Consider the following 55,009-nt stretch of genomic DNA (forward strand, 5'->3'; position numbering starts at 1 on the left):
GTCCGCTGCGCGGGGCTGTTGGGTGCGGTGACGGGCCTGCGGGGGTGGTGTGCAGGACTGCTGCGCTTTACGTCCTGCACACCACCCCCTCCGGCCCGCCACCTCCCGTTGGGGGGTGGGAAGGGCTGGGTGGGTGGTTGCGGTCGGTGGGGTGGTGCGGGGCGTGGAGAGGGGGTGGGGGCTGCGTGGAGGGGGCGGTGGCAGGATGGCGGCATGGTGACGGATCAGCCGTGGACGGGGCTCCACGGGGACCTTTTGAGGGTGAAGGACGCGGTGTACGACCGGGGCGGGTTCGCCTGCTCGCCGCCGGTGCCCGAACCGGAGGGTGTCGCGTACGCGGCCTGTGCGTTCACGTTGGACGGGCAGGCGGTCCGGTTCCGGGTCGCGAAGACCACGCCGGCGAAGGTCGGGCAGTTCGTCACCGTGTGGCAGCGGTCCGCGCAGGGGCCGATCCGGCCCTTCGACGTCGAGGACGGGGTGGACCTGTTCGTCATCAGCTGCCGGGACGACGGCGGCTTCGGTCAGTTCGTGTTCCCGCGCGAGGTGTTGTGCGGGCGGGACGTCGTCTCCCGCAACGGCTCCGGCGGGAAGCGCGGGTTCCGTGTCTATCCGCCGTGGGTGACGACGGCCAACCGGCAGGCGCGCAGCGCGCAGGCGTGGCAGGTGGACCACTTCCTCGACCTCGGTGCGCACGGCCCGGCCGATCTGACGCGCGCCCGGACCCTCTACCACCCCTAGCGTTCGCCGCTCTCGGCGGTCGGGCCGGTGGTCGGCGTCGCCGGGTGCTTCGCGTGCGCGGGGGCCGGTCAGACGAAGTGGAGGCGTTCGAGTTCGTCGCCGTCGGCCGGCCTGGTGTACAGGGCGCCGCCGTCCTGGGTCACGCGCTCCAGGTAGGCGTAGATCTGGAGGGCGCGGTTGATGGTGTCCGTCTTGGTGTCGCCGGTGAGTTTGACGGCCTGTTCGAGTGCGGCGGCCGCCTTCGGGGCGAGGTTGACGGTGATGCGGGTGGGGCCGGTGTTCTGCCACTCCTGGGCAGCGGCTCCCTTGGGCAAGGTGGACATGTGACGGCTTCCCCTTCGTCCGAACGTCCAGGGCCTGACCCGGTCAGACCCCAACGCCTCCACGATGCCCGGTCGTACATACACTGTCAAGCAATCGTATGTACGGGACGCGCATCATGACTGCATGGAGCGTGCGTTGCGCAGGAACGTCGTGCCGCGCCGCCGCGGGCGCGTGGGGGATGAGTAACAGTCATGTAAGAGCACGGAACGTCACGTTGATGTGCCTCGCCGGTGATCGCTAGCGTCGGGGCGTGAGCGGTTTAGAAGAGGGACGGCGGCTGAGGGGGGAAGGGCGGGACATGGGCACCACGGACCTCGACCTCAGCCTGGAAGAACCCAGCAACCGGGCGGACGCGGCCGTCCTCAAGGAGAGCACCGGGCTGACCTTCAGGTGGGAACTCGGCCCCGCCAAGATGGAGGTCGCCACCGACGAGGCCCAATCGATGTCGCCGTCCGCGATCGGCATCGCCATGCTGCTGCTGTCCGCGGGAAGCAGCGTGCCGGCGGTGGTCCTGGCGCTGGCCAACCAGGTGCTCCAGGCCCCCGCGGTGCTGATGGCCATCGGCTCGATCGCGCTGTTCCTGGTGGTCTTCGCCACCGGCACGCTGCTGATGCTGTACGGCGGGGCGGTGCCGAGGTCCCGGTCGGCCGCCGCGTCGGCGGACCGGCCGGCGCCGAGTCGGCGTCGGCGCATGCGCTGACGCCGGTCCCGCCCCCGCCGGGATCTCCCCGCGGGTGCCGGGACCGCGTGGTCACGGCCAGTTCGCCGCGAACGCCCGGGCCGGATTGGCGCACAGCATCCCCGCCACCGCCCCGGCGCCCACGGCGAGTTCCAGCCGCGGGCGGAGCCGGCGCAGCAGGTACGGCATGCCGGGGCCGCCGTTCACCGACCGGGCGCCGGCCGTCGTGGTGTCGCCGCCGAGCAGGATCCGGTCGGCGAACCCGGCGTCGCAGAGGGCCGCCACCGCGTCCGGGAGCCGCCAGTCCGTGGCGTGGTTGGCGCGCGACGGGCCGTCGAAGGCGAGGTACGCGCCGGCCTCGGCGGCCATCCGGTGCACCGCGGAGTCGGGGGAACGGTTGAGGTGGCCGAGGATCACCCGGTGGGGCGGGACGTCCAACGCGCCGCACAGCAGGTCGAGGACGTCCAGGGCCCCGGTGCCCAGCTCCAGGTGGATGCCGATGGTCGCGCCGGTCGCCCGGTGGGCCTCGGCGGCGGCCGTCATGGTGCGCCGGGCGTGCCGGTCCAGGCCGTGGAAGCCGCCGGCCACCTTGATCATGCCGGCCCGGGGACGGGCGTGCGGGGCGTCGTCGTGGTCGGGGCCGATGCCTTCGGTCAGTTCGGCGACGAAGAGCGCGGCCGGATCCGTCAGCCCGGCCAGGAACTCCGGGGCGTAGTGCGCCGCTTGGTGCAGTCCGGTCGCGGCGACGACGGTCACGCCCGACTCCCGCGCCAGGCGCGGCAGTTCGGTCGCCCGCCGGCCCATGCCGTGCGGCGTCCACTGGATCATCGCGGCGCCGCCGGCCGCCCGGAACGCGCGCAACTCGGCGGCGGCCGCCTCCGGGTCGGCCAGTTCCTGGCCCGGCAGCTGGGGGCTGGCGAGGAACAGGTGGTCGTGCGCGTCGCAGACGCCGAGCCGCTCGGGGGCGAGGTCCCCGAGGACGCTGCGGACGGTGGGGCCGGCGGACGGCTCGGTGCGGTGGCCGGGGGCGGTGGCGGGCGTCGTGATCACCACGTCCGCCCGACGCCGAGCCGGTCGGTGCCCGGCGCGGACAGGTGCAGCACGCGGAAGCGCGCCCCGCCCGCGGACTCGGGGACGGGGTCGCCCCAGAGGGTGAAGTGCACCAGCTCCCAGCCGCGGGGGTCCAGGCCCAGGGCGGTGGTGTGCACACCGTCCGCGGTCGCCAACTCCGCGTGCTCGGCGAGCCCGTCCTCCACGGCGCTCGCCACGTCGACGCCTTCCGGGAGCGGCACGGTCCGCTGGGTGAAGGAGTCGGGGACGCGGTCGGCCGCCGGCCCCGGGCGGTGGTACAGGCCCTGCCAGGTGCGGACCGTCGGCCGTCCGAAGTCGCGGACCACACCGCGGAACCCGTCGCCGGTCAGGAAGCGGTTCATGCCCTCCTGGTCGGCCCAGAGGTAGAACGGGGCGTACTGGTTGACCGGGGAGCCGTCGGTGCCGCGCTCCCGGATGCCGTACGCCTTGAGGCCGAGGCCCGCGAAGTCGTCGAGCAGGTGGCCCTTGGTCCGCACGCGGCGGCGGATGACCTCCATGTCGTAGTCGGCGGGCAGCGTGACGCGGTATTGCATGGCGTGCATGGGGCTCCGTAGGGGAGGGGGCGGGGCGGATGCGTCAGGGGGTGACGGGTGGGGGTGGTGTGGCGTGCGTGGCCAAGAGGGCCAGCAGGCCGTGCACCGCGGCGTCGAACGGCGCGGGGTCCTCGGCGGCCCGGGCCAGCACGTAGCCGCCCTGGACGACGGCGGCGACGCTCGCCGCGGTGGCCGCCGGGTCGAGACCGGCGGCCAGTTCACCGCGGCGTTGCCCCTCGGCGAGGACCTCGGTGATCCGCCGCCGGAGCCAGGCGAACATCGCGTCCAACGGGGCCCGCAGCGCGGGGTCCTGCACCACGTCGCGGTCCTGCGTCATCCGCCCGATCGGGCAGCCGCGCAGCACCTGCCGCTCCCGCAGGAGGTAGGCCGCCACCCGGTCGTACGCCGTGCCCGGGGCGGTGAGGATCTCGTCGGTCGCCGTGCGCATGTCCTCGGCGGTGCGCCGGATCGCCGCCAGCGCGAGGTCGGACTTGCCGGCGAAGTGGTGGTACATGCTGCCCTGGCCCACCCCCGCGCGCTGGAGGATCGCCTTGGGGCTGGTGCCGACGTAGCCGCGCTCCCACAGGAGTTCCCGGGTGCTGGTCACGAGCCGTTCCTGCGTGCTGGACGGGGCGGTGCCGACCGCTGTGCCGTCGTCCTGGTTGCTGCCCATGCCGCGACTGTACATACCAGTAGTTACAAAGATCAAGAGTGGAGCCGGCGACGGCGGGGCTCGCGTACCTCCTGCTCCGGTGGGCGTACCTCCGCCGGCGTACGGGGAGTGCCGCCGGGCGTACGACGACGCGCGGGCCCGCGCCGAGGAGTCTCGAAGGCAGGCAGTCGGCGCGCCGCCACCCGGTCCACGGGCGGCCGGCACCCGGCACGTCCCGTCAAGGAGTGGACCCCCATGAACGCACTGGCAGCACACTGGTCCGGCGGCGGCCCGGGCCCCTGGATCCTGTTCGTCCCGCTCGTCTGGGCCGCGGTGGTCGCCGGCGTGGTGACCCTGCTGCGCCGCACCGTGTGGCGGCACGGCGGCCCCGGTCGGGCCTTCCGCGGCCCGTGGCCCGGTGCCCGGCCCGCGGCCGGCGGCGACGCCCCGACCCCGATCGCCGTCCTCGGCCGCCGGTTCGCCGCCGGCGAGATCGACGAGGAGGAGTACTGGCGCCGGCTGTCCGTGCTGGAGGAGCACTTCGGCGGCGGCCGCAAGGCCGGCCCGGCCTGACGCGCGGTGCCCGCGGTCAGCCGACCCGCGCGCTCCGACTCCGGGGCCGGGGGTCGGCACCCGCCTCCTCCACCGGGGCGGGGGCCCAGTGCGGGTGCAGCGCCCGGGCCTCCTCCGGCGCGCTCGTCAGCGCGGGGAGGGTGAACCAGACGACCTTGCCCTGGGCGTGCGGGCGCACTCCCCAGTCCTCGCTGAGCGCCGCGATCAGGGCCAACCCGCGACCGCAGGTCTCCCAGCTGGCGGCGGCCCGCAGGCGCGGCATCCGGGGATCGAGGTCGTGCACCGAGACCGTCAACTGGTCCAGCAGCACGCACAGTTCGACGGTGCACTGCTTGCTGGGCCGGGCGTGCCGGTGGACGTTGGCGAGGAGTTCGGTCACCCCGAGGGCGGCCGGATCGACCAGGGCGTCGAGGTGCCAGTACCGCAGCTGCGCGGAGACGATCCTGCGCACGTGCCCGATCCGGGCCGGGACGGCCTGGACTTCCACCGTGCAGTGTCTGCTGGGCTGCCTGATCACGACCGCGACTCCCTGATGAGGCCGGGCACCCCTCGTACCGGGGAGGGGCGAAGATCGGAACCGGCGATGCCCGCTGCCCAACAGCGTCATCGCTGGTGAACCCTCAGTGATACGTGTCCAGAGTCGTGCAGCCGGTGCACCCCCGCAACCGCACCACCCCGGCCGCACCCGGCGTTCACGCGCGTGGCCGACGCGCGGCCTCCACCGCGTTGAGGAAGCGGTCGCGGGCGCCCAGGGTCAGCGAGTAGCGGTTGCCGTTGAGGACGGCGAGCGCGCGGTCCCGGGCCGCGAAGAGCGGTTTGTGGGCCTCCACCGCGCCGAGCGGGGCGCTGTCGATCTCCGTGCCGTAGCTGGTCAGCAGCGACAGCCGGCCGCCGCTGATGCGGACCTGCCCCGCTCTGGTCAGTGAGCGCAACGCCCGCTCGATCCGCACGCCGGTCGCGTTGTACTCCGACTCCGCCATCGTCACCACTTCCCGATGTCGTGGGCGGGTGCCGTCCACCGCCCCCCTAGGGAAGTTTGCCGCCACTGCGCGCCGTTCACCAGTGCCGTATGGGGCGCAGAGGCGCACAACACCCTTCCCCCAGGCCCTCCTTGGGGGCCCTCAAAGGGTTGTTTATGCAGGTGAGAAGCGTGCGCCGGGTGGTTATAGTCGAAACCTGCCCGGCCTTGCGGGCGGGCCCGTACACCCTGGAGGAGCGCGCCGGTGAGCACCGCACAACAGCCGCAGAGCCGGCCCGGACACCCCGGACACCCCGGACCCCAGGACGCGGCCCGCACGCCGCGCCCCTCGGTCCTGCCGACCGTCGACGTGGACCGCTCGGATCCGGACTACCGGGACTGGCTCAAAGAGGCCGTCCGCAAGGTCCAGGCGGACGCCAACCGCACCGCCGACACCCACCTGCTGCGCTTCCCGTTGCCCGAGGAGTGGGGCATCGACCTCTACCTCAAGGACGAGTCGACGCACCCCACCGGCAGCCTCAAGCACCGGCTGGCCCGCTCCCTGTTCCTCTACGGGCTGTGCAACGGCTGGATCCGCCCCGGGAAGCCGGTGATCGAGTCCTCCAGCGGTTCCACGGCCGTCTCCGAGGCGTACTTCGCCTCGCTGATCGGCGTCCCGTTCATCGCGGTGATGCCGGCCACCACCAGCCGGGAGAAGACCCGACTGATCGAGTTCCACGGCGGCACCTGCCACCTGGTCCAGGACCCGCGGACGGTCTACGAGGTGTCCGCCCGGCTCGCCGCCGAGTCCGGCGGGCACTACATGGACCAGTTCACCTACGCCGAGCGGGCCACGGACTGGCGCGGCAACAACAACATCGCCGAGTCGATCTACGAGCAACTGCGGCTGGAGCGCTACCCCGAGCCCACCTGGATCGTCGCCACCGCCGGCACCGGCGGCACCTCCGCGACCATCGCCCGCTACGTGCACTACATGCAGTACGACACCCGGATCTGCGTCCCCGACCCGGAGAACTCCTGCTTCTTCGACGGCTGGCTCACCGGCGACGCGGCGACCGACTGCGCGACCGCCTCCCGTATCGAGGGCATCGGCCGGCCGCGCATGGAGCCGAGCTTCGTGCCCGGTGCGATCGACCGGATGATGAAGGTCCCGGACGCGGCGAGCATCGCCACGGTCCGCGCACTGGAGCGGGCGATCGGCCGCAAGGCGGGCGGCTCGACCGGCACCGGGCTGTGGAGCGCCCTGAAGATCGTCGCGGAGATGGTCGCCGAGGGCCGGACCGGGTCCGTGGTGACGCTGCTGTGCGACCCGGGCGACCGCTACCTCGACAAGTACTACTCCGACGACTGGCTGGCCGAGCAGGGGCTCGACATCGCCCCCTACACCCGGACCGTCGAGCACTTCCTGGCCACCGGTTCCTGGGACGCCTGAGCCGGACCCGGCCCGCGCGTCAGCCGCCCGCGAGCCGCCGGTCCAGCGCCCGCACCGAATCGCGGAAGGAGCGCGCCAGGGCCGGCCGGGCCATCGGCATCAGCCAGCGGAACGCCGCCGGACCGTCCGCCGCGAACGTCCACCGCAGCCGGGTCCCGGTGCCGGCCGGCGTCAGCCGCCAGTCCTCCACCAGGGCGCGCAGCACGGGGGCGTTGGTGCTGTCGACCCGGTAGGCGTAGCGCGTGCCCGGGTCGCTCACCAGCACCGTCTCGTCGAAGTGCGTGCCGCCGGTCAGCAGCACGTCGCGGCCCTGGCCGTCGCGGGTCGGCGCCGCCCGTGCCACACCGGTGAACCAGTCGGCCCAGCCCGGTACGTCGCCCGCCAGCGCGGCGTAGACGGTCTGGGGCGGCGCGGCGGTCTCGGCGGTGAACACCAGCCGCAGCGGGGCCGATTCGACGAAGTCGAGCTCGACGGGGCGGAGCCGTCGGGACATGGGACGAGCACCTCCTGGGGGACGGGGCTGACCTGCGCCGGACACCCTAGCTGACGCGAAATCAGTCGTCCGCGTCGGCCACCGGCTCGCCCGCCACCACCAGCTCCGTCGGCCGGTCGGCGAACTCCGCCCGCGCCGCGGCGGACAGCCCGGCATCCGTCACCAGCACGTCCACGTCGTCCAGCGCGGCGAACGAACTCAGGCCGACCGTGCCCCACTTGGTGTGGTCGGCGACCACCACCACCCGGCGTGCGGAGCGCACGAAGTGCCGGTTGGTCTCCGCCTCCGCGAGATTGGGGGTGGACAGCCCCGCCTCCACCGATATGCCGTGCACCCCGAGGAAGAGCAGGTCGAAGTGGAGCGAGCGGATCGCGGCGTCCGCCACCGGGCCGACCAGGGTGTCCGAGGGCGTACGCATCCCGCCCGTCAGCACCACCGTCGCGGCCTCGGCCGGCGGGCGCCCGTCGCCGCCGCTGGCCGCGGCCCGCTGGGCGTTGTAGAACACGTCGGCCACCCGCACCGAATTCGTCACCACCGTCAGCTCCGGCACCTCCAGCAGCCGCTGCGCCAGCGCGTACGCCGTCGTGCCGCCGGCCAGGGCGATCGCGCTGCCCGGCACCGCCAGTTCGGCCGCGGCCTTGGCGATCTCGGCCTTGGCACTCGGCTCCAGCCCCGACTTGACCTCGAAGCCCGGCTCGTGCGTGCTGGGCTCGCTCACCGGGAGCGCACCGCCGTGCACCTTCTCGATCATGCCCTGGCGGGCCAGTGCGTCCAGATCGCGACGGACCGTCATGTCGGAGACGTTCAGCCGGCGGGTGAGTTCGTTGACCCGCACGCCGCCCCGCCGCCGGACCTCTTCGAGGATCAGCGCCCGCCGCTGCTCCGCGAGGAGATTCTGGTTGTCGCCCACCGCGGCCCGTCCCTTCCGCCCCGGCTCACCGCCCCGGGTCCCTGCGCCGGCTCTGCGCCGCCTGCGATCTCTGGTGCCCTCATCCTCGCACGAGGGTCCGACGGCGGCCCCGGTCCGGGGACGCCGCGTCCACCGAGCACAACCGCCGCGCCGGGAACCGCAACCCGGGTGCGCGGGCTCCCAGAAGGGGGGAACAATTCCGGGGAGGGCGCACCGCACGACCGACCGCACCCGCCCGGAACCACACCACGCACCGCACCGCACTGACATCGGGGGAGAGCCAGTGGAGACCGCGGCCACCACCACATCACCACCCGCCCGCGCAGCGCAGCCGGGCCCGCAGACCGCACCGCCACCCACCACCGCACCGCAACCGCAGCTCGCCCTGGAACTCCTCGTCCACGGGGTGGGCGGCACGACGCCGCAGGAGATGCTCGGCGACCCGCGCGTCCAGCGGATCACCGGCGACGACACCGCCGCCTGCTACCGCCGCACCGACGACGCGGACGCCGAGCAGCGGCCCGAGGACTTCCGGACCCGCCCCGTCCGCGAGGCGTACTGCTGGTCCAACCTCACCTCCGGCAACGGCGCCCGCGCGCTCTGGCTGATCCTGCTGCCCTTCATGGTCGCCAACCTCGCGCACTGGATGCGCCCGGCCGCCCCGCCCGACCACCGCGGGCAGCGGATCTACGACCTCCTGGTGCGGCTGCTCGCCCTGAGCCTCACCGTCCTGCTGGCCGCGGCCGCCTGCGAGGTCGCCCTCGACCTCAGCGCCTGGCAGTGCGCCGGCACCCCGGTCTGCGTCACCGGCAAGTCCTGGCTGGGCTTCCTCAACCCCGCGGCCGGGGGCTGGTGGAGCACCCCGGGCCGCCGGCTGGTCCTCGCCTGCGTGCTGCCGCTGACCGTCATCGGCTTCCTGTGGTGGCTCTCGCACCGCACCTGGAGCGCCTACGAGTCCGCCTCGCCACCGCCGCGGCGCCCCGGCGCCTCCCGCGACACCCCCGCCCACGAACGCACCGCGCTCGGCCTCGACGGCTTCTGGTACGGCCGCCGGCTGGTCGCCCGGCTGCGCGCCGCGCACACCACAGCCGGCGTGCTGACCGTCACCGCCGCCCTGCTCGTGGCGTCCCTGCGCGCCGACCGGCGGGCCGGCGCCGGCCCGCTCACCGCCGTCGGCCAGACCCTGAGCGGGCTCCTGCTGCTGCTCGCCGCGGTCACCCTGGCCGTCGTCTGGCGCACCGCCCGGAGCGAAGCGGCCCGCGACGAGGAGTCCGACCGGTTCGCGGTCCGGGCGCTGCCGTACGCCGCGCTGGCCGCGTTCGCGCTCACCGCCGGCTACGCGGGCTGGGCGCGCCCGGCGGCCCACAGCGCCGGCCCGCTGCCCGGGGTCGCGGCGTTCGGCGGGATCGCCGTCTGCCAGGGCGCGCTGGTACTGGCCCTCGCGGTGACGGCCTGGTTCCTCCAGCGCGCCTCCCAGGACGAGGCCCGCACCGCGCTGCGCGGCATGGGCGGCCCGGCCGTGGCGCTGCTGTCCTGCGCGGTCGCCGGGGTGCTGTCCGGGGGCGTGGCCCAGCGGTTCGCGGACTGGATCGACGGGCCGGCCACGCCCGGTCAGCTGCACGCGCCGATCCCCGGGCCGCCGGTGCTGCTCTCCTGGCAGGCGTCGGTCCTGCCCGCCCTGTTGCTCGTGGTCGCCGTCGTCGTCGCGCTGGCCGGGATCCGGGTGCTGGTCGTCCGCAAGCAGGTCGCCGCGGACGTGCCCGGTCTCTACGACCCGCGAGAGCGCCCCGACGGCTTGCGCACCGAACGCATCGCGGGCACCATCGCCCGCGCCGGGCTGACCGACGCGGCCCCCGTCCTGGTGGCCGCCATCGCCGCCGTCACCCTCTTCCTGGGCGCCGGTGCGGTGGCCGGTGCCTGGGTCACCGACCTGGCCCCCGGCCGGGCCGCCGAGGGCGCGGCGCCGTTCGTGCACGCCGCCGCCGAGACCGCCGAGGCCCTCGGCTCCTGGTTGATGGGCGCCGGGGTGATCCTGCTGCTCACCATGGGCCGGCGCGCCTACCGCGACCATTCCGCGCGCCGCACCATCGGCATCCTCTGGGACGTCGGCACCTTCTGGCCGCGCGCCGCGCACCCCTTCGCGCCGCCCTGCTACGCCGAGCGCGCCGTCCCCGACCTGACCTGGCGGATGGCCACCTGGACCGAGCAGTGCGACGGCCGGTTGGTGCTCTCCGGCCACTCCCAGGGCAGCGTGCTGGCCGCGGCCGCCGTCTGGCAACTGGACCTCGTCACCCGCAGCCGGGTCGCCCTGCTCACCTACGGCAGCCCGTTGGAACGCCTCTACGGACGCTGGTTCCCCGCCTACTTCGGCCCGCCCGCGCTCACCGGACTGCACCGCGAGATGGACGACTGGCGCAACCTGTGGCGCTTCACCGACCCGATCGGCGGCCCCATCCGGCTCACCAGCGAGGACGGCCGGGCCGTCGACGAGGGACCGCTGCGCGACCCGCTCGCCTTCGGGCGCACCCTGCAGAACCCGCTCCCCGCCCAGATCCTGGGCCACGGCGACTACCAGGCCGACCCGGTCTTCGACCGGGTGCGCGCCGACCTGCTCGCCCGGCTGGAGCCGGGCATCCCGGGCAGCCGCACCAACGAGGCCGGTTCTCAGGGGAGTTCGGGCAGGTCCTCGGCGTAGAGGAGGGTCAGGTCGTCGGTGCTCGGGTCGTCGAGCGCCGCGACCCGGCCCGCGTGCCGCTCGACCATCGCCTCGAACGTCTGCCGCGCGGTCCGGCCGTTGCCGAACGACGGGCCCTTGGGCAGCGTGGTGAAGTACTTGAGCAGCGCCTCGCCGGCGCCGTCGGCGAGGCGGTACTCGTGCTCCTCGCCCTGCTGCTCGACGATCCTCAGCAGCTCCTCCGGGGCGTAGTCGCCGAACCTGATGGTGCGGGAGAAGCGCGAGGAGATGCCCGGGTTGACGGCCAGGAACCGCTCCATCTCCGCGGTGTAGCCGGCCACGATCACCACCACCGCGTCCCGGTGGTCCTCCATCAGCTTCACCAGGGTGTCGATGGCCTCCTTGCCGAAGTCCCGCCCGGAGTCCTCGGGGGAGAGGGCGTACGCCTCGTCGACGAACAGCACCCCGCCGCGCGCCCGGTCGAACGCCTCCTGCGTGCGGATCGCCGTCGAACCGATGTGCTCGCCCACCAGGTCCACCCGCGACACCTCCACCAGGTGCCCGCGCTCCAGCACCCCCAGGGAGTGCAGGATCTCGCCGTAGAGCCGGGCCACCGTGGTCTTGCCGGTACCGGGGGAGCCGGTGAACACCAGGTGCCGGCGGGCCGAGGCGGCCTTCAGACCGGCCTCCTGCCGGCGCCGCCCCACCTCGATCATGTTGATCAGGGTGCGCACCTCCCGCTTGACGCTGTCCAACCCCACAAGGGTGTCCAGCTCGCCCAGCACCTCCTCCGAGGGCCGGCCGGGCACCGGCGTCTCCGCGGGCTCGGCGGCGGCCGGGGCCGAGCGCGGTGCCGGGACGTTGCCCAGCAGCCCGGCGGTCTGGGTCGCCTGCTGCACCGTCGGCGCGGTCACCGTCGGCGCCTGCGTGGTGCGGCTCTCGTCGCTGGTGCAGTCCTCGACGGTGGGGCCGGCGCCGGTGCCGTGCGCGTCGGCGAACTCGTAACCGCCGCGCGCACAGCGCTCCGTGCGGCACCGGGTCAGCGTCGTCCGGCAGCCGTCGATCACGTGGAAGCCGAAGCCGGAACTGCCGGTGACCCGGCAGTTGTGGAAGGTGCCCCGCCCCTCCGCCGAGACGTAGAAGCCGGCCTCGGCCGGCGAACTGACCGTGCAGCCCTCGATGTTCGGGTCGGCGCCCTTGGTGACGATGACGCCGGTCTGCGCCCCGTCGATCGTGCAGTTGGCGAGCGTGCCGCCGCTGCCGTGGTCGCGGAACCACGCACCGGTCGAGGTCTCCCGGATCCGGCAGTCGTCGAGTTGGACGGTGGCGCCGTCGCTCACCGACACCGCGGTGTTGCGGACCTGTGCGAGGTCGCAGTCCACGACGTCCGCCCGGGAACCCCGGTCCAGGACGAACAGCGCGTCGGGGACGTCGTGCACCCGCGTCGAGTCCAGCACCGCGGTCGCGCCGTCGCTGACCCACACCGCCGGGTAGTCGCCGGTGCTGTCGTGGATCTCGCACTGGTTGGCGTCCACCCGGGTGCCCGGGTCCCACACCGACAGGCCGTTCCGGCCGAAGTGCCGCACGGTGCTGCGGGTCAGCGTCAGCACCGACCGGGACCGCAGGTCCACGGCGTTCTCCGGGACGTCGTGGATGTCGCAGTCGGCGAGGGTCAGCACCGCATCGGTGTCCAACGTGACGCCGTCGGCCGTGGTGCGGTGCACCGTGCAGTCGGTGAGGTGGCCGGTGGCCCGGGCCGCGACCTGGATGCCGGCGCCCTTGATCTCGTACAGCTCGCAGCCGACCGCCTCGATCGCGGTGCCGTCACCGGTCAGCGACAGCCCCGCACCCGAGGCGTGGTGGATCCGGCAGTTCTCCAACCGCGGATGGGCGCCGCCGCGCACCGCCACCCCTGCCTGACCGGCCGCCATCACCTCGCACTCCTCGAAGAGCCCGCCGGCGCCGTCCAGGACGCTGATGCCGACCCCGCCGGCGTTGTCGACCGTGCAGCGCCGCACCGTCGGCCGGGCCCCGCCGCGCACCTCGATCCCGGCCGCCGACCGGGTCACCACCCGGATGTCGGCCAGTTCGGGGGCGCCGTCCTCCACGAGCAGCGCCGGCGACGCCGAGTCGGTCGCCTCCAGGTGCAGGTCGTGGACGGTGGCCGAGGCCCGTATCGTCAGCGCCACCCCGTCGGCCGGCGCGATCCGCACCGACCCGCGCGCCCCCTCCGGACCGCGCAGCGTCACCGCCCGCTGGAGCACCAGGTTCTCCCGGTACGTCCCCGCCGGCACGGTCAGCACGTCGCCGTCCCCGGCGGCTTCCACGGCGGCGGCGAGCGAGCTGTACTCACCCGTGCGGCGCCGCCAACGCGATGTTCCGGAGTGCGTCACCTGGACCGAGCCCTGAGCCATGGCGGTGTCGTGTCCCCACTTCGTACGGCAGATGTCGCCCCGGCCGCCATCCGTCCGCGGATGTCCGCTTTGAGGTCTGCGGGGCACCAGCCGAGAGGCTGGATGCACCACCGTAGCGCGCCCGGGGGGCGCCAGTTGACACGGTCCACCGCCTGGTCAGCCACGCCTCAACTCCCGGCGCCGGCCCGGCCCCAGTCCTGTCCGGCGCGGGCCCAGGCCGCGTCCCAACGCCGGAACCGACGGGCCATCAGCCGCCGTACGACCAACCGTCGGCCGCCCTCTACCAGCGCGCCGGTCGCCGCCGCCGCGCCCCCGCCGGCCAGCACCGCGTGCGCCGCCGCGGTGCCCTCGTCCATCGGCCGGGTCACCGCCCGGCCCTGTGCGTCGGCCCAGATCCGGAACCGGTCGCCGGCGTCCGCCGGGCGCGGCGCGGTCACCTCCCCGCTCCGCCGGCGGCCGTCCGGTCCCGGCCAGTGGGCGAGGACCCGCAGGTGCGCGTCGCGCTGCGGGGCGGTCTCGGGGTCCGGGTCGGCGGGGACGTCGGACGCCGGCCCGTCCGCTGTCGCCCACACCAGGTGGCGCTGGTGCTGCTGGAGCCGGACGGCCTCCAGGAGCGCGCCGTGCGCGGCCCGGCCGGTGAACCAGCCGGCGGCGGGCGCCCCGACCGCGATCAGCACGGCGGCGGCCAGCGCCAACCAGGCTTCCAACCGATCGGTTCCGCGGCGCAGCGGATTGCGCCGCCAGCGCCAGATGCCCTTGACCGCCCGCATCGTGCCCCCTCTCGTCGTCCGTGCACACCACGGCGCGGGATGCCGGTGCGTCCCCGTCGCGAACGCCGCCCCGGCCGCCCCGCCCGGCCGCCAACGACCGTGCCGCCGCGGGCGATCGGCCGGAGTCGGCGCCGCGCGTGGCGCCGCGCCCCGAACGCCCGGCGGCGCCGTCAGGACAGCCGGACCGCCACCGTCACCACCGCGCCCCGGCGGTCCGCCGTGCCGGTGCCGGGGGCGACCGCGAACCGGTCCGCCACCAGCCGCGCCAGCCACAGCCCCCGCCCCTTCGGGGCACCGTCCAGGCCCGGCAGCAGCTCCGGGATCACCGCTTCGCTGAAGCCGGGGCCGGCGTCGCTGATCCGGCACTCCAACTCGTCGCCCACCCGCTGCAACACCAGGCGTCCGGAACCGCCGGCGTGCTCCACGGCGTTCCCCGCGATCTCGTCCACCGCCAGGACGAACTCCCCGCGCCGCGGTTCGTTCAGCCCCTCGCGGGCGGCGCACTCCTCGACCAGCAGCCGCAGCTGCGGCAGCAGCCGTGCGGTGAAGCGCCGCTGCAGCAGCCGGCGTCCGGGCTCCTCGGCCGGTACCTCCGCCTGACCGTGTCCGGCCGGTTCCGGGTTCAGCACGGCCCTACCACCTCCCTCGCCGCCAGCCGCGGCACCGCTTCGGCGCCGAGCCGGCGCAACGTCCGGTGCTGCCCGCGGTCGCAGCACACCTCGACCAGATCGTGGCCCGTGGCGCCCCGGACCAGGGTGAGCAGACCTACCGCGCAGCCCACCGACAGGAAGTGCAGCCGCGTCAGGTCCACGGTGAGCCGGCGGGCCGCCGCCGTGCGGGCCAGCGCGATCTCCAGCGACCGGACGAACCCGGCCCGATTGGCGGCGTCCGCCTCGCCGACGAAGACCACCGCCCCGTCCGGCCCGGACACCGCCCGCAGACTGCCCAGCCGCTCCAGTACGGCGCGCGGGTGGGCCCGCTCCATCGCGGTCACCACCGCCGGGTCGAACCGGCGGCGGTCGTACGCGCAGACCTCGGTGTACGGCCGCCCGGCGAACAGTGCGTGGGCGCCGGTCTCCCGGCGGGCCACCGCGGCCACGTCGGCGCCGAGCGCGGCCACCCAGCCCATGTCGATGAAGGCCCGCAGGCCGCTGTACCCCTCGGCCCGCGCCCGGTCGACCGCCGCGTGCAGCCGTGCCATCTGGCGGTCGGCGGTGAACTCGGCGTCGGGTGCGATCAGTTCCCGCATGCTGGTGACCCGCAGCTGGCCGCGCTCGCGCGCCCGGACGGTGCTGCGGCTGGGGAAGTCGATCCGGGCCAGCACCTCATCTTCCGGCACCGTCGGACACGGCAGGACCAGCACCTGCTCGCCGCGGGCCAGCCCGAGCCGGACGAAGGCCGTGACGGCCTCCCAGCGCACCTCGTCGTCGCCGTAGCCGACGAAGGCGTGGTCCCCGGGGCGCAGGCGTTGGACGGGGATGAGGCGATCGCTCAACGCGTCCCTGGCAGGCATCGGCACAACAGCTCTCTGTCTCCCCCCGCGGCCCGTCCCGTCGGCGGCGCTGAGCGCTCACTGTAGGCAGCCGCCGACCGGCCCGCAACGGAGCCGGCGGCGGTCGCGCGCGGACCGTCAGTCGAGTATCTCGAACGGGTCGCCGATGCGGAGCGTGCCCGCTCCGCGGGGGATCAGATTCTGGCCGAACACCAGACCGCCACCGAAGCGTCGGTGGCGGGCGAGGGTCCGCAGCGGCTCCTTGCCGCGCTCGGCGGTGAGCTGGTCGGTGGTGGTCACCACGCAGCGACCGCTGGGCTTGGCCACCTGGAACTCGACCGCGCCGATCCGCACCCGCCGCCAGTGGTCCTCCGCCCAGGGCGCGGTGCCCTCGATCACCACATTGGGCCGGAAACGGTTCATGGGCAGGGGCCCCTCGGCGGCCCGGTCGCCTTCGGCGATGAGGGAGTTGAGGGCGGTGAGCGAGGAGGTGGTGGTCAGCAGCAGGGGGAAGCCGTCGGCGAAGCTGACCGTGTCGCCGGGCGCGCCGTACTCCGGGTCCACCGGGCGGCGCTTCTCCGGGGCGTCCATGTGCACCAGCCGGCACGCGACGCCCAGGAAGCCGTGCCACCACGCGGCCGCCTCCGGGCCCGCGGGCACCGCCTGGACCACGTCACCGAAGACCTCGACCGCAACCGTGCCCATCGGCTCGGGAACCTCGACCACCAGCGCCGGCATGCCCGGTGCGGTGAGCCGCAGGGCGCCGCCGGACAGCTCCTCGGCCCGGGCCAACGTCATGCGCGGCTGCTGGCGTTGGGTGATCTGCCGGCCCTCGGCATCGACCACCAGCCACCGCCGGTCCCCGGCGAGCCCCCACGGTTCCACCACCGCTTCGCCGGGACCTGACCCCGTGAGGGCCTTGACCGGGTAGACGTGCAGCGACTGGACCTGTGGCGTGGGCATGCCCCCATCCTGCCAGCCGCTTCGCACCTCCGCTCGATCGGTCGGCTCAGTACCCCCGCGGGTACTGGCGGCCGTATCCCGGGTCGTCGAACGGCGAGGCGGGCCGCGGTGCGACCGGGGCGGCCGGACGCATCGCCTCGTACCCGGTGCCCGGAGCCGGGCGCTGGTGCTGCTGCGGGGGCGGATAGCCGCGGTTCCCGGCCTGCTGCGGGATGTACGGCGCCGGGGCGTGCTGCAACGGTGCGACCGGTTGCGCCGCGGCGCCCGGATACCCGTGGCCGGCCGCCGGCGCGGAGGGCGCCGCGGGCAGCGCCGGCAGCGCCGAGGGCAGTGCCGGGAGCGAGGACGAACCGGTCTCCCACGGGGAGGGGTTCACGCGGATCGGGGCGATCTGCGGGGTGCCCCGCTCCGCGACGAGGCTGTCGTAGATGGGGGTGTCCGGGAAGGAGGGCGATGCGTAGTAGCCGCCGCTGTAAGTGGAGCGGGGGGAGGTCATGCCTCATAAGTTAAGCCCACGATGTGTCGATTGGGGAGCCTGACAAGAGGGTTGTTTTACGGGTTCGGAGCGGCCCCGGGTCACCAAAGTGAGCGAACTTGTGAAAATCGGTCGCGATCGCCCGTAGGGATCGTGTAAAGACCCTGCTTCCCGAAGATGAACAGGGGGCGTTCGGGGCGTTCCGGGCCAAGTAGGTTGGAGGCAGCCACCGCTGACGGGGGCACGGACGCTCCACGACGACGGGGACGACAGGAAGGTGCGGCGATGTCGATGCTCAAGGGCGGCAACGTTCCGGTTCCGGCGCCGGCGGTCCGGGTGGAAGTCGGCTGGCGACCGGCGCCCGGGACGCCCGACGTGGACGCCTCGGCGCTCCTGCTGGTGTCCGGACGGGTCCGCGGCGACGCCGACTTCGTCTTCTACAACCAGCCGGAGCACGCCTCCGGAGCGGTGCGCCACGAGGGCAAGCGGCCGGCCGGCGCGGCGCTGACCGACGTCCTCCACGTCGACCTGGCCGCCGTCGAGCCGGCCGTCGACTCCGTGGTGCTGGCCGCCTCCGCCGACGGCGGCACCTTCGGCGGCGTGCCCGGGCTCCACGTACGGGTGCTGGCCGCCTCCGACGGCGCCGAACTGGCCCGGTTCGAGAGCCGGGACGCCACCACCGAGACCGCCTTCGTGCTCGGCGAGTTCTACCGCCGGCAGGGCGGCTGGAAGTTCCGCGCGGTGGGGCAGGGGTACGCCAGCGGGCTCGCGGGGCTGGCCACGGACTTCGGCATCAGCGTGGCGGACGCGCCCCCGGCCGCGTCGACGCCGGCGCCCGCCCCGGCACCTGCCCCGGCACCTGCTCCGCCACCGCCGGCCGCCCCGCCGGCGGCGCCCCCTGCGCCGTCCGTCGCCGCGCCGTTGCCGACCGGTCAACCGGTGGCGTCAATTCCGCCCCCGGCCGGCCACGGTGCGCCGGTGCCCGGGCCCGGTCCCGTCCGGCTGACGAAGGTCACCCTGACGAAGGACGCCCCGGCCGTTTCGTTGACGAAGCAGGGCGGCACGTCCGGGGTGATGCGGGTCAACCTCAACTGGAGCGCGGGCGGCGCCGGCAAGCGCCTCGGCAAGAAGCTCGGCCGCAAGGCGATGGAGGCACTGGGCGCCCGCGGCGCGCTGCTGCCGCCCTCCGGCGACCTCGACCTCGACCTGTGCGCGCTGTACGAACTCACCGACGGGGCGGCCGGGGTGGTGCACCCGCTCGCCCAGGCATTCGGCGACCTGCACGCCCCGCCGTACATCCAGCTCGACCGCGACGACCGCACCGGCGCCGTCGCGACCGGCGAGAACCTCACCATCAACCTCGACCACCAGGCCCGCTTCCGACGCGTCCTGATCTTCGTGACGATCTACGCCGGCGCCCGCAGCTTCGAGGGCCTGGACGCCACCGTCACCCTCCAGCCGCAGCACGGCGCCCCGGTCGAGTTCACCCTCGACGCCTGCACCGTGCCGGCCACCGTCTGCGCACTGGCCCTGATCACCAACACCGGCGGCGAACTGGTCGTCCAGCGCGAGGCCCGCTACCTGGTCCCCGAGCCGGGCGTCAGCCCCCAGCGGACCGTCGACCACGCCTACGGCTGGGGCCTGAACTGGTCCCCGGCCCGCAAGTGACCGCTCAGGGCGCGCCGTAGGTGCGGCCCTTCCACGCGGCGCCGCGCCCCCGGTAGTGCTGCACGGCCGAGTCGACGGTCATCAGGAGGTAGAGCAGCGCGGTGAACGGGAGCAGCGGCGCCGCCCACGGGGGCTGCCGGTAGTACCGCAGCATCGGCAGGTACGTCCCGCACATCACCGCCCAGGCCGCGCCGCCCAGCGCGGCCACCACCGGGGCGCCGCCCGCGAGCCCGGCCAGCAGGGCGGCCGGCGGCGCCAGATAGACCAGTGCGAGCCCCAGGACCGTGCCCAGCAGGAGCAGCGGTCGGTGCCGCAGTTGGGCGTAGGCGCTGCGGGAGACCATCCGCCACAGTTCCGCGAGCCGCGGATAGGGGCGCACGCTGGTCACCCGGTCCGCCAGCCCCAGCCAGACGGTCCCGCCGACCCGCCGCACCGCCCGCGCCAACGACACGTCGTCGATCACCGCGTGCCGGATGGCCTCCGGGACGCCGGCCCGCTCCGCGGTCTCCCGCCGCAGCAGCACGCACCCGCCCGCGGCCGCCGTGGTCCGGGCGCCCGGCCGGTTGACCCACCGGAACGGGTAGAGCTGCCCGAAGAAGTACACGAAGGCCGGCACGACCAGCCGCTCCCAGAAGGTCGCCACCCGCAGCCGGGCCATCTGGGACACCAGGTCCAGCCCCGCGGAGCGGGCCGCGGCGACCAACTCCCGCAGGCTGTCCGGGGCGTGGGCGATGTCCGCGTCGGTCAGCAGCAGGTACTCCGGTGCGGTGCGCTCCCGCGCGAGCGCGATGCCGTGCCGGACCGCCCACAGCTTCCCGGTCCAGCCGGGCTCGGGCTCGCCGGGGGAGGCGACGGTCAGCGGCAGCCCGCCCCCCGCGGCGGCCAGTTCGCGGGCGAGCGCGCCGGTCCCGTCGGTGCTCCCGTCGTCGATCAGGAAGACCTCCGCCCGGCCCGGGTACTTCTGCGCCAGCAGCGTCGGCAGGCTCGCCGGCAACACCGCCGCCTCGTCCCGCGCCGGCACCACCACCGCCACCGACGGCCAGCGGTCCGGGTCGCGCCGGTCCGGCAGCCGGACGTCGGTCCGCCAGAAGAAGCCCTGTCCCAGCAGCAGCCACAGCCAGGCCAGCAGCGACCCGGCGCCGATCCACTCCATCGCCTCCACGGCCGCAGTCTGCCCCACCGGGCCCGCCGCGGACCGTCGCTCGACACGCCCTCCCGGCGCCCCGCGGCCCGGCGGTCGCCCCCGGCCCGGTATGACAAACGGGAGGGGCCGTTGAGTAAAGTGTCCGGGTGAAGATCGCGCTGATGGACTCCGGAACCGGCCTGCTCCCGGCGGCCGCCGCCGTACGGCGCCTGCGGCCCGACGCGGACCTGGTGCTCTCCACCGACCCCGACGGCCTGCCATGGGGCCCGCGCACCCCCGACGACGTCACCGCGCACGCCCTGGCCGTGGCCCGGGCCGCCGCCGCGCACCGACCGGACGCGCTGATCGTCGCCTGCAACACCGCCTCGGTGCACGCGCTGCCCGCGCTCCGCGCCGCGCTGGAACCGGACATCCCGGTCATCGGCACCGTTCCGGCGATCAAGCCCGCCGCGGCCGGCGGCGGCCCGGTCGCCATCTGGGCCACCCCGGCCACCACCGGCAGCCCGTACCAGCGGGACCTCATCGCCCGGTTCGCCCAGGGCGTCGAGGTCGCCGGTGTGCCCTGCCCGGGCCTCGCCGACGCGGTCGAGCAGGCCGACGACGCCGCGATCGAGGCCGCGGTGACGGCCGCCGCACAGCACACCCCGCGCGAGGTCCGGGCCGTAGTCCTGGGCTGCACCCACTACGAACTGGTCGCCGAGCGCATCCGCGCCGCCGTCCAGCAGGCCGGCAATCCGCCGCTGGTGCTGCACGGCTCGGCCGAGGCGGTCGCCGCCCAGGCGCTGCGCCGCATCGGTGCCGAGCCGGCCCCCGCGGCCGCTCCCACCGGGACCCTCAGTGTGCTCCTCAGCGGCCGTCCGGGTGCCCTGCCCGAGGTGGTCCTGGCCTACGAGGAGGGCCGGCTGCTCGCCGGTGCCGTCCCGGCCGCGCCGTACACCGCCTGACCCGACGGCCGGCGCACCGCCGCGCTCCGGCGCACTGCCCCTGGGTGCGAAGGCGCGTACGCTGCGTCTCATGAGGGACCACCCCCACGAGGGGGCCGCAGCCCCCGACGAGCACGGCAGCACGGAAGGCGTCCCGGCCGGTGTCCGCCCGGCCGGTGGCTCCCATGCGGAGATTCCCGAGGTCTGGCACGGCCGGGCCTCCAACCGCGTCCAGTGGCTGTTGGCCGGCGTGGGCGCGGCCTGTCTGGCGCTGGGCATCGACCTCGCTGTCAACAGCACCTGGACCTCCGGCCTGGCGCCGCTGGTGATGGCGGTGGTCGGCTGCGTCGCGGCCGGTCTGCTGGTGCTCTTCGGCACCCTCGCCTTCGTCCACGTCGCGGTCCGGGTCGACGCCGACGCCCTGGAGGTGCGGTGCGGCCACATAGGAGTGCCGCGCCGCCGCATCCCCCTGGACACCGTCGTCGGTGCCGACTTCGCGCCCCGCGTCACCCCGCGCCACTGGGGCGGTTGGGGCTACCGCTGGCGGCCCGAGCAGGGCACGGCCGTCGTCGTCCGGCGCGGCGAGGCGATGGTGCTCCGGCTCGGCGACGGGCGCACCTTCACCGTCACGGTCGACGACGCCGAGGGCGCGGTGCGGTGCGTGCGCGAGCGGCTCCGGCTGCGCCGCCCGGCCTCGACGGCGTAGCGGCGGCGACGGCAGCCGCGCGGGGCCCCGGGAGCGCCTCCCGGGGCCCTGGCGCGTCCGGTGCGGCGTCGCGCGTCCGGGGTGCCCTCCCGCCGGTCCCGTAGGGTCGGGTGCATGGCGACCCCCGACTTCATCCGAGACCTCCGTACCGACATCGGCACGAAGCTGCTGTGGCTGCCGGGGGTGAGTGCGGTGGTGTTCGACGCGGCGGGCCGGGTGCTGCTGGGCAAGCGGGCCGACACCGGCGGCTGGTCGGTGATCGGCGGCATCCCCGACCCCGGTGAGCAGCCCGCCGAGACCGCGGTCCGCGAGGTGTACGAGGAGACCGCGGTGCGCGTCGTCCCCGAGGGCGTGGTCCTCGTCGAGACCATGCCGCCGACCCGCTACCCCAACGGCGACGTGTGCCAGTTCATGGACGTGACGCTGCGCTGCCGGGCGGTGGGTGGCGAGGCGAGGGTCAACGACGACGAGTCGCTGGAGGTCGGCTGGTTCGCGCTGGACGCCCTCCCGCCGCTGGACGACTATGCGCGCAACCGGATCGAGAAGGCGCGGGTGGCCGGACCGACGTGGTTCCAGGGCGTGGCGCAGCCGGAGCCCGAGGCGGCCGGCTGACGACGACCGGGGTCACAGCTCCGTCGTCGACGGCTCCTCCATCGGGAGCGAGGACTCGTCGGGCAGTCCGGGCAGCTCCGAGGCGTCCGGGGGATCGCCGGGGCCGGTGTCCTGCCCGGTGTCCTCGGTGTGCATCGCGCGTTCGCCCCGGCGGCACTCGGTGACCCAGGTGCCGGTCGGCCCGCCGCCGTACTGGCAGGACCAGCCGCGTACGGCCAGCGTCGGCGGTGGCCCGCCCGACTGCGGCGGCGCCTTGCGGAAGAACTCCGCCATCACCGTCCGTGCCTCCGTGCAGCCCACCGTGCCGGCGGCGCCGGGGTCCGCGAAGAGCGCCACGCCGTGCGCCTGCCCCAGGACTCCGGCGAGTTCGCCGCAGCTCACCGGCTGGCCCGGGATGGTGGGGGAGTCCTGCGGGGCCGGGGTGGTGTTCGGGGCCGGGGCCGAGGCGGCCGGTGCGTCTGCCGGGCCGTCCCCGCCCGCACAGCCGGCGGCTGCCAGGGCGAGCAGCACGGTCGGCACGGCGATCAGCCTGTGCATGGCGGCCTCCTCGTGGCGGCGGTGCGCCGTCGGCGCCCCGCGTCGTTCGACGCTAGGAGGCCGGGTGCGGCGGGGCGATCCGGGACGGCCGTTCGGGTGACGTGCCGCGGACCGGGCGGCGTCCTGCGCGGCACTGTTCCGGCGCCGGAACCACTGCGATCATGCGCAGATGACCGCGATCAGCAATCCCGGCACGCCGGCCGCCCCGGGCCCGGTGTCCCTCGCCCTGCACGGCCGGACCGCCCTGGTCACCGGCGCCGCCAGCGGTATCGGACGGGCCTGCGCCCGCCGGCTGGCCGCGGCCGGCGCCACCGTGCGGGCGGTGGACCGGGACGCCGCCGGGCTCACCGCACTGGCGGACGGGCTGCCCGCCGGCACCGCCGGCACCGTGGAGCCGCACCCGTTGGACCTCACCGACCTGGACGCCGCCGAGCGGGTCGCGGCCGGCAGCGACGTGCTGGTGAACAACGCCGGTATCCAACTCGTCCGGCCCATCGAGGACTTCCCGCCGGAGGTGTTCCACGAGGTGCTGACCGTGATGTTGGAGGCGCCCTTCCGGTTGCTGCGCGGGGCGTTGCCGCACATGTACCGGCAGGGCTGGGGCCGGATCGTGAACGTCTCGTCCGTGCACGGCCTGCGGGCCTCGCCGTTCAAGTCCGCGTACGTCGCCGCCAAGCACGGTCTGGAGGGGCTGTCGAAGACGGCCGCGCTGGAGGGGGCCGCGCACGGGGTGACCAGCAACTGCGTCAATCCCGGATACGTCCGCACGCCCCTGGTGGAGCGGCAGATCGCCGATCAGGCGGCGGCGCACGGCATCCCCGAGGAACGGGTGCTGAGCGAGGTCCTGCTGGTGGACTCGGCGCTCAAACGGCTGATCGAGCCCGAGGAGGTCGCCGAGGCGGTGGCGTTCCTGTGCACCCCGCAGGCGTCGTACATGACGGGGGCGTCGCTGGCGCTGGACGGGGGGTGGACCGCGCACTGAGCGGTGTGGCGGCCCGGGTTCCGGATGCGGCCGGTGGCGTGCTGCGGCAGCGTGGTGGCGGAGCTTCACGCCCCCTGCCGAGGCTCCGTACCCTCCCCACCGGACGAAGGAGTTCGCGATGGCCGACAAGGGCTCGATGGACAAGATGAAGGGCAAGGCCAAGGAGATGACGGGCAAGGCCACCGGCAACGAGCGGATGACCGCCGAGGGCCGCACCGACCAGGCCAAGGGCAAGACCAAGAGCGCCATGCACGGTGCCAAGGAGAAGGCCCGGGGCATGAAGGACTCGCTGAAGGACCGCGGCGACGCCTCCTGAGCTGACGCGGCGCACGCGCGCCGGCCGCGGGCCCCTGTGGATGCGCACCACAGGGGCCCGCGGCCGTTCTCGGACGGCGTTCCGGCGCGGTCGGGCGGGGGTTACGTGCGGAAATGGCAGCAGCGGTACGGGATTGCGCGGGCCCCGGGCGGGAGTCTCAACCGGGGCGCCGGGCGCGGGTTTTCGGCCAACCGCCATACTGCGAGCGATCCTCCGCCCGGCCCGAAGGGAACCGCCCGCCGTGTCCTCGCCCTCCCCCTCGCCCGCCGCTTCGCCCACCGACCGTGCCGACGTCGTCGTCATCGGGGCCGGACCCGCCGGGCTGACCGTGGCCAACGTGCTGCGGGCCGCCGGCGTCGACTGCCTCGTACTGGAGGCGGAGAGCCGGGAGTTCGTCGAGCGGCGGCCGCGCGCCGGGTTCGTCGAGGAGTGGGCGGTGCGGGCGCTCGGCCGGCACGGGCTGGCCGAGCGGTTGTGGGAACGGGCCGAGACGCAAGGGGAGTTCGAGTTCCGCGTCGACGGCGCCCGGCACACCGTGCGGACCGCCCGGCTGTCGGGCCGGCGGCACTTCGTCTATCCGCAGCCGCTGTTGGTCGGCGACCTGCTCGCCGCGTACGCGGACCGGGCGGGCGGCGCGGTGCGCTTCGAGGTGCGCGACGTGCGGCTGCACGACCTCGACGGGCCGCGGGCCGCGGTCTCGTACCGCGATCCGCACACCGGTGAGCGGCACCGGATCGCCTGCGACCACGTCGTGGGCGCGGACGGGGCGCGCGGGGTCAGCCGGGCCGCGATACCCGACGGGCGGGTGCGGATGACCCGTCACGACCACGGCGTCGCCTGGCTCGCGGTGCTGGCCGAGGCGCCGCCGTCCGCGGACGGCGTGGTGTTCGGCATCCACCCGCGCGGGTTCGGCGCGCACATGGCGCGCAGCGCCCGGGTCACCCGGTACTACCTGGAGGTCCCGGCCGGGGACGCGGCGGCGGACTGGCCCGACGAACGGGTGTGGGGGGAGCTGCGCGTCCGGCTCGCCGCGGACGGCGCCCGGCCGCTGCACGAGGGCCCGTTGAGCGAGAAGACCGTGCTGGCGATGCACAACTACGTGGTGGAGCCGATGGCGTACGGCCGGCTGCACCTGGCCGGCGACGCGGCGCACCTGCTCGCGCCGATCGCGGCGAAGGGCATGAACCTCGCGATCAACGACGCGCTGCTGCTCGGCGGGGCGCTGATCGCGCACTACAAGGGCGACGACCGTCCCCTGGCCGGGTACTCGGCGGCGGCGCTGCGGCGGGTCTGGCAGTACCTGGAGTTCTCGCAGTGGCTCTCGGAGGTGTTGCACGGCGCCTCGTCCGGCGACCGGTTCCGGGCCGGGACGGCCGCGGCCCGGCTGCGGCGGCTGCTCGGTTCGGAGGCCGCGGCCAAGGCGTTCGCCGGGTTGTACCTCGGCGAGGAGGCGGACCTGTAGGGGCCGGTGGCGGGGTCCGCGGCGGCCGGGCGCGGGAACGGGTGCGGGCCCGGCCGCCGGGAGTCCTGCGGTGGCGTCAGGCCGTGGCGTAGACGCGGGTGGCGAATTCGGCGACCTGGGCTTCGGTGAGGGTCTTGGCGAGGTTGGCCTCGGTGATCATGCCCACCAGTTGGTGGCCGCCCTTGACGTCGATCACCGGGAGGCGCTTGATCTGGTGCTGTTCCATGGTGCGCAGGACCTCGCCGGCGTCCGCTTCGGCGTCGATCCAGTGGATCTTGCTCTGCAACGAACCGGCCTGCACCGTCGCCGGGTCGATGCCCTCGGCGCAGCACCTGATGACGATGTCCCGGTCGGTGATCATCCCCGTCAGCCTGTTGTTGTCACCGCAGATCGGCAGGGCGCCGACCTTCAGGTCGCGCATCATCTGCGCCGCGTCCTTCAACGACTGGTGCGCACCGACGCATTGCACGCCGCCGGTCATGATGTCCCGGGCTCGCAGCTTGCCGGCCATGGTTCCTCCCGCTGTCACAGCGTTCTCGGCGATGGTGGTTCTCGACTGGTGGTCCGCGCGGCGTTCTCGGCCGTGTGCTGCCCGCCGGCCCGTCCGGGGTGCTCCGCCGCGTCGTTCCGGCGTGCCGATACGGGCCCGTGCGGGGCGACGACCGCACGCCTCGCGCGGCGTCCGCGCCGTTCGCACGGCGTCTTCCCTTCGATGACACCACGGATGGCGCAAGGTCGCTTCCGGGGCCGCAGCGCCGCCGACCGGGCCGGAATCCCCCGCGGTGCGGGCCCGGGTGCGGTGGCGCGGCACCTGCTGCCCCACCGGGGAATCGGGCATATCGTTCATAGTGTGGTAAGGCGCCGGGGGTGGACGGGGTGCGGGTCCGGGAGCCCGTTCCGGACCCGTTCCGCGAGGGCGTGCCAGCCGATCCGCCCATCGAAAGCTCCGTGAATCCGCTCGTCGAAAGAAGGGTTCCGATGCATGCTGCGCTCAGCTCCGCTGACCTCGCCAAGCTTCGCCGGCAGCGGCCCTATCCGGCCGTGTCGGTGCTGATGCCCACGCACCGTCGTGAGCCGGACAACGCACAGGACCCGGTCCTGCTGCGGAACATGCTCGCCGAGGCGAAGGAGCGGCTCCAGGTCGATCCGAACGTCTCCAGGGAGCGACGGATCGACGTCATCGAGCAGTTGGACAAGGCGGCGGCGGAGGTCGACCTGGCGCACGCCGAGGACGGCATGGTCCTCTTCGCCGCGCCGGGGGAGCACCAGGTGTGGTCGTTGGGCTGCACGGTGCCGGCCCGGGTGGTGCTCTCGGACACCTTCCTGACCCGCAACCTCGTCGCCGCGCACGCCGCCGAGCACCCCTTCTGGGTGCTGGCGCTCTCCGCCGACCACGTCACCCTGTGGAGCGGTGCGGTGGACCGTCTCACCGAGGTGCGGCGCGGCGGCTTCCCGCTGACCCGCAGCCTGGTCGACCCCGACCCCGAGGACCAGTTGCAGGTGGGCGACGTGCCCAGCACCTTCCGCAACGAGCACACCCGCAAGTTCCTGCGGGAGGCGGACACCGCGCTGGCCACCGTCCTCAAGGCCGACCCCCGGCCGCTGTACGTGGTCGGTGAGGCGCCCGCGCTCTCCCTCTTCGACGACGCGGGGACGGTCATGCGGGGCGGCACCGGCCTGAAGATCGCGGTGACGCAGGTGCCGCAGGCCGGGTTGGCCGCCGGACCGTCCGAGTCCCTCTGGCAGGCCGTCCGCCCGTACGCGGAGAAGCGCGCGGAGGCCGAAGTCGCCGACGTGCTGGCCCAACTGGACCGGGCCCGCGGGCGGCGGACCTTCGCGGCGGGACTGGACGAGATCCGGCAGAGCGCCGAGAGCGGCCGCGTCGCCCTGCTGGCCGTGGAGGAGAACTACCGGGAGACCGTACGGGAGACCGGCGGCCACGTGGTGCCCGCCGACCCCAGTGCCCGGGACGCCGTCGACGACATCGTGGACTCGATCGTCGAGCGGTCCCTGGACACCGGCGCCGAGGTGCGGTTCGTGCCGGACGGCGTGCTCGCCGAGGTGGGCGGCATCGCGGGGACGCTGCGCTACTAGGGCGGGTCCGCCGGGCAGTGCCACGACGGTGGCCGACGGGGAGTCCGTCGGTCACCGTCGTCGTGCGGTCGCAGCGGCGTGGAGTCGTGGTGGGCCGGGCGCTGCGGCGCCGGTCGGGCCGCGTCCCGGCCTCACGCTCACGCCGGAAGCAGGCGGAAGTGCCGGGTGAACCAGTCGCGCGCGAGGGCGGACACCGTGTCCAAGGCCCCCCGTTCCTCGAAGAGATGGGTGGCTCCGGGGACGATTTCGAGGCGGTTCTCGCAGGTCAGCGCCGACTGGGCCTGGCGGTTGAGGTCGAGGACGAGGGTGTCGGCGCCGCCCACGATCAACAGCGTCGGGGCCTGTACGGAGGCGAGCAGGGAGTGGCCCGCGAGGTCGGGGCGACCGCCGCGGGAGACCACGGCGCCGATGTCCGCGTCGGGGTAGGCAGCGGCCCTGAGGGCGGCGGCGGCGCCGGTGCTGGCGCCGAAGTAGCCGATCGGTACGGCTTCCCGGGCGCGGAGCCAGCGGGTGGCCTCGGCCAGGCGGCGGGCCAGGGTGTCGATGTCGAAGACCTTGGCCCGGTCGGCCTCCTCGGCCGGGGTGAGCAGGTCGAAGAGCAGGGTGCCCAGGCCGGCGCGGTTCAGCGTGGCGGCCACCGCGCGGTTGCGCGGGCTGCGCCGGCTGCTGCCGGAGCCGTGTGCGAACATCACGATCGGACCGCCGCCGCCGGCGGCCAGGGTGAGGTCGCCGGTCAGCCGGACCGGACCGGCCTCGATCCGCACCTCCTCGGTGCCGCCCGCGCCGCGTGCCGCCCGCGGGCCGACGGCGGTCGCGCCGGCCCGTTCGGTGGTGCCGCCCGCCGCCTGGGACAGCAGCGCGATCACCTCGTCGTCCGAGGTCTGGGAGAAGTCCCGGTACCACTCGCCCACCGCGGAGAACGCGTACGGGGTCGACAGGCAGACGAACTCGTCGGCCGCGGTGCGCAGGCGCGCGGCCGCGTCCGGCGGGGCCACCGGCACCGCCAGCACGACCCGGGCGGCGCCCTGGGCGCGGACCACCCGGCAGGCGGCGGCCGCGGTCGCCCCGGTCGCGATGCCGTCGTCGATGACGATCGCGGTGCGGCCGTCGAGCGGCAACCGTCGCCGGCCGGCCCGGAACCGCCCCGCCTGCCGGGCGAGTTCCGCCTCCTCGGTGCGCTGCACCGCGTCGACGTCCGCCGGACCGATCCGGCCCCGGCGGATGATGTCCTCGCTGAGGACCCGCACGCCGCCCTCGCCGATCGCGCCGAAGCCCAGCTCCGGTTGGTACGGGACGCCGAGCTTGCGGACCACGATCACGTCGAGGGGGGCGCCGAGCGCCTGGGCCACCTGATAGGCCACCGGCACCCCGCCGCGGGGCAGCCCCAGGACGACGGGATCGTCCTTCGCCACGTGGCGCAACGCCTCGGCCAGCTGCCGTCCGGCGTCCGCGCGGTCGGTGAACAGCACTGTGTGCACCCCCTACTCAGGGGAGTCGGAAGCCACGTCCACACCTAGAACCGGCATAACCCCATCCGAGGTCGTTCCGCAAGTCAGGGCGGGCCCGGCGGGACGGGGCCGGGGCGTGCCGGCGGGGCCAGCAGCTCCGCGATGGCCTGGACCGACCACCGCGGGTGCACCCCCGGGCACGCGGCGAGATGGGTCGCGGTTCGGTGCGGGCTCCAGCCGTGCGTGGTGCTGAGGCCCGCCGCGATGTGCCGCAGGTAGGCGGCGGACGGCGGGTTCGGGGGGACCTCGGTGCTGCGCCAGGGCGCGGTGAAGGTCAGCACGGGGTGGCCGTCGAGCCGACCGGCGCAGACCAGCGTCTCGTAGCGGCCCGGCCCGAGCCGGTCGCGTCCGCGGGTGAGGACGCCCGTCAGGTCGAGGTCGCCCTCCGGGGTGCGGTACATCTCCTGGGCCGCGACGTCCGAGAACTGAGAGGCCGTCAGGAGATAGCCGCGGGCGGGGAGTTCGCCGTCGCCGTCGGGGTCGTAGAAGGCGCGGCCGCCGGTCCACACCACCGATTCGGTGGCGAAGTAGAGCCGGCCGCGCAGCAGGAGCGGGGCGCTGCACCGGGGCGGGCGGGGGTCGCGGCAGCCGGGGAACTCCCGTCGCCCGCCCGGCGGGCGGCCCCCGACGAGGTAGTGCCAAAACCGCTCCGGGTGGGTGTTGGACCCGTACGCCGCGTACCAGACGTGCGTGACGGCGGGCGGGCGGGAAGGGCTCCCGTCGGCGCCGAGGGGTTCCGGGGCGCGGGGCGCGGTCACCCCTCCACGGTACCGCCGCCGGGCGCCCCGGCCGCCGGGGAATCCGGGGGTGCGGCCGGCTGGGGGTGCCGTCGGTGGTGCCTCCGGGCGGGCCGTGCGGCCCGCCGGGTCACTCGGGCCGGCCGATCAGGCGGCGGGCCGCCGAACGGGCCACGGTCAGCGCGCGGTCGTGGTCCGTGCCGCGCTGTCCGAGGACGACCCGGGTGCTCAACCCGTCGAGCAGCGCCAGGAGTTCACCGGCCCGCGCGGTGGTGTCCATCGGGGCGAAGCGGCCGCGCGCCACCCCCCTGGCGAGCAGCGAGGCCAGATCGTCCTGCCACCCCTGGTCCATCTCCTCCTGTGCGCGGTGCAGCTCGTCGTTGGAGGGGGTGCGGGCCCACAGTTCGATCCACAGCATCCAGCGGGCGTCGCGCGGTCCGCGTGGCAGGTAGAGCTCCAGGAAGAGGTCGAGCTTGCGCTCCGCGGTCAGCCGCCGTGCCAGCAGCGCCGCGCGCTCCTCGGCGAGCGCGGCCTCGCTCCACCGGAGCGCCTCCAGCAGCAGCAGGTCCTTGCTGCCGAAGTAGTAGAGGATGTGGCCGCCGCTGGTGCCCAGCCGCTCGGCGAGGGCCGACATGGTGAGCGCGGCGAGTCCGTCCTCGGCGATGGCCGCCATCGCCTCCTCCAGCATGCGCTCCTGGGCGATGTGCCCGTCGCGCCGTCGTGCCGCCCGTCCCACCCGTGGTGCCCTTCGCTCGTGTTGCCCTCTGAGGCCGACCCTATCGGCGAATTCGTGCAGAGGTCTTGACGGCCGGGGGAGTGGTCACACATCTTGAATGCCGTTCTAGAACTTAGAACGGCATTCAAGATCTGTGTGGGTACGGAAGGGCAGGCGCGATGGCACAGCAGCAGCCGGACACCGGGGGCATCGGCACCGTCGATCCCGACGGAACCGCAGGTCAGCGCCGTACGGCCGGTGCCCAACGGGAGAGTGACGAGGTCTTCAAGGTCGAGACCCACGGCATCGACCCGATCCCCGACGACGAGCGGCACGGCAGCGCCCGCGACGTCTTCTGGCTCTGGTTCGGCTCCAACCTCACCTTCACCTACGTGATCAACGGTGCGCTCGCGGTCTCCTTCGGCCTCTCCTTCTGGCAGGCCACCGGCGTGATCGTGCTCGGCGGACTGGCGTTCTTCGTGATCAGCGCCGCCGGCCTGAGCGGCATCCGCACCGGCACCGCCACCCTGGTGATCTCCCGCGCCGCCTTCGGCGTCCGCGGCAACTGGCCCGCCGGCCTGCTCAACTGGGTGGTGAGCATCGGCTACACCATCGTCAACACGGTCGTCGGCACGCTCGCCCTGGAAGCCTTCTTCGCCGACCTGGGCTGGCAGGGCGGCGCCGCCGCCCGCGCCCTCGCGCTGCTGATCACCCTCGCCCTGACCTTCGTGGTGGCGATGTGGGGGCACGCCACCGTCCAGTTCGCCGAACGTTGGATGGCCTACGTACTGGCCGTCGGCTTCGCCGCGCTGCTGGTCCTGGTGCTGCCCGGGGCGCACGTCGACGCCCCCGGCGGTCCGGCCGGCGCCGCGGGCTGGAGCCTGGCGTTCGTGGTGATGCTGGCCGGCCCCATCTCGTACGTGCCGATGCCCGCCGACTACACGCGCTACCTGCCGCAGTCCACCTCGCTGCGCTCGCTGACCTGGTACGGCGCCCTCGGCGGCTTCGTCTCCTCGGTGGCGCTCGGGGTGATCGGCGCGGCGGCGGCGACCCGCACCGAGATGACCGACGCGGTGGCCGGCACGGAGAAGCTGCTCCCGGGGTGGTTCCAGGCCGCCTTCCTGGCCCTGGTGCTGCTCGGCTCGGTCACCAACTCGATCATCACGCTCTACTCGTCCAGCCTGAACCTCCAGGTCCTCGGCATCCCCTGGAGCCGCTCCAAGGCGATCCTGATCAGCGCCGCCGTCACCGCGCTCGGCGCGCTGGGCGCCCTGTTCTTCACCGACTTCACCGAGTCGCTGCTCTCCTTCCTCTCCCTGCTGATCATCGTCTTCGCCCCCTGGGGCGGGGTCTTCCTGGCCGACATGCTGATGCGCCGCTGCCGCTACGACACCGGGTCGCTGCACACCGGCCCGGCCGGCCGGTACTGGTACCGCAACGGGTACCACGCCCCGGGCATGGCGGCCCTCCTGATCGGCATGGCCTTCGCCGCGCTGACCTGCCACTCCGAACTGTGGACCGGCCCGCTGGTCGCCCCGCTGGGCGGCGCCGACCTCACCCTCCTCGGTGCCGTCGTCTCCGGCCTCGTCTACTGGGCGCTCGCCCGGCGCACGGTCGCCGCCACCACCCCGGCCGCCTGACCCGCCCGCTCCGCCCCGCCACGGCGGCCCCGCCGGCCCCTCCCGGCCCCCGGCCCCTCCCGACCAATCGATCGTCCGTACCACCGCACGACCCAGGAGACCCCGCGATGTCCCGTACCACCGCCCCGACCGGACCCGCCGACCTGGTCCTCACCGGCGCCCGCATCCACACCGTCGACCCGGAGCTGCCGGCGGCCCAGGCACTCGCCGTGCGCGACGGCCGGATCGCCTGGCTCGGCGCGGACGCCGACGCCGCCCGCTGGACCGGCCCCGACACCACGGTCATCGACGCCGGCGGCCGGCTGGTGCTGCCCGGATTCATCGACGCCCACAACCACGTCCGGCTCGGCTCCGACGACGCCTGCGTCCAACTCGCCGGCGTCCGCACCCTGGACGCCATCCACCACGAGATCCGCACGTGGCACGCCGCGCACCCCGACGCCGAGTGGATCGAGGCCGAGGCGTTCGACTACTCCGCGATCCCCGACGGCCGGATGCCGCGCGCCACCGACCTCGACCCCGCCACCGGCGACACCCCCGCCTTCGTCCTCAGCTACGACGTGCACACCGCCTGGTTGAACACCGCGGCACTGCGCCGCCTGGGCATCGACCGGGACCACACCAGCCTGCCGTTCGGCGAGGCCGAGACCGACCCGGAATCCGGCGAACCCACCGGATTCATCAAGGACTTCGCGGTCAAGGGCCTCTCCCGCGACGGCCACCGCGCCCTCAAGGAGCTCGGCGTCCCGTGGGCCGGCGCCGACCGCCAGTACGGGCGGCTCGCCAAGAGCCTCGACGACGCCATCCGGTTCGGCATCACCACCGTCGTGGAACCCCAGAACTCCCTCGACGACCTCTCCCTCTTCGAGCGCGCCCGCACCGAGGGCCGACTCCGTTCCCGGATCGTCGCGGCGCTCTTCCACCCGCGCGGCACCACCGACGCCGACCTGGACGACTTCGCCGCCGCGGCGCAGCGCTTCGCCGACGACCGGCTGCGGGTCGGCCCGCTCAAGCTCTACATCGACGACGTCGTCGAACCCCGCACCGCGGCCCTCCTGGAGCCCTACGCCGGCTGCGGCCACCACCGCGGCGAGACCTTCTACCCGGCCGCCGAGTTCGGCGAGCTGCTGGTCAAGCTGGACGCGCGCGGCTTCCAGTGCTTCGTGCACGCCACCGGCGACCGCGGCATCCGCACCGTCCTGGACGCCGTCGAGGCCGCCCGGGCGGCCAACGGCCCCCGCGACGCCCGCCACCAGGTCGTGCACGTCGAATGCCTGGACCCGGCGGACACCTCGCGCTTCGCCGAGCTGGGCGTGGTCGCCTGCATGCAGCCCCGGCACTGCGCCCCGGAGATCGCCGGCCCCGGCCAGGACTGGGCGGAGAACGTGGGTCCGGAGCGCTGGCACAAGGCGTGGCCGATGCGCAGCCTGCACTCCGCCGGTGCCGTACTGGCCTTCTCCAGCGACTGGAACGTCGCCGAGATGGACCCCATGATCGGCATCTACACCGCCCTCACCCGGCAGCCGCTGGGCGGCGGCGTGGCCTGGCAGCCCGAGGAGACGGTGAGCGTCGAGACCGCCGTGCACGCCTACACCATGGGCTCCGCGTACGCCAACTTCCTGGAGGAGGAACGGGGTTCGCTGACCGTCGGCAAGCTCGCCGACTTCGTGGTGCTCTCCCGGGACATCCTCCGGGCCGCACCCGAGGACATCCCCGGCACGGTGGCGGAGACCGTCGTGGTCGGCGGCGAGATCGTCCACGAGAGCGGGCGGTGACCGCCGGCGGGGGACGCCCGACCCCGTAATCGGGCGAATGTTCGAGGAGGGGGCGGTCCGGGGGCGGCGGCGCCGGCACGGGGGCAGGATGAGCCTATGCTGCTCGCCGCCGTCGCCCGCGTGTCCGCGGAGGTCGCCGCCACCACGGCCCGCTCGCGGAAGACGGCGCTGCTGGCCGAGCTGTTCCGCGCCGCCGCCCCCGAGGACGCCCCGGTGGTCATCCCCTACCTGGCCGGGCGGCTGCCCCAGGGCAGGATCGGCATCGGCTGGAGCGCCCTGCGCGACCCGCCGCCACCCGCCGACCGGGCCACCCTCACCGTCCGCGACGCGGACCGGGCACTGACCGCGCTGGCCCGGGTGGCCGGCCCCGGTGCCCAGGCCGAGCGGCGGCGCCTGGTCCGCGACCTCCTCGCCGCCGCCACCGCCGAGGAGCAGCGCTTCCTGCACGGGCTGCTGACCGGCGAGGTCCGTCAGGGCGCCCTGGACGCGCTCGCCGTCGAGGGGCTCGCCGCCGCCACCGGCGCGGCCCCGGACGCGGTCCGGCGCGCCGTGATGCTCGCCGGCTCGCTCCCGGACGTCGCCCGGGCGCTGCTCTCGGAGGGGCCGCCGGCCCTGGCCGACTTCCGGCTCACCGTCGGCCGGCCGGTCGGACCGATGCTCGCGCAGACCGCCGCCTCGGTGGCCGAGGCGATCGACCGGCTCGGCCGCTGCGCCGTGGAGGAGAAGCTCGACGGCATCCGGGTGCAGGTGCACCGGGACGGCCCCGACGTGCGGATCCACACCCGTACCCTGGACGAGGTCACCGACCGGCTGCCCGAGGTCGTGGCCCTCGTCCGGGCGCTGCCCGCCGCGCGCCTGATCCTCGACGGCGAGGTGATCGCCCTGGGGCCGGACGGCCGCCCGGTCCCGTTCCAGCGGGTCGCCGGCCGGTTCGGCTCCCGTACGGACGTCGCCGCGGCCCTGGCCGCCCTCCCGCTGACCCCGGTCTTCTTCGACCTGCTCGCGCTCGACGACCGGGCGCTGCTGGACCTCCCCGGCGAGCAGCGGCACGCCGAACTCGCCGCCTGCGTACCGGAGTCGGCCCGGGTGCGGCGCTGCGTGGTGGCGGACCCGGACGACCCCGGGGCGCGCGCCGCCGCCGCGGAGTTCTTCGACCGCACCCTGGCGCGCGGCCACGAGGGCGTCGTGGTCAAGGCCCTCGACGCGCCCTACGGCGCCGGCCGGCGCGGCGCGGCCTGGCTGAAGGTCAAGCCCGTGCACACCCTGGACCTGGTGGTGCTGGCGGCGGAGTGGGGCCACGGCCGCCGCACCGGCAAGCTCTCCAACCTGCACCTGGGGGCGCGGGCCGCGGACGGCGGGTTCGTCATGCTGGGCAAGACCTTCAAGGGGCTCACCGACGCCACCCTCACCTGGCAGACCGCGCGGCTCCAGGAGCTGGCCGTCGCGGACGACGGGCACGTGGTGACGGTCCGCCCGGAACTCGTCGTGGAGATCGCCTACGACGGGTTGCAGACCTCGTCCCGCTACCCGGCCGGGGTCACCCTGCGGTTCGCCCGCGTGGTGCGCTACCGGGACGACAAGCCGGCCGCGGAGGCCGACACCCTCGACACCGTGCGCGCCGCCCACGGCTGACCCGGCCCCCGGCGGCGGACGGGAAGGGAGCACCGGATCGATGGCAGGCAGACGCAGCGCCGGACTGCTGCTGCACCGCAGCGGCGCCGACGGCGGCACCGAGGTGCTGCTGGCGCACATGGGCGGCCCGCTGTGGGCCCGTCGGGACGCCGGCGCCTGGTCGGTGCCCAAGGGCGAGTACGTGCCGCCGGAGGAGCCGCTGGCCGCCGCCCGCCGGGAGTTCACCGAGGAACTGGGGCTGCCGCCCCCCAAGGGGCGGTACGTGCCGTTGGGGGACGTCCGCCAGTCCGGCGGGAAGGTGGTGACGGTCTGGGCCGTCGCGGGCGACCTCGACCCGGCGGCGATCACGCCCGGCACCTTCGAGCTGGAGTGGCCGCGCGGCTCCGGGACGCTCCGCAGCTTCCCGGAGGTCGACCGGGTGGCGTGGTGCACCCCCCAGCGGGCGCGCGCACGGCTGGTCACCGCGCAGCGGGAGTTCCTGGACCGGCTGGCGGACGCGCTGGCCGACGGGGCCGGCGACGCCCGCTGACCGCACCGGCCGCACCGGCCGGCCCGCCCGGGCGGGCCGGCCGGTGCGCCGCGGTCACTTCACCGCGCCCAGCGACAGCCCCTGCACCAGCTTGTCCTGCGCGGCGAACCCGGCGACGAGCACCGGCAGCGACACCACGGTGGCCGCCGCGCACACCTTCGCCAGGAACAGCCCCTGGCTCGTGACCAGTCCGGTCAGGAACACCGGCGAGGTGCCGGCCACGACGCCGGTCAGCACCCGCGCGAACAGCAGCTCGTTCCAGCTGAAGATGAACGAGATCAGCGCGGTCGCGGCGATGCCCGGCAGGGCGACCGGCCCCACGATCCGCAGCAGCGTCGTGGGCAGCCCCGCCCCGTCGATCGACGCCGCCTCCAGGATCTCCACCGGCACCTCGGCCAGGAACGACCGCATCATCCACACCGCGATCGGCAGGTTCATCGAGGTGTAGAGGATGACCAGCAGCCAGATGCTGTCCAGCATCCGGGTGTTCTGCGCGACCAGGTAGACCGGCAGCAACCCGGCCACCAGCGGCAGCATCTTCGTGGAGAGGAAGAAGAACAGCACGTCCCGCCACTTGCGCACCGGCCGGATGGACAGCGCGTACGCCGCCGGCACCGCCAGCGCCAGGACCAGCAGCGTCGAAGCCACCGAGGCCGTCAGGGAGTTGAGCAGCGGCGGCCAGGGACTCACCCCCGCGCCGCCGACCCCGAAGAACTCCCGGTAGCCGTGCAGGGTGAGCGGTGCCACCAGGCTCGGCGGGTTGGTCGCGGCGTCCGGCTCGCGGTGGAAGGAGGTCAGCACCATCCACGCCACCGGCAGGAAGAAGGCGATCCCGCACGCCCAGGCCAGCAGGCCCAGTGCCGCCCCGCGCACCCGCCGTCCGTCCCTGCGGTCTCCTCGCGTCATCGGGTGATCTCCTCGCGCAGCAGGGACGACACGGTGCGCAGGGCGAAGTTCGCCACCAGCAGTGAGCAGAGCACCACCACGACGCCCTGCGCGGACGCCCGGCCGTAGTCATGGGCCTGGTAGAAGGTCTGGTAGATCGTGTAGGGCAGGTTGGCGGTGCCCAGCCCGCCCGAGGTGAGGGTGAACACCGCGTCGAAGTTCTGCACGACGTACACCGTCCCCAGCAGCGCCGCCAGTTCCAGGTAGCGCCGCAGGTGCGGCAGGGTGAGGTGGCGGAAGACGTCGAAGGTCGAGGCGCCGTCCATCCGGGCCGCCTCCACCGCGTCCGCCGGCCGGCTCTGCAACCCCGCCAGCAGGATCAGCATCATGAACGGCGTCCACTGCCAGATCAGCGACAGCTCGACCGCGAGGAGCGGTGAGTCGGTCATCCAGTCCGGCTGCGGCGGGTCGCCGGCCCCGAACAGGTGCCAGAGCCAGGTCAGCGCCCCGTTGAACAGTCCGTACGAGGCGTTGTAGAGCGCGTGCTTCCACAGCAGCGCGGCGGCCACCGGCACCACCAGGAACGGGGTGATCAGCAGGGTGCGGACGACGCCCCGGCCGCGGAAGCTCCGGTCCAGCAGCAGCGCCAGCCCCAGCCCCAGCACCAGGCTGACCAGCACCACCGTCACCGTCAGCAGCACCGTCGTGCCCACCGACGAGCGCAACGCCGGATCGGTGACCACCGCCCGGTAGTTGTCGAAGGCGGCGAACCCGCGGTGGTCGGGCGCCAGCGCGTTCCACCGCATGAACGAGATCACCACCGTGACCACGAACGGCAGTTGGGTGACCAGGATCAGGAAGACCAGCGCGGGCAGCAGCGGGGCGCGCCGGGCCCAGCCCTTGGCCCGCTCAGCGACCGGTGTACGCATCGGACACCTCCCGCGCCAGTCGCTGGCCCGCCCGCAGCGCGTCGTCCACGCTCTGCTTGCCGGCGATCGCCGCGCTGATCTCCTGCGACACCTTGGTGCCCAGGTCGGAGAACTCCGGTATGCCCACGAACTGGATCCCGGGCGCCGGCCGCGGCTGCACCCCCGGGTCGTCCGGCCGGGCCGAGGTGATCGCCCGCTCGGTCGCCGCGGCGAACGCCCCGGCCTCCTTCAGGTAGTCCGGGTCGCGGTAGAGCGAGGCCCGTTTCCCGGCGGGCACCCGCGACCAGCCCAGTTCCCGCCCCGCCAACTCCTCGTACGCCTTCCCGGACGCCCAGCGGACGAACTCCCAGGCGGCCTCCTGGTGCGTGCTGGCCTTCTGGATGCCCCAGGCCCAGGTGTAGAGCCATCCCGCGCCGGCGGTCCGCTCGACCGGTGCCGGTGCGTACCCGATCCGGCCGGCGACCGGCGAGTCCGCGCTCTCCAGCGAACCGGCCCCCGCGGTCGCGTCGTACCACATGGCGACCTTGCCCTGCTGCATGTCGTTGAGGCACTCGGTGTACCCGGCCTGCGGTGCGCCGGGCTCCCCGTGCGCGCGCAGCAGTCCGACGTAGAACCGGGCCGCCCTGGCGAACTCGGGGGAGTCCACGCGGGCCCGCCAGTCCTTGTCGAACCACGTCCCGCCGAAGGTGTTGACCACCGTCGTCAGCGGCGCGGTCAACTGCCCCCAACCGGGCTGCCCGCGCAGGCAGATGCCCTTCAGGCCCTTCCGGGAGCCGTCCAACTTGGCTGCCATGGCGGCGACTTGGGACCACGTTGGATGGGCGGGCATGGTCAGCCCGGCGGCCTTGAAGAGGTCCTTGCGGTACATCAGGAACGACGACTCGCCGTAGAACGGCTCCGCGTAGACCTCGCCGTCGGCCGCGGTGAGCGAGGAGCGCACCGGGGCGAGCAGGTCCTTCTGGTCGAACTGCGGGTCCTTCGCGGCCCGTTCGCCCAGCGGGGTGAGCCAGCCGTTGCGGGCGTAGATGGGCGTCTCGTAGTTGCTGAGGCTGGCCACGTCGTACTGTCCGGCCTGGCTGGAGAAGTCCTGGCTCATCTTGTCGCGGAGGTCGTCCTCCGGCAGCACGGTGAAGTGGACCCGGATGCCGGTCTCCTTGGTGAAGTGCTCGGCGGTGAGCCGTTGCAGGTCCACCATCTGCGGGTTGTTCACCATCAACACGTTGAGGGTGCGCGGCCCGTCGTCGCCGGTTCCGCCGGCGCCGCGGTAGCAGCCGGCGGTGGCCAACGACAGGGCCGCCACGACGGCGGCCAGCCAGCGCCCGCGGCGGCCCGTGCCGCCGACGGCTCCGGGGGATCGTGCTCGCACGGCTCCTGCCTTTCCAAGGTGACGCGGCCCGTGGGGGGGCGGGCCTGTGTAACGAACATGGGCATGTCAGATAGGTGCGGGTGGTCGGATCGAGGGCGGTGCCGGGACCGCGGTGTCAGACCCGGAGCACCTGCGGCCCCAGGAGGGAGTAGCGGTGCGCTTCCGGAGCGGAGAGCCCGGTGTCGGTGACGATCACGTCCAGGTCGCCGATCCCGGCGAACCGGCAGAAACTGCTGGCCCCGAACTTGCTGTGCACGCCGACCAGCACCCGCCGCCGGGACGACCGCACCGCCTGCGCCTTCACGTCGGCGACCGCCGGATCGGGCGTGGTCAGCCCGTGCTCCCGGGAGATCCCGTTGGCGCCGACGAACGCCAGGTCCACCACGAAACCGGCGAGCATGTCCCGGCACCACGGCCCGACCGTCGCCTGGGTCCCGGCCCGCACCCGCCCGCCGGCCAGCAGCACGGTCGTGGCGTCGGACGCCGCGACCAGCGAGGCGGTGCGCAGCGACGCGGTCAGCACGGTCAGCGGCCGGTCCGTCGGCAGCAGCGTCGCGACCAGCTCGGGCGTGTACCCCTCGTCGACGAAGACCGTCTCCGCCTCGCCGACCAGTTCCGCCGCGGCCGCCGCGATCCGCCGCTTCTCCGGCACCTGCTGGGTCTCCCGCCGCGCCAGCGTGGTCTCGTACCCGGCGCTCTCGACCGGATAGGCCGCGCCGTGCGTGCGCCGGACCAGTCCCCGGCGCTCCAGCTCCCGCAGATCGCGCCGGACGGTCTCGCGGGCCACCCCGAATTCCGCCGCGGCGTCGGCGACCTCGATGCGTCCGGACTGCCGGGCGAGCACCAGGAGGCGGCTCTGGCGTTCCTCGGCCCTCATGGCTCTCTCCTGCCCCGGCGGGAATCCTCCCGCCGCGCTCCGTCCGCCGTCTTCCGTTCGGTCACGATCCGCACGGATCGCTTTCCGTTCGGTCACAGTGGTGCCCGTTTCTGCCCGCAGCCAGGTTTATAGCAACAGATCAATCGCCCGCAGCTGCCCGCAACGGCACCAAAGCTGCCCGTTTCTGTGCGCTTGTGGACGCCGTTCTCCGGGGCGCCGGCCCGGCGCCGGGCCCGTTCCTGGCCGTGCGCGCGCCCGCGGCAGCCGCCCGAGCCCGCCGGCGTGCGCTGGTGACACCCCGGTGGTGTGGGGTACGGCGGCGCTTAGGCTGGACGGCATGAGCTCGGAGATGCGGTCGTTGGCGGTCACCGCACTCGTCCAGGAGGACGAGTGCGCGGTGCTGCGGGTCAGCGGGGAGCTCGACCTCCGCACCGAGCAGGCGTTCCTCGCCGAGGCGCGGTCCATCGTCTCGGCCGGACACCGCTTCCTCGTGCTGGACCTGACCGCGCTGCGGTTCTGCGACTCCCGGGGCCTGAGCTGCCTGCTCGCCCTGGAATGGCTCTGCCGTCGCCTGGAGGGCCGGCTCCTGCTGGCGTCCCTGGGCGTCCGGATGCTCAAGCTCCTGGTCGGCACGCAGTCGATGGGGGTCTTCTCCTGCTACCCGACGGTCGGCCACGCCCTGGCCGACGTCCCGGTCGACAGCCGCCCGACCTGGCCGCCGCCCGCGGACGACGCCACCGCCGGCTGATCCCCGGCCGACTGGGCCGTGTGGGGGAGGGGTCACGCCTGCGGGCGACCCGCAGCCGACCCGCCGGTCTGAACTCCTGCGTGTGACGTTCCCCTCATCCGGCACCGCACCCGGACGGCGCGCCGCCCACCCCCGGATGCCCGGCCGCCCCGTCCACCGCCCCGTCCGCCGTCGCGCCCGCCTCCCCCTCCGCCCCCGCCCGCAGCGCCGCGATCAGCGCGGCCACCGACGGCCGGTCCTGGGCCGCCGAGCCGACCGCGACCACGATGTGCCGCTCGACGGTCTCCCGCAGCGGCACCGCCACGATCCCCTCCGACCGCAATCGCAGCATCAGCCCGGTCAGCGGCGCCACCCCCAGCCCCGCCCCGACCATCGCCAGCGACGTCGCGGTGTCCGTCACCTCGTGCACCACCCGCGGTTCGCAGCCGGCCCGGCGGCAGGCGTTCCGGATCGCCCGCCCGTAGTACGAGCCGGCCGCCGGCAGGATCCAGTCGTGGGCCGCCGCCAGGGACACCGGCCGGCGGTCCGCCGCCCGGGGCGCCCGCCCCGCCGGCACCGCCAGCGCGAACCGCTCCGAGCGCAGCCGCACCAACTCCACCGCCCCGTCGCGATCCAGCGGCGCGTCCGGATAGTCCAGGCCCAGCGCCAGGTCCACCCGACCGGCCAGCACCTCCGCGTACGCCTGGTCCACGTCCACCTCGCGGCTCGCCACCCGCACCCCGGGGTGCCGGGCCGCCAACCGGTGCAGCGCCGGCGGCAGCAGCACCGCCGCCGCGGTCCCGAACACCCCCAGCCGCAGCCGCCCGCCGACCTCGCCCCGGGCCCGCTCCAGGGCCGCCACCGCCTCGGCCTGGGCGCCCAGGATCCGCTCGGCGTGCACCGCCAGGACCCGCCCGGCGTCCGTCAGCTCCACCCGCCGCCCGGCCCGTCGCACCAGTTCGGCACCGGTCGTCCGCTCCAACGCCGCGATGTGCTGGGAGACCGCCCCCGGCGTGTAGCCCAGCGCCGCGGCCGCCGCGGTCATGGTGCGGCTCCGGGTCAGCTCCAGCAGCGTCCTGAGCTGCACCCCGGGCAATTCCACGGCCGGACCCTACCCACCGGCCCGGCGCACCACCCGCGTCCCGTCAAACCCCCGGACCCGCACGGCTCCTCACAGATCACCTCCAGCGACTCTGCATGGACGGGCGCCCACCCGCCCGTCACCATCGAAGGGCACCGGCCCCGCGGCAGGCCCCACCCCGCGGCGGCCGGCCGCCCCATGCGACGCCGTGCCCCGGCACGGCGTGCCGACACGACCAACGTGACGACGGGAAGGCGGCCCCGATGGCCCACCCCACGGCCCCGGCTCACCCAGTCCCCGACCCGCAGCCCACCCCGCTCCCCGACGCCGCCGACGTCGTGGTCGTCGGCGGCGGGGTGATCGGCGCCAGCATCGCCTTCCACTTGGCCGAGGCGGCCGTCGGCCGGGTGCTGCTGCTCGAACGCGACCTGCCGGCCTCCGGCTCGTCCGGCAAGCCCCTGGGCGGGGTCCGCGCCCAGTTCTCCGACCCGCTCAACATCCGCCTCGGCCGGCGCAGCCTGGACGCCTGGCGGGACTTCGCCCGGCGCCCGGGCGCCGACATCGCCCTGCACTCCGTCGGCTACCTCTTCCTCCTCGGCGACGAAGCCGAACGGGACACCTTCGCCGCGGGCGTCGAGGTCCAGCACGCCCACGGGGTGCCCAGCCGCCTCATCACCCCGCGCGCCGCCCGGGACCTGTGCCCCTACGTCGACCCCCGCACCCTGGTCGCCGCCGCCTTCTCGCCCACCGACGGCTACGCGACGCCCAAGGCCGCCGTCACCGGCTACCTCCGGGCGGCCCGCCGGCTCGGCGCCACCGTCCGCACCCGCTGCCCGGTCACCGCCATCGACACCGCCGACGGCCACCTCACGGCGGTCCGCACCCCGCACGGCACCGTCCGCACCCCCACCGTGATCTGCTGTGCCGGCGCCTGGTCCGCCGCCGTCGGCGCACTGGCCGGCGTCACCCTGCCGGTCACCCCGCTGCGCCGCCAGATCGCCTTCACCGGCCCGCTGCGCCCCCGCCCGCCCCGCATCCCCTTCACGCTGGACTACGCCTCCACCCTCTACTTCCACAACGACGGCGCCGACGGCCTGCTCCTCGGTCTGTCCGACCCGGACCAACAGCCGGGATACGAAAGGGAGTTCAGTCGCGAATGGCTGACCCCGTTCCGCGCCGCCGCGGCCCGCCGGGTCCCGGACCTCGCCGGGGTGCCGATCACCGGCGGCTGGGCCGGCCTCTACGAGATGACCCCGGACCGCAACGCCCTCATCGGCGAGGCCCCGCACCCCGGCCGCTTCCTCTACGCCACCGGCTTCTCCGGCCACGGCTTCCTCCAGGCGCCCGCCGTCGGCGAGATCGTCCGCGACCTGTACCTGCACCGCGAGCCCTTCCTCGACGTCGGCCCGCTCGCCGCCACCCGCTTCGACGGCCACCGCGCCGTCCGCCCCGAAGCCCACATCATCTGACCCCGACCGTTCGAGGAGAGCAGACCCCATGGCCCTGACCCCCACCTGGCGGCTGCGCGCCGCGTTCGCCCGCCGGCTCTCCGCCATGTACGGCATCGAAGTCCCCGCCTACACCACCCTGTTGGAGGTCACCGGGCAGATCAACGACGAGGTCGCCGGCCGCGACCCGGACGCCGGCCGGCTCGGCGGCATCGACCGGGTCACCGCCGAACGCCACGGCGCCATCCGCGTCGGCACCCCCACCGAACTCCGCCAGGCCGGGCAGGTGTTCGCCGCGCTGGGCATGCACCCGGTGGGCTTCTACGACCTCCGCGACGGCGACGTCGGCGCGGTCCCCGTCGTCTCCACCGCCTTCCGCCCCCTGGACGCCACCGAACTCGACCGCAACCCCTTCCGCGTCTTCACCTCCCTCCTCACCACCGGCGACCGCCGTTTCTTCGACGCCGACCTGGAGTCCCGGCTGACCGCCTTCCTCGCCCGCCGCCGCCTCTTCCCACCGGAACTCCTCGACCTCGCCGCACGGGCGGAGCGCGAGCACGGCCTCGACGAGGGCCCCGCGGAACGCTTCCTGACCCTGGCCGTCGACGCGTTCACCCTCTCCACCGAGCCCGTCGACCGCGCCTGGTACACCGAACTGGAACGGATCTCCGCGGTCGCCGCCGACATCGGCGGCGTCACCACCACCCACGTCAACCACCTCACCCCGCGCGTCCTGGACATCGACGCCCTCTACCGGCGGATGGGGGAGCGCGGCATCACCATGATCGACCGCATCCAGGGACCGCCCCGCTGGGACGGCCCCGACGTGCTGCTGCGCCAGACCTCCTTCCGCGCACTGGCCGAACCCCGCACCTTCCGCGAACCCGACGGCCGGCTCGGCCGCGGCGCCCTGCGCGTGCGCTTCGGCGAGGTCGAGGCCCGCGGCATCGCCCTGACCCGCACCGGCCGGGCCCGCTACGACGCCCTCACGGCCGAGACCGACCGCCGCACCGCCGGCCGCCCCGACGCCGAACGCCAGGCGACCGCCCGCACCCTGTGGGAGCGGGGCTTCCCCCGCACCGAGGCCCAACTCCACGCCGAACGGCTGGCGTTCTTCACCTACCGCCCGGTGACCGACCGCCCCCGCGACGGCCGCCGCCCGCCCGCCGACCCCACCGCCCTGCTCGCCAACGGCTGGCTCACCGCCCACCCGCTCGTCTACGAGGACTTCCTGCCCCGCTCCGCCGCCGGCATCTTCCGCTCCAACCTCACCGGCGACGGCACCCGCGACCCGCACCGCGACGGCACCCCCTTCGACGCCCACCGCCTCGCCGAAGCCCTCGGCCGCCCGGTGCGCGACCCGTTCGCCGGCTACGCCGCACAGCAGGACCGCTCGCTGCGCGCCGCACTGACCGCCCTGGGCGCCGACGAGGCTCTCCGCGCCCTGCCCGTCCCGGCCCCCACCGTGCCGGGGCGGCACACCTAGCCACCCCGCCCGTCCCACGAGGAGTCACCGATGACCGTCCGCGCACACCCCGCCGCCCTCGACCTCCCCGACACCGACGCCCTGCGGACCCGCGCCAGCACCGCGCTGCGCCGCTGCGGCGCGGCCGGCCTCGACGCCCACCCGGCCCGCGACCCCGGCACCGGCGCCACCGTCGCCGCCCGCACCCCGCTCACCGGCGCCGTCCTCGCCCACCTGCCCGCCACCACCCCCGAACAGGCCGAAGCCGCCCTCGCCGACGCCCACCGCACCTTCCTCACCTGGCGCACGGTCCCCGCCCCGGTCCGCGGTGCCCTGGTCAAACGCCTCGGCGAACTGCTCACCGCCCACCAGGAGGACCTCGCCGACCTGGTCACCCTCGAAGCCGGCAAGATCCGCTCCGAGGCGCTCGGCGAGGTCCGCGAGATGATCGACGTCTGCGACTTCGCGGTCGGCCTCTCCCGTCAGCTCTACGGCCGGACCATCGCCGGCGAGCGCCCCGGCCACCGACTCTCCGAGAGCTGGCACCCGCTCGGCGTCGCCGGGGTGATCTCGGCCTTCAACTTCCCCGTCGCCGTGTGGTCCTGGAACGCCGCCGTCGCCCTGGTCTGCGGCGACCCGGTCATCTGGAAGCCCTCCGAACTCACCCCGCTCACCGCGCTCGCCTGCACCGCCCTGCTCGCCCGCGCCGCCGCCGACACCGGTGCCCCGCCCGGCGTCCACCACCTGCTGCTCGGCGGGCCGGAACACGGCGAACTGCTCGCCGACGACCCGCGGGTGGCCCTGGTCAGCGCCACCGGCTCGGTACGGATGGGACGGCAGGTGGCGCCGCGGGTCGCCGCCCGCTTCGGCCGCTGCCTGCTGGAACTCGGCGGCAACAACGCCGCCGTCGTCACCCCCTCCGCCGACCTCGACCTGACCGTCCGCGGCGTGGTCTTCGCCGCCGCCGGCACCGCGGGCCAGCGCTGCACCACACTGCGCCGGCTGATCGTCCACGAGGACCTCGCCGCCCCGCTCGTCGAGCGCCTCGCACACGCCTACGCACAACTCCCGCTCGGCGACCCGTACCACCCGGACACCCTCGTCGGCCCCCTGATCAGCACCGCGGCGCACGGCGCCATGACCGAGGCGCTGGCCGCCGCCCGCCGCGACGGCGGCACCGTCGTCACCGGCGGCGACCGCCGCTTCGCCGACGAGGCCCCCGACGCCGCCTACGTCCGACCCGCCCTCGTCCGGATGCCCGACCAGACCGCCGTCGTCCGCACCGAGACCTTCGCCCCGATCCTCTACGTCCTGACCTACCGGACCCTGGAGCAGGCCATCGCCCTGCAGAACGGCGTCCCGCAGGGACTGTCCTCCAGCATCTTCACCCGCGACCAGCGGGAAGCCGAACGGTTCCTGGCCGCCGACGGCTCCGACTGCGGCATCGCCAACGTCAACATCGGCACCTCGGGGGCGGAGATCGGCGGCGCGTTCGGCGGCGAGAAGGACACCGGCGGCGGCCGGGAATCCGGCTCCGACGCCTGGCGCTCCTACATGCGCCGGGCCACCAACACCGTCAGCTACTCCACCGACCTCCCCCTGGCCCAGGGCGTCAACTTCCTCTGAAACAGACCGCGTTGAGGGCGCTCGTCGATCCCGCCATCAGTGCAGCGCCGCCCGTCCCAGGTCCGCGACCAGCGTCGGCGACGGTCGGGGGATGGCGCCGAAGTCCTCGTCGTCCCCCTCCACCACCAGTCGGTTGATCACGTTCTCCAGCGCGGTCGGCAGCGTCGGCGCCAGCCCGCTGTGCCACTGCACGAGCAGGTTGTGCCGGGCCTCGTCCGGCAGCAGCTGCTTCTCGTCGAACGCCGCCACCGCCCGGGGCTCCTCGTCGGGCGCGTGCGCGGCCTGCTCGCGCCAGTAGGCGGCGTCCCGGAACTCGCCGTCCCGGCGGTGCGCCAGGTACAGGCAGTACGCCGCGGTCCGGCTGCCGGCCCCGGCGCCGAAGTGCCACCAGAAGTGCGCCGCAGCGGACCGCCCGGTGATGTGCAGCAGGCACCCGAAGACCAACGCCCCCTCGGGGTCGATGTGGTGGTCGTCCACCAGCCGCTCCAGGCTCGCCGCGGCCGCCGCCGCATTGACCACCAGCGCGCACGCCAACTGGAGTTCCTGGGTGGCCTCGTCCCGAGCGCTGGGATACCCGCTCGGTGCGGCCCGCCCGGGCCGGACCGGCGGCGGCACCACCGCGGGCGGCACCTGCGCCCCCGGCCCCGGCGGCGCGGACGGCGCCAGGCAGCCCAGTCCGTCCAGCGCCCCCGCGTCGTCCAGCGCGCTGAAGTCCGCCAGCCCGCCGATCCCGGCCACCGCCGCCGCGGCGCTGAGCAACGTCTCGACGGTCTCCCGCCGTTCGCCCGCTTCCGGATACGCCCTCGTCATGTTCCGTTCCCCCATGTTCGACTCCCGCTGAGCTGTCCGGCCACCCGGCCGGCTATCCCTGATCGATGCCGAGCGCGGCGGCCAGCTTCCGCTTGCCCCGGCTCGCGTACGAGCGCACGGTGACCTCGTCCACCCCGAGCAGCGCGGCGATCTCCCCGTCGCGGTACCCGACGACGTGCCGGAGCACGATCACGTCGCACTGCCGCTCCGGCAGCCGCGAGATCGCCGCGTAGAGCCCCAACTGGCTCTCCAACATGGCGAACTGCTGCTGGCACTCGCGCAACAGGGCGTGGGTGACGACGGCGAAGGCGGCGGTCCCGGTGAGCGCGAACGGCTGCCGACGGTCGTAGAGCCACTCCATGACCTGTTCCTTGAGCAGCGACCAGGCGTAGGCATCCACCGACGCCTGCCGCAGCGCGTGCGGCCACACCTGACCGAGCCGTTCGTACGCCGCCAGTGTCACGTCACGGGCGGCGCCCTCGCTGCCGGTGTGCAGATAGGCGTAGGCCACCCACTTCCGGGCGTGGGTCGCCAGGAACGCCTGGAAGGTGAGCGCCAACTGATCGCCCGATTCCTGTGGAACGGCTATTTCCGCCAGGGCAACACGGTACCGGCCCGCTGGCCGGCAGAAGTCGGTCCCGGTGTGTGCTCACGCGCCGTCCTCGTTCCGTTCGCCGTGCACCGCCGCGACACCACCGGGTACGGGGCCCGCGCCGGGAGGGCGGTTTGCCCTCACCCTCCAATCAACAGGAAACCTCGCTGATTTGTGGCACCGGACGACAAATAATCCTGCGCTCCGTATTCATATGACTACTCACGACCGGGAACGATCAGAACCCGCGCACCGACGTGCACCGAGCGACCACCGGCGCCCCGGCGCACGACACGGGCACCCGGCGCACGGAACCGGCCCGGCGCATGAACGCCCGCGCACCGGGCAGTGCTCTGCACGACGGCGCTCCCTCCGGCGGGCGACCGGCCGGTGACGCATCCGGGGAGGCGGCGCGCGATGAACGACCACGAGCCCGTGGTGGACCTGCAGTTGGACCGGGCGCACTCGGCCCGCATCTACGACTACCTCCTGGGCGGCAAGACCAACTTCCTGGCCGACCGGGTGGCCGCCGGCCGGGTGCTCGGCGTCTTCCCCGCCGCCCTGGTCGCGGCCCGCATCAACCGCGAGTTCATGCACCGGGCCACCCGGCACCTCGCCGCCGCTGGCCTGCGCCAGTTCCTGGACATCGGCACCGGCATCCCCACGCCGCCGAACCTCCACGAGATCGCCCAGCACGCCAGCCCCGACGCCCGCATCGTCTACACCGACAACGACCCCATCGTCCTCGCGCACGCCGCGGCCCTGCTGCGCGGCACCCCCGAGGGCCGCACCGCCTACGTACCGGCCGACGTCACCGACCCCGCGGGCATCATGACCGCGCCCCAACTCCGCACCACCCTCGACCTGACCCGGCCGGTGGCGCTGAGCCTCAACGCCCTGATGCACTTCGTCACCGACGACGGCCAGGACCGCGCGCACGGCGTCGTGGAGACCCTCAAGGCCGCCCTCCCCAGCGGCAGCACGCTCGCCATGACCCACGCCACCCCGGACTACAGCCCGGACGCGATGGCGCGGATCATCGGGATCTACCGCGACGCCGGCACCGAGCTGCAGTTCCGCACCCGCGCCGAGTTCCTGCGCTTCTTCGACGGCTGGGAACTCCTCGACCCCGGCGTCACCCTCTCGCACCAATGGCGCCCCGACCGCCCCGAGGACGCCACGCACGTCACCGACGCCGAGGCCGCCTGCTACGCCGCGGTCGCCCGCAAACCCTGACGCCGCGTCCCGGGGCCGGGCCTTCACTCCTTGCGGTAGCCGTACGCCTCCTCGGCGGCCGTCGCCACCGCCGCCAGGTCCGCCCCGGCCGACGCGCTGACCACGGCGGCCACCGCACCCTCGACGAACGGCGCGTCCACCAGCCGGGCACCTGTCGGGAGTTCGTCGCCGTCCGCGATCATCGCCTTCACCGTCAGCACCGCGCTGCCGAGGTCCACCAGCAGCGCCACCCCCGCACCACGGTCCACCTTCCGCGCCGCCGCCGCGATCAGCTCGGAGCTGGTGCCCAGCCCGCCGTCCGGCGTCCCGCCGGCCGCCGCCACCGGCGCCTTCGTGCCCCCGCCGGCCAATCCCGTCGTCAGCTCCACGACCGCCTCCGCGACGGCCTTGCTGTGGGACACCAGCACCACGCCCACCAGGGCGTCCGGGCCGTTCACCGCGCCACCTCCGCGAGTGCCGCGAACAGCAGCGCCGAGCTCGTCGCCCCCGGATCCTGATGACCGATGCTGCGTTCCCCCAGATAGCTCGCGCGCCCCTTGCGGGCGAGCATCGGCACGGTGCCCAGCGCCCCCTCGTCGGCCGCCTCGGCCGCGGCGTCCAGCGAGGTGTCCAAGGCGGCCACGGCCGGCTCCAACGCATCGATCATGGTCTTGTCGCCGGGTGCGGCACCACCGAGCTCCCGCACCGACGCCAGGCCGGCCCGCAGACCCGCCTGCAACTCCGCCACGGTCACCTGCGGCGCATCGCCGAGGCCCTTCCCGGCCCGACGCAGCAGCGTCCCGTACAACGGCCCCGACGCACCCCCCACGGTCGAGATCAGCTGCCGCCCCGCGGCGACCAGCACGGCCCCCGGCGTACCGGGCGGCTCCGCCTCCAGCGCCTTCACCACGGCCGCGAACCCCCGCTGCATGTTGGCACCGTGATCGGCATCGCCGATCGCCGAGTCGAGCTCGGTGAGCCGCTCGGCCTCCCGGTCCACCAGACCGGCCGCCGCGGCCATCCACCGCACGAAGAACCCACTGTCAAGCGTCGTGTCCACCACACCATCACCCCTCTGCACGAGCGACACCCAACTACCCTTCTACCGCCCTATCCTCTGCCGCCCCACCGTCTACCGTCCCCACCGCAACCCGGGCGTCGCCACCGGCGCGTCCCACAGCCGCAGCAGCTCCCCGTCCACCTGGCACAACGTCACCGAGGCCCCGGCCATGTCCAGTGACGTGACGTAGTTCCCCACCAACGTACGGGCCACCGTCACCCCGCGCTCGTCGAGCACCCGGCGCACCTCCGCGCCGAAGCCGTACAGCTCCAGCAGCGGCGTCGCCCCCATCCCGTTCACCAGGACCAGTACCGGCAACTGCGGCTGGAGGTCGCTCAGCACGGCGTCCACCGCGATGTCCGCGATCTCGTGCGCGGTCATCATCGCCCGCCGCTCCCGCCCCGGCTCGCCGTGGATCCCCACCCCCAACTCCAGCTCCCCGGCCGGCAGGTCGAAGGTCGGGCCGCCCTTGGCCGGCGTCGAGCAGGCGCTCAGCGCCACCCCGAAACTCCGCGACGACGCCACGACCTGCCGGGCCACCGCCTCGACCCGCTCCAGCGGCAGGCCCTCCTCCGCCGCCGCCCCCGCGATCTTCTCCACGAACAGCGTCGCGCCGGTGCCGCGCCGCCCGGCGGTGAAGGTCGAGTCGCGCACCGCCACGTCGTCGTCGACCAGCACGCTGGCGACCTGCACCCCCTCGTCCTCCGCCAACTCCGCCGCCATCTGGAAATTCAGCACGTCGCCCGTGTAGTTCTTCACCACGAACAGCACCCCGCTCCCGGAGTCCACCGCGGCCGCCGCCCGCACCATCTGGTCCGGCACCGGCGAGGTGAACACCTCCCCCGGACACGCCGCGTCCAGCATCCCGGGCCCCACGAACCCCCCGTGCAACGGCTCGTGGCCGCTGCCCCCACCGGAGAGCAACGCCACCTTCCCGGCCACCGGCGCGTCCCGCCGCACCACCACCCGGTTCTCCACGTCCACCACCAGCTCCGGGTGCGCCGCGGCCATCCCCCGCAGGGCATCCGCCACCACGGTCTCGGGGACGTTGATCAACATCTTCATGGATACCTTCCAGGGGTCCTGAGCAAGCACGTCCATGACCTGATGCTTTGCAGGTCAGATGCGGTTTCGCTGGTTCTCGATCTTGACGCACCACGGCGTCGAACGGCGGCTTCTGGCGGGACTGACGCGGACCTCATGCCGACTTCCCTGAGGGGTAATCAGCCAATCGGGTGACCTTTCAGTCGGACTGCTCCGGCGGATCAAGTATCGGGCCGCGGAGAGCCGGCCGCACCGCTGTCCACAAGGTTTCTCCGCCGCAACGGGCGCCCGTCGCCCGCCGCCCGCCCCTCCCGACGAACGCGCGCTGCCTGGCCCCAAGCGATCCGCCGACACCCCGCTGATCGTGCGCCGCTCGACGAGAAGCGCCGCCCGGCCACCCGAACGGCGCATGGGGGACTCGCCCGGCGCCCTTCCGCACCCCGAGGAATTCACCCGCCCTGACCCGCCGGCCCGTCGCCCGCCGCGCCGGGTCACTGCCGGCCGACGAGGCCCCGCGACGGCCACTGGCGGGTCGGGGACGAGCGCCGGGTTGGGTGTCGTCGCGCAAACCCTCCCACTACCAGGTACGTCGGCTTCGCCGATGGCGACGACTGGACTTCCGGCTTGGGTACGGGCGGGGTGCCTCGGCCAATGGCGCGGTCGCGGCGTGTGAGCGCCGCCTCGGCGCGGCGAGGAGACCCTGCCGGCCAGAACGGCACCGACCACCGTGTGAGGGCTTTCCCACATCCACCGGGTCTCGCGCGCTTCGGAGAGTGCGGCGCCGGCCGAGCCCACACCTGATCCGGCGGATCACCGCGCCCCACACCGGTCGGAGCGAGGCCGGCGCGAGCAGGTCGCACGACCCACCGGTCGGTGTCCGGCGCGCGGCAACGGCAAAGCGCCCCGAACCGTTGCGGTTCGGGGCGCCGTGGCCTTAGGTCAGGCCGGGGTGACGTTCTCCGCCTGCGGGCCCTTCGGACCCTGGGTGACGTCGAAGGTCACCTGCTGGTTCTCCTCCAGCGAGCGGAAACCGCCGGCGTTGATGGCGGAGTAGTGGACGAAAACGTCCGGGCCGCCGCCGTCCTGGGCGATGAAGCCGAAGCCCTTTTCGGCGTTGAACCACTTCACGGAACCGGTTGCCATGTTGTCCCCTTGTCCAGGGTTGGGGGGCACTGGCTTGTCAGTGCCCCTGGGTGAGGTGATCGCCCTGGTCCTCGGGCACTGCTGCACAGCACAACGCCCGCGGCGCGTACCGCGGGCGTTGAGACTTCGGAACCACGACTACTAGTGAAGAAGTTAGCCGATCCGGAGTGGCCTGGCTACCGGGCGCAACGGAACCGCAGGGCAGAGTCGGAGTGACCCGTCGGACTCCTCCTGGGCCCCGACACGGGCCGAGGCCCCGAGGACCGCACCGCGCCTGCGGGCAATCCCCGGCATGGAGCGCGGCACCGGGCGCCTGACGAGGCCCTCAACCGAAGCGGTGAGCCAGGACAGCAGTCGGGCTGTGTGGTCTGAAGTTCGCGCGGCCTGGGGCGGCGCGGTCGGGTGGGGGTCCGACGGGCGTCAGTCGTGGTCGGCGATGAAGTCCGCTATCGCCGCCGCGACGGCTTCGGGCTGCTCGTCGGGGATGAAGTGTCCAGCGTCGGGCACGACGATTCCGGTGGTGTTGTCGGCCCACGGGCTGATGGCGGCTGCCATGTCCGGAACGGAGCCGTGGCTGCTGGAGACGCCGAGGACGGGCACGGTCAGGTGCCGTCCCTTGAGCGCCTCGCGGTTCTTGCGCGCTGACTCCGCGGCGTCTCGGTAGTACGCGAGGGAAGCGCGCAGGCCGCCGTCGGCGGCGACGGCCGCCGCGTAGTGGTCGACCTCGGCGTCGTCGAACGTGTCGGGAGACAGGGCCTTCATCTTCAGGAACCAGCCGACGTACTCGCGTTCGCGGCCGGCGAGCAGCGTCTCGGGCAGATCGGGCACGAGGTGGAACGCGAAATGCCAGGTTTTCCACGCCCGATCCGGGTCGGTGGGAATCGCCTCCGGGAGGGTGATTCCGGGAATTCCGGCGTCGAGCAGAGCGACCCCGCGCAGGTGGTTTTCGAAGGTGAGGGCGAGGGAGAAGGCGACCCAGGCGCCGATGTCGTGGGCGATCAGGGAGTAGGTCGACACTCCGAGAGCCTGCACGGCGGTGTGGACGTGCGCGGCGACCGTGTGCGTGTCGTAGCTGCGCTCCGGACGCTCGGAGTGGCCCTGACCCGGCAGGTCGATCGCGATGACGTGGCACCGGTGGGCGAGGTCGGGCATCACCTTTCGCCAGGCCCACCAGGTCTGCGGGAATCCGGCGAGCAGGACGACGGTCGGGCCGTTGGGCCGTCCGCCTTCGACGGCATGAAGGCGGACGCCGTCCGCGTCGACCCAGCGGTGAGTGAATCCGGCCAGATGTCGCAGGGGCAGGTCGCGGACGGGGTTGCTTTCGGAGACATGCGGAGTGCTGGTTGCCGGGCCGGTCACGGGGATCCTCCATCGGGGTCGGGTGTGCGGTCGGGACGGTGTGGCCGACGGCCGTGGCCGGGGCCACGTGGGGTGTTTCTCACGCGGTCGCGAAGTGCCCGCAGCGTGCCTGGCCATGACCACGTTCGAAGGCTAACGCATCTTGGACCGATCAGTTCAAGATAGGATGGTGCGCAACACGGACCGAACCATCGACGCATCGGCAAGGAAGTGCCGCGTGGCAGGCAAGAAGCAGTTCGACATGGACACGGCGCTCGACGCCGCGATGATCCAGTTCTGGCGCAACGGCTACGCCGACACCTCATTGGGTGATCTGTCGCGGGCAACCGGTCTGAACCGCAGCTCCATCTACTCCTCCCTCGGCGACAAGGACACGCTCTTCCTGCGCTGCCTGGACCTCTACGCCGCGCGCTACGGCGAGAAGTACGACGCCGCCCTCTCGTGTGCGGCCTCGGAACCCGTTGCCGCGATTCGTGCGTTCTTCGACGTCACCCTCAAGCGCATCGCCGATCCCGAACTCCCCGACGGGTGCCTGATCGCCCAGTCGGCCATGGCGATTCCAGCGCTGAGTCCAAGCGTCGCGGCGCACGCCAAGCGGGCGCTCGGCATCCAGCTCCAGCGCCTGCGCGCCGCACTGAAGGCCGGCCGACTGACCGACCAGGACGCCGAGGTCTTCGCCGTGCACACGGCGGCCGTGAACCAGTCGCTCGCCGTCATGAGCCGGGCCGGGGCGAGCCCGGCACAGCTCCTGGCCATCGTGGGCGTGACCGTGGACGCGCTGTCGCAGACGCTGCGCGCGTAACGCACCCGATCACGCTCGGCGTCGTCGTCCCGCACCGCGCCCGCGCCCGCGAGTGGGTGCGGGGGCCGGTGCGCGGGAGCGTGCCCCACCGCCTTTCGCATTGATGGCCATCTCGGCGATGCCTTTCGCAACGTGGTCAGGTGGTGGGCCATCGAGCTTCTGCGGCATTTCCGTTTGGGCTTATCGGCAATACGGCGCCATGTTGAGCCTTTCTGGTGCCGGCTGATGGCCCGTGCGGCGGCCCGCCGGGCAAGGGGCCGCCGGGCGTTGGACGGGAGTGACCACGCGGCACCGGTACGCGTCGACTGCGATGCCTTCAGGGATGCAAAAGCGGCCGCCTCCCGGCTAGGTGCGATCCAAGAGAAAAGGCCGTGATTTTCCGGTCGATTTCGTGGTCGGAACCAATG

Annotated in this window: 55 protein-coding genes; 23 read left to right on the forward strand and 32 right to left on the reverse strand. The window is 74.2% G+C overall.

The genetic code is table 11. The features are described 5' to 3' along the window. Positions 1 to 213: 213 nt before the first annotated feature. Positions 214 to 738, forward strand: coding sequence for a MepB family protein (locus ACJ6WD_RS21440; RefSeq protein ID WP_407616340.1), 525 nt, complete (start codon positions 214 to 216; stop codon positions 736 to 738). A gap of 68 nt (positions 739 to 806) precedes the next feature. On the opposite strand, the gene ACJ6WD_RS21445 is transcribed toward ACJ6WD_RS21440, so the two are convergent. Then, entirely contained in the window at positions 807 to 1,061 is a 255-nt protein-coding gene (locus ACJ6WD_RS21445; protein ID WP_233659586.1) for a hypothetical protein, read from the reverse strand. A 299-nt stretch (positions 1,062 to 1,360) separates the two neighbouring features. Between ACJ6WD_RS21445 and ACJ6WD_RS21450 the strand changes: the two genes are divergently transcribed. After that, positions 1,361 to 1,762: a hypothetical protein gene (locus ACJ6WD_RS21450; protein WP_233659587.1), complete on the forward strand. Its 402-nt coding sequence runs from the start codon at positions 1,361 to 1,363 to the stop codon at positions 1,760 to 1,762. Between the two features lie 51 nt (positions 1,763 to 1,813). Here the strand turns inward: ACJ6WD_RS21450 and ACJ6WD_RS21455 are convergent, their stop codons facing one another. Genes ACJ6WD_RS21455 through ACJ6WD_RS21465 form a run of 3 tightly spaced genes read right to left on the reverse strand, consistent with a single transcriptional unit; the run spans position 1,814 to position 4,039 of the window. Continuing rightward, complete coding sequence (locus ACJ6WD_RS21455) at positions 1,814 to 2,791, reverse strand: phosphotriesterase (protein WP_376557904.1); 978 nt, start codon at positions 2,789 to 2,791, stop codon at positions 1,814 to 1,816. Then, complete coding sequence (locus ACJ6WD_RS21460; protein ID WP_407616341.1) at positions 2,788 to 3,375, reverse strand: DUF4865 family protein; 588 nt, start codon at positions 3,373 to 3,375, stop codon at positions 2,788 to 2,790. Before ACJ6WD_RS21460 ends, ACJ6WD_RS21455 begins: the two co-directional genes overlap by 4 nt. Before the next feature lie 34 nt (positions 3,376 to 3,409). Further along, a complete protein-coding gene (locus tag ACJ6WD_RS21465; protein ID WP_233659589.1) occupies positions 3,410 to 4,039 on the reverse strand; it encodes a TetR/AcrR family transcriptional regulator in 630 nt (209 codons plus the stop codon). A gap of 234 nt (positions 4,040 to 4,273) precedes the next feature. Between ACJ6WD_RS21465 and ACJ6WD_RS21470 the strand changes: the two genes are divergently transcribed. Beyond that, positions 4,274 to 4,591: an SHOCT domain-containing protein gene (locus tag ACJ6WD_RS21470; protein ID WP_016579175.1), complete on the forward strand. Its 318-nt coding sequence runs from the start codon at positions 4,274 to 4,276 to the stop codon at positions 4,589 to 4,591. Positions 4,592 to 4,607: 16 nt separating this feature from the next. On the opposite strand, the gene ACJ6WD_RS21475 is transcribed toward ACJ6WD_RS21470, so the two are convergent. After that, positions 4,608 to 5,108 (reverse strand): ATP-binding protein, encoded by a 501-nt coding sequence (locus ACJ6WD_RS21475; RefSeq protein WP_233659590.1) that lies wholly within the window; start codon positions 5,106 to 5,108, stop codon positions 4,608 to 4,610. Positions 5,109 to 5,283: 175 nt separating this feature from the next. Beyond that, positions 5,284 to 5,571 (reverse strand): hypothetical protein, encoded by a 288-nt coding sequence (locus tag ACJ6WD_RS21480; RefSeq protein WP_233659591.1) that lies wholly within the window; start codon positions 5,569 to 5,571, stop codon positions 5,284 to 5,286. Between the two features lie 333 nt (positions 5,572 to 5,904). Here ACJ6WD_RS21480 and ACJ6WD_RS21485 point away from each other — a divergent pair, with 333 nt between their 5' ends. Then, positions 5,905 to 7,002, forward strand: a complete 1,098-nt coding sequence (locus ACJ6WD_RS21485) for a PLP-dependent cysteine synthase family protein (protein WP_233659692.1) — start codon at positions 5,905 to 5,907, stop codon at positions 7,000 to 7,002. Positions 7,003 to 7,021: 19 nt separating this feature from the next. Here ACJ6WD_RS21485 and ACJ6WD_RS21490 read toward each other — a convergent pair whose 3' ends face one another. Further along, positions 7,022 to 7,495 carry an SRPBCC family protein gene (locus ACJ6WD_RS21490; protein ID WP_233659592.1) on the reverse strand — a complete coding sequence of 158 codons (474 nt, stop codon included), beginning with the start codon at positions 7,493 to 7,495 and terminating at the stop codon, positions 7,022 to 7,024. 61 nt (positions 7,496 to 7,556) lie between these two features. Continuing rightward, positions 7,557 to 8,405, reverse strand: coding sequence for a DeoR/GlpR family DNA-binding transcription regulator (locus tag ACJ6WD_RS21495; protein ID WP_233659593.1), 849 nt, complete (start codon positions 8,403 to 8,405; stop codon positions 7,557 to 7,559). 283 nt (positions 8,406 to 8,688) lie between these two features. Here ACJ6WD_RS21495 and ACJ6WD_RS21500 point away from each other — a divergent pair, with 283 nt between their 5' ends. Beyond that, entirely contained in the window at positions 8,689 to 11,100 is a 2,412-nt protein-coding gene (locus ACJ6WD_RS21500; protein WP_407616342.1) for a hypothetical protein, read from the forward strand. Here the strand turns inward: ACJ6WD_RS21500 and ACJ6WD_RS21505 are convergent. The 6 genes from ACJ6WD_RS21505 to ACJ6WD_RS21530 form a co-directional block, all read right to left on the reverse strand. After that, on the reverse strand, positions 11,070 to 13,493 hold the full coding sequence (locus ACJ6WD_RS21505) for a right-handed parallel beta-helix repeat-containing protein (RefSeq protein ID WP_233659595.1): 2,424 nt from the start codon (positions 13,491 to 13,493) through the stop codon (positions 11,070 to 11,072). The two genes, ACJ6WD_RS21500 and ACJ6WD_RS21505, sit on opposite strands and share 31 nt — an antisense overlap. Before the next feature lie 167 nt (positions 13,494 to 13,660). Continuing rightward, positions 13,661 to 14,263, reverse strand: a complete 603-nt coding sequence (locus ACJ6WD_RS21510; RefSeq protein WP_376557898.1) for a hypothetical protein — start codon at positions 14,261 to 14,263, stop codon at positions 13,661 to 13,663. A 170-nt stretch (positions 14,264 to 14,433) separates the two neighbouring features. Continuing rightward, positions 14,434 to 14,892, reverse strand: a complete 459-nt coding sequence (locus ACJ6WD_RS21515; RefSeq protein ID WP_020931230.1) for an ATP-binding protein — start codon at positions 14,890 to 14,892, stop codon at positions 14,434 to 14,436. Next, entirely contained in the window at positions 14,886 to 15,776 is an 891-nt protein-coding gene (locus tag ACJ6WD_RS21520; RefSeq protein WP_233659597.1) for an MEDS domain-containing protein, read from the reverse strand. The genes ACJ6WD_RS21515 and ACJ6WD_RS21520 overlap by 7 nt, the downstream gene beginning before the upstream one ends. Positions 15,777 to 15,893: 117 nt before the next feature. Next, positions 15,894 to 16,718 carry an MOSC domain-containing protein gene (locus tag ACJ6WD_RS21525; RefSeq protein WP_407616343.1) on the reverse strand — a complete coding sequence of 275 codons (825 nt, stop codon included), beginning with the start codon at positions 16,716 to 16,718 and terminating at the stop codon, positions 15,894 to 15,896. Between the two features lie 46 nt (positions 16,719 to 16,764). Beyond that, the gene (locus ACJ6WD_RS21530) at positions 16,765 to 17,214 is read right to left on the reverse strand and encodes a DUF6643 family protein (RefSeq protein ID WP_016576093.1); all 450 of its coding nucleotides are present in this window, start codon (positions 17,212 to 17,214) and stop codon (positions 16,765 to 16,767) included. 264 nt (positions 17,215 to 17,478) lie between these two features. Between ACJ6WD_RS21530 and ACJ6WD_RS21535 the strand changes: the two genes are divergently transcribed. Then, positions 17,479 to 18,861 (forward strand): TerD family protein, encoded by a 1,383-nt coding sequence (locus tag ACJ6WD_RS21535; RefSeq protein ID WP_407616344.1) that lies wholly within the window; start codon positions 17,479 to 17,481, stop codon positions 18,859 to 18,861. A gap of 4 nt (positions 18,862 to 18,865) precedes the next feature. Here the strand turns inward: ACJ6WD_RS21535 and ACJ6WD_RS21540 are convergent, their stop codons facing one another. After that, positions 18,866 to 20,014: a glycosyltransferase gene (locus tag ACJ6WD_RS21540; protein WP_407616382.1), complete on the reverse strand. Its 1,149-nt coding sequence runs from the start codon at positions 20,012 to 20,014 to the stop codon at positions 18,866 to 18,868. A 137-nt stretch (positions 20,015 to 20,151) separates the two neighbouring features. On the opposite strand from ACJ6WD_RS21540, the gene ACJ6WD_RS21545 reads away from it, so the two are divergent. The 3 genes from ACJ6WD_RS21545 (at position 20,152) to ACJ6WD_RS21555 (ending at position 22,246) form a co-directional block, all read left to right on the forward strand. Further along, entirely contained in the window at positions 20,152 to 20,949 is a 798-nt protein-coding gene (locus ACJ6WD_RS21545) for a glutamate racemase (RefSeq protein WP_016576090.1), read from the forward strand. Positions 20,950 to 21,019: 70 nt separating this feature from the next. Further along, on the forward strand, positions 21,020 to 21,634 hold the full coding sequence (locus ACJ6WD_RS21550; protein ID WP_233659600.1) for a hypothetical protein: 615 nt from the start codon (positions 21,020 to 21,022) through the stop codon (positions 21,632 to 21,634). 114 nt (positions 21,635 to 21,748) lie between these two features. Then, positions 21,749 to 22,246, forward strand: a complete 498-nt coding sequence (locus tag ACJ6WD_RS21555; RefSeq protein WP_233659601.1) for an NUDIX domain-containing protein — start codon at positions 21,749 to 21,751, stop codon at positions 22,244 to 22,246. A 12-nt stretch (positions 22,247 to 22,258) separates the two neighbouring features. On the opposite strand, the gene ACJ6WD_RS21560 is transcribed toward ACJ6WD_RS21555, so the two are convergent. After that, positions 22,259 to 22,783 (reverse strand): hypothetical protein, encoded by a 525-nt coding sequence (locus tag ACJ6WD_RS21560; protein ID WP_376439141.1) that lies wholly within the window; start codon positions 22,781 to 22,783, stop codon positions 22,259 to 22,261. Positions 22,784 to 22,952: 169 nt separating this feature from the next. Here ACJ6WD_RS21560 and ACJ6WD_RS21565 point away from each other — a divergent pair, with 169 nt between their 5' ends. The 3 genes from ACJ6WD_RS21565 (at position 22,953) to ACJ6WD_RS21575 (ending at position 25,543) form a co-directional block, all read left to right on the forward strand. After that, complete coding sequence (locus ACJ6WD_RS21565) at positions 22,953 to 23,765, forward strand: 3-hydroxybutyrate dehydrogenase (RefSeq protein WP_233659603.1); 813 nt, start codon at positions 22,953 to 22,955, stop codon at positions 23,763 to 23,765. Between the two features lie 118 nt (positions 23,766 to 23,883). Further along, positions 23,884 to 24,081, forward strand: coding sequence for a CsbD family protein (locus ACJ6WD_RS21570; protein ID WP_016575537.1), 198 nt, complete (start codon positions 23,884 to 23,886; stop codon positions 24,079 to 24,081). A gap of 241 nt (positions 24,082 to 24,322) precedes the next feature. Continuing rightward, entirely contained in the window at positions 24,323 to 25,543 is a 1,221-nt protein-coding gene (locus tag ACJ6WD_RS21575) for a 4-hydroxybenzoate 3-monooxygenase (RefSeq protein ID WP_407616345.1), read from the forward strand. 76 nt (positions 25,544 to 25,619) lie between these two features. Here ACJ6WD_RS21575 and ACJ6WD_RS21580 read toward each other — a convergent pair whose 3' ends face one another. Beyond that, positions 25,620 to 26,054 (reverse strand): CBS domain-containing protein, encoded by a 435-nt coding sequence (locus tag ACJ6WD_RS21580; protein ID WP_233659605.1) that lies wholly within the window; start codon positions 26,052 to 26,054, stop codon positions 25,620 to 25,622. A 467-nt stretch (positions 26,055 to 26,521) separates the two neighbouring features. Here ACJ6WD_RS21580 and ACJ6WD_RS21585 point away from each other — a divergent pair, with 467 nt between their 5' ends. Further along, on the forward strand, positions 26,522 to 27,637 hold the full coding sequence (locus ACJ6WD_RS21585; RefSeq protein WP_407616346.1) for a chemotaxis protein: 1,116 nt from the start codon (positions 26,522 to 26,524) through the stop codon (positions 27,635 to 27,637). A 137-nt stretch (positions 27,638 to 27,774) separates the two neighbouring features. On the opposite strand, the gene ACJ6WD_RS21590 is transcribed toward ACJ6WD_RS21585, so the two are convergent. The 3 genes from ACJ6WD_RS21590 to ACJ6WD_RS21600 form a co-directional block, all read right to left on the reverse strand. Then, complete coding sequence (locus tag ACJ6WD_RS21590) at positions 27,775 to 29,106, reverse strand: phosphoribosyltransferase family protein (RefSeq protein WP_407616347.1); 1,332 nt, start codon at positions 29,104 to 29,106, stop codon at positions 27,775 to 27,777. Positions 29,107 to 29,189: 83 nt separating this feature from the next. Continuing rightward, a complete protein-coding gene (locus ACJ6WD_RS21595) occupies positions 29,190 to 29,903 on the reverse strand; it encodes a histone deacetylase (protein WP_407616348.1) in 714 nt (237 codons plus the stop codon). A 109-nt stretch (positions 29,904 to 30,012) separates the two neighbouring features. Further along, the gene (locus ACJ6WD_RS21600) at positions 30,013 to 30,618 is read right to left on the reverse strand and encodes a TetR/AcrR family transcriptional regulator (protein ID WP_331249727.1); all 606 of its coding nucleotides are present in this window, start codon (positions 30,616 to 30,618) and stop codon (positions 30,013 to 30,015) included. Between the two features lie 158 nt (positions 30,619 to 30,776). Here ACJ6WD_RS21600 and ACJ6WD_RS21605 point away from each other — a divergent pair, with 158 nt between their 5' ends. The 4 genes from ACJ6WD_RS21605 (at position 30,777) to ACJ6WD_RS21620 (ending at position 36,173) form a co-directional block, all read left to right on the forward strand. Beyond that, positions 30,777 to 32,237 carry a cytosine permease gene (locus ACJ6WD_RS21605; protein ID WP_016572990.1) on the forward strand — a complete coding sequence of 487 codons (1,461 nt, stop codon included), beginning with the start codon at positions 30,777 to 30,779 and terminating at the stop codon, positions 32,235 to 32,237. A gap of 107 nt (positions 32,238 to 32,344) precedes the next feature. Next, on the forward strand, positions 32,345 to 34,012 hold the full coding sequence (locus tag ACJ6WD_RS21610; protein WP_407616349.1) for an amidohydrolase: 1,668 nt from the start codon (positions 32,345 to 32,347) through the stop codon (positions 34,010 to 34,012). A 96-nt stretch (positions 34,013 to 34,108) separates the two neighbouring features. Further along, positions 34,109 to 35,644 carry an ATP-dependent DNA ligase gene (locus ACJ6WD_RS21615; RefSeq protein WP_233659611.1) on the forward strand — a complete coding sequence of 512 codons (1,536 nt, stop codon included), beginning with the start codon at positions 34,109 to 34,111 and terminating at the stop codon, positions 35,642 to 35,644. 40 nt (positions 35,645 to 35,684) lie between these two features. After that, the gene (locus tag ACJ6WD_RS21620) at positions 35,685 to 36,173 is read left to right on the forward strand and encodes an NUDIX domain-containing protein (protein ID WP_331250086.1); all 489 of its coding nucleotides are present in this window, start codon (positions 35,685 to 35,687) and stop codon (positions 36,171 to 36,173) included. 54 nt (positions 36,174 to 36,227) lie between these two features. Here ACJ6WD_RS21620 and ACJ6WD_RS21625 read toward each other — a convergent pair whose 3' ends face one another. From ACJ6WD_RS21625 to ACJ6WD_RS21640, 4 genes are all read right to left on the reverse strand, one after another. After that, positions 36,228 to 37,079 carry a carbohydrate ABC transporter permease gene (locus ACJ6WD_RS21625; protein ID WP_037636971.1) on the reverse strand — a complete coding sequence of 284 codons (852 nt, stop codon included), beginning with the start codon at positions 37,077 to 37,079 and terminating at the stop codon, positions 36,228 to 36,230. Further along, a complete protein-coding gene (locus tag ACJ6WD_RS21630) occupies positions 37,076 to 37,987 on the reverse strand; it encodes a carbohydrate ABC transporter permease (protein ID WP_233659613.1) in 912 nt (303 codons plus the stop codon). Before ACJ6WD_RS21630 ends, ACJ6WD_RS21625 begins: the two co-directional genes overlap by 4 nt. After that, entirely contained in the window at positions 37,968 to 39,353 is a 1,386-nt protein-coding gene (locus ACJ6WD_RS21635; RefSeq protein ID WP_376556591.1) for an ABC transporter substrate-binding protein, read from the reverse strand. Before ACJ6WD_RS21635 ends, ACJ6WD_RS21630 begins: the two co-directional genes overlap by 20 nt. Positions 39,354 to 39,468: 115 nt before the next feature. Continuing rightward, on the reverse strand, positions 39,469 to 40,230 hold the full coding sequence (locus ACJ6WD_RS21640) for a DeoR/GlpR family DNA-binding transcription regulator (protein ID WP_020931236.1): 762 nt from the start codon (positions 40,228 to 40,230) through the stop codon (positions 39,469 to 39,471). A gap of 337 nt (positions 40,231 to 40,567) precedes the next feature. Between ACJ6WD_RS21640 and ACJ6WD_RS21645 the strand changes: the two genes are divergently transcribed. Beyond that, positions 40,568 to 40,978: an STAS domain-containing protein gene (locus ACJ6WD_RS21645; RefSeq protein WP_016578903.1), complete on the forward strand. Its 411-nt coding sequence runs from the start codon at positions 40,568 to 40,570 to the stop codon at positions 40,976 to 40,978. A 94-nt stretch (positions 40,979 to 41,072) separates the two neighbouring features. On the opposite strand, the gene ACJ6WD_RS21650 is transcribed toward ACJ6WD_RS21645, so the two are convergent. Continuing rightward, complete coding sequence (locus tag ACJ6WD_RS21650) at positions 41,073 to 42,059, reverse strand: LysR substrate-binding domain-containing protein (protein WP_407616350.1); 987 nt, start codon at positions 42,057 to 42,059, stop codon at positions 41,073 to 41,075. Between the two features lie 242 nt (positions 42,060 to 42,301). Here ACJ6WD_RS21650 and ACJ6WD_RS21655 point away from each other — a divergent pair, with 242 nt between their 5' ends. From ACJ6WD_RS21655 to ACJ6WD_RS21665, 3 genes are read left to right on the forward strand one after another with little or no spacing between them, the layout of a single operon-like run. Continuing rightward, entirely contained in the window at positions 42,302 to 43,507 is a 1,206-nt protein-coding gene (locus ACJ6WD_RS21655) for an FAD-binding oxidoreductase (RefSeq protein ID WP_233659616.1), read from the forward strand. Between the two features lie 28 nt (positions 43,508 to 43,535). Beyond that, entirely contained in the window at positions 43,536 to 44,972 is a 1,437-nt protein-coding gene (locus ACJ6WD_RS21660) for a 2-oxoadipate dioxygenase/decarboxylase family protein (protein ID WP_407616351.1), read from the forward strand. A gap of 30 nt (positions 44,973 to 45,002) precedes the next feature. Next, positions 45,003 to 46,577, forward strand: coding sequence for an aldehyde dehydrogenase family protein (locus ACJ6WD_RS21665; protein ID WP_407616352.1), 1,575 nt, complete (start codon positions 45,003 to 45,005; stop codon positions 46,575 to 46,577). Between the two features lie 36 nt (positions 46,578 to 46,613). On the opposite strand, the gene ACJ6WD_RS21670 is transcribed toward ACJ6WD_RS21665, so the two are convergent. Further along, positions 46,614 to 47,387 carry a hypothetical protein gene (locus ACJ6WD_RS21670; RefSeq protein WP_233659618.1) on the reverse strand — a complete coding sequence of 258 codons (774 nt, stop codon included), beginning with the start codon at positions 47,385 to 47,387 and terminating at the stop codon, positions 46,614 to 46,616. A gap of 52 nt (positions 47,388 to 47,439) precedes the next feature. Further along, positions 47,440 to 47,946 carry an RNA polymerase sigma factor gene (locus tag ACJ6WD_RS21675; RefSeq protein ID WP_016570408.1) on the reverse strand — a complete coding sequence of 169 codons (507 nt, stop codon included), beginning with the start codon at positions 47,944 to 47,946 and terminating at the stop codon, positions 47,440 to 47,442. Positions 47,947 to 48,396: 450 nt separating this feature from the next. Here ACJ6WD_RS21675 and ACJ6WD_RS21680 point away from each other — a divergent pair, with 450 nt between their 5' ends. Next, positions 48,397 to 49,215 carry an SAM-dependent methyltransferase gene (locus ACJ6WD_RS21680; RefSeq protein ID WP_331249416.1) on the forward strand — a complete coding sequence of 273 codons (819 nt, stop codon included), beginning with the start codon at positions 48,397 to 48,399 and terminating at the stop codon, positions 49,213 to 49,215. Positions 49,216 to 49,238: 23 nt separating this feature from the next. Here the strand turns inward: ACJ6WD_RS21680 and ACJ6WD_RS21685 are convergent, their stop codons facing one another. The 5 genes from ACJ6WD_RS21685 to ACJ6WD_RS21705 all read right to left on the reverse strand — a co-directional run bounded on the left by ACJ6WD_RS21685 (position 49,239) and on the right by ACJ6WD_RS21705 (position 53,800). Then, positions 49,239 to 49,652 carry a PTS-dependent dihydroxyacetone kinase phosphotransferase subunit DhaM gene (locus ACJ6WD_RS21685; RefSeq protein WP_016570410.1) on the reverse strand — a complete coding sequence of 138 codons (414 nt, stop codon included), beginning with the start codon at positions 49,650 to 49,652 and terminating at the stop codon, positions 49,239 to 49,241. Further along, a complete protein-coding gene (dhaL, locus tag ACJ6WD_RS21690; protein ID WP_407616353.1) occupies positions 49,649 to 50,257 on the reverse strand; it encodes a dihydroxyacetone kinase subunit DhaL in 609 nt (202 codons plus the stop codon). The genes ACJ6WD_RS21685 and dhaL overlap by 4 nt, the downstream gene beginning before the upstream one ends. Before the next feature lie 69 nt (positions 50,258 to 50,326). Then, a complete protein-coding gene (dhaK, locus tag ACJ6WD_RS21695; protein WP_020929314.1) occupies positions 50,327 to 51,319 on the reverse strand; it encodes a dihydroxyacetone kinase subunit DhaK in 993 nt (330 codons plus the stop codon). A 918-nt stretch (positions 51,320 to 52,237) separates the two neighbouring features. Then, a complete protein-coding gene (locus ACJ6WD_RS21700) occupies positions 52,238 to 52,441 on the reverse strand; it encodes a cold-shock protein (RefSeq protein ID WP_016575107.1) in 204 nt (67 codons plus the stop codon). 420 nt (positions 52,442 to 52,861) lie between these two features. Then, entirely contained in the window at positions 52,862 to 53,800 is a 939-nt protein-coding gene (locus ACJ6WD_RS21705) for an alpha/beta fold hydrolase (RefSeq protein ID WP_407616354.1), read from the reverse strand. 217 nt (positions 53,801 to 54,017) lie between these two features. Between ACJ6WD_RS21705 and ACJ6WD_RS21710 the strand changes: the two genes are divergently transcribed. After that, positions 54,018 to 54,602, forward strand: coding sequence for a TetR/AcrR family transcriptional regulator (locus ACJ6WD_RS21710; protein WP_331249418.1), 585 nt, complete (start codon positions 54,018 to 54,020; stop codon positions 54,600 to 54,602). The last annotated feature ends 407 nt before the right edge of the window (positions 54,603 to 55,009 follow it).

Source organism: Streptomyces sp. VTCC 41912 (assembly GCF_045799175.1).
In the GTDB taxonomy this organism is placed as follows: Bacteria; Actinomycetota; Actinomycetes; order Streptomycetales; family Streptomycetaceae; genus Streptomyces; species Streptomyces albulus_C.

Coding starts and splice junctions, on each gene's coding strand:
- ACJ6WD_RS21440 (WP_407616340.1), top strand. CDS start 214: ATGGTGACGGATCAGCCGTGGACGGGGCTCCACGGGGACCTTTTGAGG.
- ACJ6WD_RS21445 (WP_233659586.1), bottom strand. CDS start 1,061: ATGTCCACCTTGCCCAAGGGAGCCGCTGCCCAGGAGTGGCAGAACACC.
- ACJ6WD_RS21450 (WP_233659587.1), top strand. CDS start 1,361: ATGGGCACCACGGACCTCGACCTCAGCCTGGAAGAACCCAGCAACCGG.
- ACJ6WD_RS21460 (WP_407616341.1), bottom strand. CDS start 3,375: ATGCACGCCATGCAATACCGCGTCACGCTGCCCGCCGACTACGACATG.
- ACJ6WD_RS21465 (WP_233659589.1), bottom strand. CDS start 4,039: ATGGGCAGCAACCAGGACGACGGCACAGCGGTCGGCACCGCCCCGTCC.
- ACJ6WD_RS21470 (WP_016579175.1), top strand. CDS start 4,274: ATGAACGCACTGGCAGCACACTGGTCCGGCGGCGGCCCGGGCCCCTGG.
- ACJ6WD_RS21480 (WP_233659591.1), bottom strand. CDS start 5,571: ATGGCGGAGTCGGAGTACAACGCGACCGGCGTGCGGATCGAGCGGGCG.
- ACJ6WD_RS21490 (WP_233659592.1), bottom strand. CDS start 7,495: ATGTCCCGACGGCTCCGCCCCGTCGAGCTCGACTTCGTCGAATCGGCC.
- ACJ6WD_RS21505 (WP_233659595.1), bottom strand. CDS start 13,493: ATGGCTCAGGGCTCGGTCCAGGTGACGCACTCCGGAACATCGCGTTGG.
- ACJ6WD_RS21510 (WP_376557898.1), bottom strand. CDS start 14,263: ATGCGGGCGGTCAAGGGCATCTGGCGCTGGCGGCGCAATCCGCTGCGC.
- ACJ6WD_RS21520 (WP_233659597.1), bottom strand. CDS start 15,776: ATGCCTGCCAGGGACGCGTTGAGCGATCGCCTCATCCCCGTCCAACGC.
- ACJ6WD_RS21525 (WP_407616343.1), bottom strand. CDS start 16,718: ATGCCCACGCCACAGGTCCAGTCGCTGCACGTCTACCCGGTCAAGGCC.
- ACJ6WD_RS21530 (WP_016576093.1), bottom strand. CDS start 17,214: ATGACCTCCCCCCGCTCCACTTACAGCGGCGGCTACTACGCATCGCCC.
- ACJ6WD_RS21535 (WP_407616344.1), top strand. CDS start 17,479: ATGTCGATGCTCAAGGGCGGCAACGTTCCGGTTCCGGCGCCGGCGGTC.
- ACJ6WD_RS21540 (WP_407616382.1), bottom strand. CDS start 20,014: ATGGAGTGGATCGGCGCCGGGTCGCTGCTGGCCTGGCTGTGGCTGCTG.
- ACJ6WD_RS21550 (WP_233659600.1), top strand. CDS start 21,020: ATGAGGGACCACCCCCACGAGGGGGCCGCAGCCCCCGACGAGCACGGC.
- ACJ6WD_RS21555 (WP_233659601.1), top strand. CDS start 21,749: ATGGCGACCCCCGACTTCATCCGAGACCTCCGTACCGACATCGGCACG.
- ACJ6WD_RS21560 (WP_376439141.1), bottom strand. CDS start 22,783: ATGCACAGGCTGATCGCCGTGCCGACCGTGCTGCTCGCCCTGGCAGCC.
- ACJ6WD_RS21565 (WP_233659603.1), top strand. CDS start 22,953: ATGACCGCGATCAGCAATCCCGGCACGCCGGCCGCCCCGGGCCCGGTG.
- ACJ6WD_RS21570 (WP_016575537.1), top strand. CDS start 23,884: ATGGCCGACAAGGGCTCGATGGACAAGATGAAGGGCAAGGCCAAGGAG.
- ACJ6WD_RS21580 (WP_233659605.1), bottom strand. CDS start 26,054: ATGGCCGGCAAGCTGCGAGCCCGGGACATCATGACCGGCGGCGTGCAA.
- ACJ6WD_RS21585 (WP_407616346.1), top strand. CDS start 26,522: ATGCATGCTGCGCTCAGCTCCGCTGACCTCGCCAAGCTTCGCCGGCAG.
- ACJ6WD_RS21605 (WP_016572990.1), top strand. CDS start 30,777: ATGGCACAGCAGCAGCCGGACACCGGGGGCATCGGCACCGTCGATCCC.
- ACJ6WD_RS21610 (WP_407616349.1), top strand. CDS start 32,345: ATGTCCCGTACCACCGCCCCGACCGGACCCGCCGACCTGGTCCTCACC.
- ACJ6WD_RS21615 (WP_233659611.1), top strand. CDS start 34,109: ATGCTGCTCGCCGCCGTCGCCCGCGTGTCCGCGGAGGTCGCCGCCACC.
- ACJ6WD_RS21620 (WP_331250086.1), top strand. CDS start 35,685: ATGGCAGGCAGACGCAGCGCCGGACTGCTGCTGCACCGCAGCGGCGCC.
- ACJ6WD_RS21625 (WP_037636971.1), bottom strand. CDS start 37,079: ATGACGCGAGGAGACCGCAGGGACGGACGGCGGGTGCGCGGGGCGGCA.
- ACJ6WD_RS21630 (WP_233659613.1), bottom strand. CDS start 37,987: ATGCGTACACCGGTCGCTGAGCGGGCCAAGGGCTGGGCCCGGCGCGCC.
- ACJ6WD_RS21640 (WP_020931236.1), bottom strand. CDS start 40,230: ATGAGGGCCGAGGAACGCCAGAGCCGCCTCCTGGTGCTCGCCCGGCAG.
- ACJ6WD_RS21645 (WP_016578903.1), top strand. CDS start 40,568: ATGAGCTCGGAGATGCGGTCGTTGGCGGTCACCGCACTCGTCCAGGAG.
- ACJ6WD_RS21655 (WP_233659616.1), top strand. CDS start 42,302: ATGGCCCACCCCACGGCCCCGGCTCACCCAGTCCCCGACCCGCAGCCC.
- ACJ6WD_RS21660 (WP_407616351.1), top strand. CDS start 43,536: ATGGCCCTGACCCCCACCTGGCGGCTGCGCGCCGCGTTCGCCCGCCGG.
- ACJ6WD_RS21665 (WP_407616352.1), top strand. CDS start 45,003: ATGACCGTCCGCGCACACCCCGCCGCCCTCGACCTCCCCGACACCGAC.
- ACJ6WD_RS21670 (WP_233659618.1), bottom strand. CDS start 47,387: ATGACGAGGGCGTATCCGGAAGCGGGCGAACGGCGGGAGACCGTCGAG.
- ACJ6WD_RS21680 (WP_331249416.1), top strand. CDS start 48,397: ATGAACGACCACGAGCCCGTGGTGGACCTGCAGTTGGACCGGGCGCAC.
- dhaK (WP_020929314.1), bottom strand. CDS start 51,319: ATGAAGATGTTGATCAACGTCCCCGAGACCGTGGTGGCGGATGCCCTG.
- ACJ6WD_RS21700 (WP_016575107.1), bottom strand. CDS start 52,441: ATGGCAACCGGTTCCGTGAAGTGGTTCAACGCCGAAAAGGGCTTCGGC.